The sequence below is a fragment of the Herminiimonas sp. CN genome, assembly GCF_000622895.1.
GTDB lineage: Bacteria > Pseudomonadota > Gammaproteobacteria > Burkholderiales > Burkholderiaceae_D > AVCC01.
The window spans coordinates 1-55,060 of the sequence record NZ_AVCC01000015.1; the positions used below are offsets into that span (position 1 = coordinate 1).

Consider the following 55,060-nt stretch of genomic DNA (forward strand, 5'->3'; position numbering starts at 1 on the left):
TAAAATGTGTCATTTTTAATTTTATTATTTAACAATTGGAATGTGCCGGATTTGCATGTGCCCGCTGGATCCGTGTGAAACACCCTCCATTTCAATATACTGGTGCATGTATAAATTTAATTTCATTATATATGTCCCATAAGTTCAGTATTATTTTGCATACCCTATACTTTGTGCATCCGAGATGCGGCGGTTACAATTGCCCATGTTCCGCGAATGAGTGAATCTGGCGTCCGGCGACGATAAAGTGATCCAGTACCCGCACGTCCACCAGTTCCAGCGTTTGTTTGAGCGTGCGCGTGAGTAGATGATCGGCGGCGCTGGGTTCAGGCGTACCGGATGGATGGTTATGGGCCAGGATGATGGCTGCTGCATTGTGCGCCAGCGCAACTTTCACCACCTCGCGCGGATAGACGCTGGCATGCGTGAGCGTGCCGCGAAACAGTTCCTCGGAAGCAATCAGGCGATTTTTGACATCCAGAAACAACACCGCGAACGACTCGTATTGCTTGTTACCCAGCAGCAGCTGCAGATAGTGACGCACTGCTTGCGGCGAACCGAGCGCGACGCCGGCCTGCAGTTCTTCAGCCAGCGCACGTCTGGCCAGTTCCAGAACTGCCTGCAATTGTGCAAATTTGGCCGGCCCGAGGCCGTTGATGACGGAGAATTCGCTGATCCGGGCCGAAAATAGGCCATTCAGCGAGCCGAAATGTGCAATCATTTCGCGCCCCAGATCGACTGCACTTTTGCCGGCGACGCCGATGCGCAAGAAAACCGCGAGCAATTCGGCATCCGAGAGTTTTTGCGGCCCATGCTTGATCAACCGTTCGCGCGGGCGCTGATCTTCGGGCCAATCCGTAATCGCCATGTGGGGTTTCCTTGAACGGTCGGGTTTGTCTGCAGATGCGTTAGCAGTCATAAAGCTGGCTTACAATACCAGCTTCTTTTCAATTACCACGAGTTTCACATGTCCAGCACACTTACTCCAGTCGTCACCGACGCAGCTTACCTGACGTTGCACTATCGTTTGGCATCGATGGATGATCAGGATATTGTCACTACTTTCCAGGATAATCCTGCAACTTTGCAGTTGGGCAAGGGGCAGCTGGCACCGTTTCTCGAGTCCTGCCTGATCGGATTGCCGGAGGGCACGCATCAAACCTTTGCATTGTCGCCGGAGCAGGCGTTTGGCCCGCGCAACCCGGATTTGATCCAGCGCGTTTCGAAAGCGGCCCTGCAGGAAAACTCCCCCGAAGATGCGCAATATGCGATCGGCGACCTGGTGGAATTTGCGGCACCCGGCGGCGGGCGTTTTGCCGGTGTTTTGCGATCGATCGATGACGACGGCGCCTTGTTCGACTTCAATCACCCGCTGGCCGGGCAGTCACTGAAATTTGAAGTCAGAATTATTGGAATCATGTGATGGACGAGAAGGAAATTCTGCTGGCGCAGCCACGCGGTTTTTGCGCCGGCGTCGATCGCGCCATTGAAATCGTGGAGCGGGCGCTGCTGCAGTTCGGTGCGCCGATTTATGTGCGTCATGAAATCGTGCATAACGCTTATGTGGTGGAAGATTTGCGCGGCAAGGGAGCGATTTTCATCGAGGAGCTGGACGACGTACCGACCGGCAATATCGTGATTTTTTCCGCGCACGGCGTCTCCAGGGCGGTGCGTGAAGCGGCTACCGCACGCGGTCTGACTGTTTTTGATGCGACCTGTCCTTTGGTAACCAAGGTACACATGGAAGTGGCAAAAATGCGGCGCGAAGGGCGTGAAATTATCATGATCGGTCATCATGGACATCCCGAAGTGGAGGGCACGATGGGGCAAACCGAGCAGGGGATGCATCTGGTGGAAACCGTAGCCGATGTTGCCGCCCTTACTGTGCAAAGGCCGGACATGCTGGCCTATGTTTCGCAAACCACGCTTTCCGTGGATGATACGGCCGATATTATTGCCGCATTGCGCAACCGTTTTCCGCTTATCGTAGAGCCGAAGAGGGGCGATATTTGCTATGCCACCACCAACCGCCAGGAGGCGGTCAAATTCATGGCGCCGCAGGTTGATGTGGTGATTGTCGTCGGTAGTCCGAACAGTTCCAACTCGAATCGCCTGCGTGAAGTCGCCGAAAAGAAAGGCACCGTAGCGCACATGGTGGACAACGCTTCGCAAATCGACCCCGGCTGGCTGGCTGGCAAGAGACGGATCGGAGTAACTGCGGGCGCATCCGCTCCCGAAGTATTAGTACAGGCTGTAATCGACCGACTGACAGCGCTGGGAGCAAAGAACGTGAAGCATCTGGATGGCGTTAAAGAGCATGTTACCTTCCCGATGCCAAAAGGCCTGGGCAATCCGTGATCGGCAATGCCGTTGATTAAGTTTTGCGGAACTATGTTCAGGATAAGCTTGAATTTTCCATATATTGTTTATTGAATTTCTTATTATCATATCTACCGCACGAGAGCGGCTGTTTTTATCCGCACATCGTAATTGCAGTGTAATGTGCGGGTAGTGGAGTAGCATCAACGTAGTGCAAAATCTGCGCTGAAGTGGCCTGCTTTATTATCCAGGTTCTGTAAATCGCGCCCTACTAATTTGGATGCTCCCCAAAAGAGGGTGTTCAGATATTAAAAAAGCGTTTAGACCAAACGCAAGACAAGGAGACATATATGTACATTGGACACATCCTCAATGCCCCGGCAGTAGTGAAAAGGTTGATTGGATAAGCGGCAAAAAGCCTATTACGGCACCCAAGAGGTTTACTCCCGGGTGCCGTTTTTATTATTAGGAACGGTTTTTGCTGCAGTCGCACATAATGCTGCGATCGCCAGTAAACCGCAGAACAACTCAATTACGGTTTTCTAGGGGAGCTTGAATTTATGGATATTCTTATCCAACAAATCATTAACGGACTGGTACTCGGCAGCATGTATGCCCTGATCGCTCTTGGCTACACCATGGTGTATGGCGTTCTCAGTCTGATCAATTTCGCCCATGGCGAAGTATTGATGATTGGTGCAATGGTCGGCCTGACTGTTCTCAAGATGATTCAAACTGCAGCACCAGACATGCCGGGCATCTTCAAGCTGGTGATCGCAATTGCGGCCGCAATACCGGTGTGCGTGATTGTCAACGTATTGATTGAGCGCGTTGCTTATCGGCGCCTGCGCAATGCGCCGCGCCTGGCGCCACTGATTACCGCTATCGGTATCGGCATTCTGTTGCAGACTTTTGCCATGATGATATGGGGCCGCAGTCCGCTGCCTTTTCCGCAGGTGATGCCGAGCGAGCCGATTCATATCGGCGGTGCGCTGATCTCCCAAACCCAGGTCATGTTGCTGGCCTTGGCTGCTGTGGCAATGGTGGGTTTGGTCTTCTTGGTTGAAAAAACCAAGATGGGGCGTGCCATGCGCGCCACTTCGGAGAACCCGCGGGTGGCCGGCTTGATGGGTGTTGATGCCAATAAGGTCATTGTGGCCACATTCGCCATCGGTGCTGCGCTGGCGGCAGTAGCGGGTGTGATGTGGGGTGCCAATTACTCTTCGGCACAATTCGCGATGGGCTTCTTGCCGGGCTTGAAGGCATTTTCCGCAGCGGTGCTGGGCGGCATCGGCAATATCTACGGTGCGATGCTGGGCGGGATTCTGCTGGGCGTGATTGAAAGCCTGGGTGCCGGTTATATCGGCGATCTGACGGGCGGCTTCCTGGGCAGCCACTATCAGGATATTTTTGCTTTCATCGTGCTGATTATAGTATTGACATTGCGTCCGTCCGGGATCATGGGCGAACGCGTGGCTGATCGCGCTTAAAGGGGAACTTCATGGCACTTAACTTCGACCTCAAGAAGAATCCGACCAAGGCTTACATCAGCTTTGCCATCCTGGCTGTTGTTGCGATCGCATTTCCTTTTTTTGCCGCCAACTATGGTAATTCCTGGGTGCGCATCATTGATTTTGCGCTGCTCTACATCATGCTCGCGCTGGGCCTGAACATTGTGGTCGGCTTTGCCGGCTTGCTGGATCTGGGTTATATCGCTTTTTACGCGGTTGGCGCTTATACCACCGCCTTGCTGGCTTCGCCCCAGTTTGCGGTAGTGCTGGAATCGTTTGTGAACCAGTACCCGTCGGTCGGCAATTTTCTGATGACGGTATTCGGTCCTGAAATCGCGCAAAACGGCATCCATCTTTCGGTCTGGATGATTGTCCCGATTGCCGCAGCAGTGGCGGCATTTTTCGGCGCCTTGCTGGGTGCTCCCACGCTCAAGCTGCGCGGCGATTATCTGGCGATTGTGACCCTTGGCTTCGGCGAGATTATTCGTATTTTCCTCAATAACCTGAATGGACCGGTGAATATCACCAACGGGCCACAAGGCATCAACATGATTGAGCCGATCCGGATTTTCGGCGTTTCTCTGGCCGGTGAGGCTGGTTCGGTGGCAACGGTAAAAATCGGCAGTTTTTCTATGCCTTCGGTAAATGCCTACTATTTTCTGTTTCTGGCCTTGTGCATCATCATCGTCCTGATTACTTCCCGCCTGCAACACTCACGTCTTGGCCGTGCCTGGGTTGCCATTCGCGAAGATGAGATCGCTGCCAAAGCCATGGGCATTAATACCCGCAACATCAAGCTGCTGGCGTTCTCGATGGGTGCGTCTTTTGGCGGCATCTCGGGTTCGATGTTTGCGGCTTTTCAGGGCTTCGTTTCTCCGGAATCTTTTACCTTGATGGAGTCCATCATCATTTTGGCAATGGTGGTGCTGGGTGGCATGGGGCATATTCCGGGCGTGATACTGGGCAGCATCATTCTTGCAGCCTTGCCGGAAGTGTTGCGCCATGTGGTTGAGCCGGTTCAGAAGCTGCTGTTCGGCCATGTGATCATAGATGCTGAAATTCTGCGCCAATTGCTGTATGGCCTGGCCATGGTTCTGATCATGCTTAACCGTCCTGCCGGATTGTGGCCAGCGCCAAAGCACGAGGACAGGCCTGATGCGGATATCGATAAGCCAGGGCGTGCAACCGGCGTAGTTGCTGCATAAGGAGAACACTGATGAGCGAACAAATAATTTTAAAAATTGCCGGTGTTAACAAGCGTTTTGGCGGCTTGCAAGCCCTGTCGAATGTCAATATCAAGATTGCCAAGGGGCAGATCTATGGTTTGATTGGCCCTAACGGTGCCGGCAAGACCACTTTCTTCAACGTCATCACCGGCTTGTATCAGCCCGATACCGGCTCGTTTGAACTGGCTGGCAAGCCTTACTCCCCTTCTGCGCCGCATGAGGTAGCCAAGGCGGGAATTGCGCGCACGTTCCAGAATATCCGGCTCTTCAGCGAAATGACTGCACTCGAAAATGTCATGGTGGGGCGCCATGTACGTACCCATCAGGGTGTGCTGGGCGCGGTTTTGCGCCATAAGGCAGCGCGCAGGGAAGAGCAGGAAATCCGCGCCCGGGCCATGGAGTTGCTGGAGTTCGTCGGCATTGCGAAGTTTGCAGACCGTACTTCGCGTCATCTTTCTTATGGCGACCAGCGCCGCCTGGAAATTGCGCGTGCACTAGCTACTGATCCGCAATTGCTTGCTCTGGATGAACCGGCTGCCGGCATGAATGCAACCGAGAAGCTGGGTTTGCGTGAATTGCTGGTGAAAATCAAGGCCGAAGGCAAGACTATTCTGCTTATCGAGCACGATGTCAAACTGATGATGGGACTTTGTGATCGACTCACTGTGCTGGATTACGGCAAACCAATCGCAGAAGGACTTCCTGCGGAAATCCAGAAGAATCCAGCCGTTATCGAGGCGTATTTGGGAGGTGGCCATTAATGGTTGCAAATGTACTTAAAATCATCAATCTGAAAGTTGCCTACGGCGGCATTCAAGCTGTCAAGGGCATCGACCTTGAGGTCAATAAAGGCGAATTGATCACTCTGATCGGAGCCAATGGCGCCGGCAAGACCACCACCCTCAAGGCGATTACCGGCACCTTGCCCGCCTGCAAGGTGGAGGGTGACATGCATTACATGGGCGCCTCGATCAAGGGGAAGGAGTCGTTCAAGCTGGTCAGGAATAACTTGGCCATGGTACCGGAGGGCAGGGGCGTTTTTACCCGCATGAGCATCAAGGAAAACTTGATGATGGGAGCCTTTACCCGCAACGACAAGGCCGGTATCGAGGCCGATATCGACAAATGGTTTGGCGTATTTCCCCGCTTGAAAGAACGCGCATCGCAGATGGCAGGAACCCTGTCGGGCGGCGAGCAGCAAATGCTCGCGATGGCGCGCGCCTTGATGTCTCATCCCAATTTGTTGCTGCTCGATGAGCCGTCGATGGGGCTGTCACCGATCATGGTCGAGAAGATCTTTGAGGTGATCCGCAACGTATCGGCCCAGGGCATCACCATCCTGCTGGTGGAGCAAAATGCGAAGCTTGCCCTGCAGGCCGCGCATCGCGGTTATGTGATGGATTCCGGCTACATCACCATGAGCGGGGATGCAAAAGACATGCTGAACGACCCGAAAGTCAAGGAGGCTTATCTGGGCGAGGGATGATAGATGGTCGGTAATTCGCACCGGCCAATCAAAATGCCTTGCAAATAATTCTTGCAAGGCATTTTTTATTGACGACTCAGGGCGACATGAGCTTACTTTGCTTTTCCTGGACGGTATTTACAGCTGTTTTCAGCGGCTTGTCGGATATCCGCCGGCACTTTCCTGAGTAGCAATGGTATTCCGAAGGCAAGTAGCGTTGCATCATCTAACCAGCCCAATACCGGGATCAGATCGGGGATGACATCGAGCGGGCTGATAACGTATAACGCCAGCAAAATTGCGCCAATCTTGATGGTTGCCGGGGTTTCAGGCTGACGTAATGCATACCATAACAGCGCCGCATCGCGACCGCCTGCGTTTAGTAAAAAACGAATGCGGGATAGCATCTGGATCTCCTGAACATCATTTCCGAACAAACTGTCCGAACGCAATGCTTCGGCAGTGGCAGATCGCTAGAGTAGCGACTTTTGTGCTATTGCGTATTCTACGAGAACACAGTCTGGTTTGGCGATGGCGATGGCGATGGTGCTTAGGTATTGCCCATGCATAAAAAATGCCCCGTAACTACGGGGCATTTGGCAAGTGTGACTGGCACCAATCCGACTGGCGGTTGCCTGACTTGTGTAATTATTTCTTTGCGGCCCCGCTTGCCTTGCTGGTTGCCTCGGAAAATTTGCTCGCAGCGGTGTTGATGTTGGATTCCAGTGTTTCAACCGCTTGCTTCGTGGTTTTGGTCAGTTGCTCGTAACCGGCACTGGCGTTACCGATTGCTGTCTTAATCATGGCAACTACATTTTCAGAACCTGCAGGTGCGTTCTTTGTGACTTCCTCAATCAAGGACAGCACCTTGCGATTGGTTTCAGCAATTTGTGTTTCTGCAGTTTTGGTAAATTCAGCTTGCGCGGCTGATGCGATGCTTGCCAAATGGCGACCATATGCCAAAGCCTTTTCTGCAGTCGGCTTGGTTTGCGCGGTTGTCAAGGAGAAAAATTCCTGTGGATCTTTTGCGGATAGCAGTTGTTTTGCAGCAACGGTAGATTCTTCCAGCGATGCCTTGGCTGCATTCATGTTCAAATCAACAACTTTCTCAACACTTTCAAATGCTTTATTTGTCAGGGCCGTGATCATGGCGATTTGCGCTTCAAAGTTTGCTTTGGTGGCGCTGGAAAACTGTTCTGGGATTGTAAACATGGAAACCTCCTTGGGTTATACAGTATTGCTTAGCAGTACGGGATGAATTGTGCGTTGCAACAAATGCTATTGTAGGGGTTTACTAATATTAGTCAAGAATTTATTTGTGCATTGCACAAATAAATTTCAAGCAGGGCATTCGTCATTTGGATTTGTGCTTTTTGCCGAAAAAAAACAGCAATGTTGACGATCTCGCAGAAATTTATCGAACATACATGTTCATTGGAAACTTCAGCCGTCTGAATCATTTTGGCGCACCACTTCATGGTGCGAGGTGGCGCCGTTCGTGAAGACAGTATTTGGACTTTTAAGTGGAAACTCTGCCGGGTAGGGTAACGGTGGGGTACAAAGTGGGGTACAAAGCGGGTACAAGCTTACAAATGAAAATGCCTGTAAGTGACTGTTATCACTACAGGCCTTGTATTTATTGGTCGGGACGGAGTGATTCGAACACTCTACCCCTTGCACCCCATGAAGTTAAGGGATGGACTTACCTGAACATAAGCGGATCTCAGTGGACAATTATAACATTTAAAATCAATCAGTTAAGTAAGTTCAATCGTTCTGTCACGTCCGTTGACGTACGGCAATAGCCGTGTTACGGTGTACCCATCGGTGTACCCATTGGACATTCGCATGACACGTTACCCCCGACAAGGCAAAGGCCGCCGCTGGACCATCAAGGAGCTGGAAGCCATCCCGGCTGAGTGGAAAGGCGATGCATTAGGCGATGGGGACGGGCTGTTTGGTGATGTACGAGTGGCGGGCGACGGGAGCGTGTCTATCCCATTTCGCTATGGCTTCAAATGGGATGGCAAGAAATCGTGGCATTACTGCGGCGCATGGCCCACTGTTAGCCTAGAGGCCATTCGTGCCGAGCGCGACAGAGCGCGGACGCTGGTAAAAGACGGCGTGAAGCCGACCGACGCCAAACGCGCCGCCAAAATCGAAGCGCAAGCCAAGGTGGAGGCCACGATTGCTGAGGCCGCGCGCCAAGAAGCCGACAACCTACCAATTCGCGCGATGTTCGATGCCTGGATACAGGATGGAGTGGCGCGCGCGGACGGCAACGCCGAGTTGCGCCGCTGCTTCGAAAAGGACGTGCTGCCAATCATCGGCAATAAGCCCGTGCGCAATACGGCAGAGGGAGATTTGCGGGCCGTGCTACGCACCGTGGTAAAGCGAGGCGCTTACCGTATGGCCTCACGCCTTCATAGCGACTTGGTACAGATGTTCGCCTGGGCTGAGAAGCGCAAGCCGTGGCGCGCGCTCATGGCCGAGGGCAACCCCGCCGAGTTGGTCGAACTGGATAAGCTGCTGCCGCCTGGTCTGAATCCAGATGCAGAGCGTGAGCGTGTGCTGTCAGCCGATGAATTGCGCGAGCTGCACGATAGGCTGGACTGCATGGAGACGACCTATGCCGATGCCCCCGCTGGCACAAAGTACAGTGTGGATCGGCCACTGAAGAAGGAAACGCAACTCGCCCTTTGGATTTGCTTGGGCACGATGTGCCGCATCGGCGAATTACTCATGACACGCTGGGAGCATGTGAACCTGGTCTCAGGCGAATGGCTTGTGCCTCGTGAGAACACCAAGACCAAAGAGGAATGGAAAGTCTATCTCTCCTCCTTCGCGCTTCGCCAGTTCAAGGCGTTGCATACGCTGACGGGAGAAACGCAGTTCTGCTTCCCCGCGCGCACAGCAACAGGCGAAGCGCCCGCCCAGCATGTATGCGTTAAGAGTGTATCCAAGCAGATCGGCGACCGGCAAATGCAATTCAAGAACCGGAGCGGCCCACTCAAGAACCGCAAGCACGATAACTCATTGGTGCTGTCCGAGGGGAGGGCGGGTGCATGGACGCCGCACGACTTGCGCCGCACTGGAGCAACGATGATGCAGCAGCTTGGCGTGCTGCCCGATGTGATCGACCGCTGCCAAAACCATGTGCTGGCCGGTAGTCGTGTGCGCCGCGCGTATCTCCATTACGACTATGCGACCGAGAAGCGCGAAGCATGGGAGCGCCTTGGCGAGCGGATAGACATTCTGCTTAATAGCGCCAACGTGGTGCCGTTCCGAGGTAAGCAAACATGAAACAACCTCATTGAAGCGCGATTATGAAATTTCCAGCTGACTTGTGTGGTCTGACACTGAGTGACGTTGAAGGTCGCTCGGACGATTTAAGAATACTTGAATACTACGAGGCGATAGCAAATACCCCCACTGGCGTAAGCGAGGATCTGTCAGACGATCTGCAAATTCTTCTTCGACGCGAGCTTCAGGAATTCGTTTCTACTGGCCGCAGTAGTGACGTAGTTCGTGCGATGGTATGCGCAGTTTTAAATGCTTGCACTGTCCAACATGATGATACGACTAAAAGGAAACGAGCTAGTTTCGTGCTGCGTGCGACAGGGCTAACGGCGCAGCCGCGAACAATCGGCAAAAGTGAAGATTTGCAAGAAGTGGAGGAACTGTCGATTTGGTTGGACGACCGCCACGAGGCACTTCGAAGGGTTGCGAAGGCGACGATTAACGACCATGACGATGCGGACGGAGTAGATATAGAGAGGCGCTTACGAGATGCGTCCGTGCGAAGGAGGAAAAGCGACTCTGAGTAAAACGGCTAAGTCCGGACTTAGCGGAATGCACCTTTCTGCAAAATCCTAGAACATTCCTTCATCCCCGCATACGGCGGGGATTTTTCTGAAAGGGATGATTATGGATATTCGAATGTTGCGCCTTGGCGATGTGCTCGCCAAAACAGGTCTGTCCCGCACGGCCATGTATGACGATGCAGCCGTCGGTCTGTTCACTAAGCCAGTAAAGATCGGCGCTCGTGCGGCCGCTTGGCCAGCGCATGAGGTAGATGCCGTACTGCGTGCGCGGTTATCTGGCAAAAGCAATGAGCAGTTGCGGGCGCTTGTGAGAAGCCTTCATGCCGCTCGCATTGATGATGACCTGTAATGGAAGTGCCAATGGCTTCTCATCCCATTACGGTAACGCTTTTCCGCAGCGCTAAAGAAGCGCATGGTCGCAAAAAGATCATGAGCTACGACGAGTTGCACGACATGCTTGCATCCGCCGCACGTCTCCCCAACACGGAGAATGATAAGAAAGCGCAGGGCATGTTTTCCCCCGTGGAGTTTCAAGGCAATCACCGCAAGAACGATAACGTCCGGTCCGTACACGCTATCGTTATTGAACATGATGCTGGAACCATGTCGGTAAACGAGGCAGCTAAAGTGCTGGAGCGCTTGGGCTTGGTCGCAACAATTTATACTTCATTTAAGCACACCGCAGATAGCCCACGCTGGCGTGTCGTGCTGCCGCTGCATGCCCCTATCCAGGCTAAAGAACGTTTGGAATATGTGCAGGCATTGAACGGTGAATACGGCGGTGTTATTGCGCCCGAGTCGGAAACCGTCGGTCAGTGCTGGTTTTATGGCGGTTATGCAGAGGGTAGTCCTTTTGAATGCCGTCGAATCTATGGCGCACAAACTATCGACCAACTCGGATTGTTGGATCTGGCTGATCCCTTGCCATGCAAAGGTAAAGATGAGGGCAAGGACTCTCAGCCGCGTGACACCGATCCGATAGAAGCTCTGGCCCAAACCAATCTGGCATGGCCTGATGATGAGCTGCACAATCGTACACTGGACGATGCTCTTGCAGCAATCGGCATACCGCCGAAGAAGTATCCACCGTGGCGTGATCTCGTGTGGGCTGTTGCCGCAACGGGCCTGGCTTGCGCCAAGAAAAAAGCGCGCGCATGGTCGAAGCTCGATTCGGAAAATTACGACGAAGATAAATTTGACGAAGTTTGGAACAGTGACAATCAGAGCAGGCGCTCAACGATTGGCCCCGGTACGTTGATTAAGGCTGCAAAGGATACTGGCTGCTTTATCGATCCTCGCGTTAAGCCGGATGCCGCACGTCCCGATGGCAGCCACGAGGACAAAACTGACGTAGGCAACGTCAACCTGTTGGTACGCCTTGCTAATGGCAATTTGAAATTCATTAATGAAACGGGCGAGGGTTTGTATTGGAATGGCTCCACACATGAGCGCGGTGCGGCCGCCAATGCCGCGATTCACGGCCTCGCGTTAGCTGTTGGGGAGCATTGGCGAGAGTTGGCTGAGAACGCCGAGCGTCAGGCCGATAATGCCGGTGATAAGGAAGAACGCAAGCATTTGCTTAAAGTGGCTGAGGGGCATCGGGCATGGAGGCGGACATGCCGCAGCGCTAAAGCGATTACGTCAATGCAGGCTCTTGCCAAGAAAGACCCCCGCCTGAGTATCAGCATGTCGGCATTGGACAACAATCAAAATTTGATCGGCGTCGCAAATGGCGTTGTTGATCTAACGACGGCACAACTTCGTCACGTGGCGCGGGAAGATTACGTTACCCGACATTGCCCACTTCCGTATGACCCGAACGCCAAGGCATCGCGCTTCGACAAGCTGATCGAAGAAATCACAGGCGCGCCCGATGGGAAAGGCTATACCTCTCGCCCAGAGCTTGCAGCATACGTGTTGCGCTTTCTCGGCTACTGCCTTACCGGGCATACCCGCAGCCAGGTCATGGGGATATTTACAGGCCCCGGTGCGAATGGGAAGAATATCTTGTTGGACTTGGTGCAAACGGTTATGGGGCGCTATGCAATGTCTCTCACGCCGGAAGTCTTGATGTCAACCTCACTCAACAGCGATGGCGAACGAGCGCAGCCGTTTCTCGCATCATTGGCAGGTGTGCGCTTGGCGATAGCGTCCGAATCGAAGGATGGACAAAAACTAAACGAAGCGATGGTGAAACGCCATACTGGCGGAGGATTCATCACGGCGCGAGGTTTGCACCAAGACCCATTTCAATTCTTGGTTTCTCACAAGCTGGTCCTGATGACAAATGCCTTACCCGCAATCCAACACCTTGACGACGCTATGCGGGGCCGCCTGCATATCGTGCCTTTCGACAGGGCATGGAACCGTCCCGGTCATCCAGACCCGGACCCCGATTTGCCTGAAGGCGATCCGAACTTGGCTGACGAGTTGCGCGCGGAAGCGGTAGGCGTATTCACTAGGCTGGTGCTGGGTGCCAAGGAGTACCACGAGAAGGGACTTGCCCCGCCCGATGTGGTGAAGGAGCGGACGCTAGCATATTTGTCCGAGCAGGGGCATTTGGGAGCATGGCTTCCGAGTATGGACCGCGTACCAGCAAAAGAAGGAAAGTCTCTGTCCGATCTATTTGAATGCTTCATGAAGTGGTGCGCAAGCATGGGCTATAAACGCCCGACACCGGGGACCGAGAGGTCGTTTGCTCATTCGCTTAGTGCGACGGGTATCGACAAGGTACATACCCGGTCCGGTGCGCGCTACGGACTTGCTTCATTCGATAGAACGCAGGACGACTTGTGACGGTGTGACGGTTTGTGATGGCTTTTCTCTTTTTCTCTCTCTTGCCCCCCCAAAAATTAATATATATAGGGTTAAAGCTGGAAATAGCCTCACAGACTGTCACAGCGTCACAGTTCGTATCATCACCTCGGACAAGCCCTCATTCTGGCATGCATGCGGAAATCCGAGTAAGTGCATGGAGAATCAAAAAAGGGAACTGCTAGCGTTGAATTTTAAGTTGCTGTCTTGATGGGTTTCTGAGAGGAAGCTCGGAAACCGAGGCTCAGCATCCCCGCGCAGCCTATGGAATTGGCCTCTTACGTCATCACCGTTATCGTCTTTCGATATTGTTGGTGCTATGAAAGGCTCAGAAATTTTGTGGGAAACGGGGCTCAGCGCGCCCCTGTGAAGCAAACGCCGGCAGGAAGTACCTTTTGACCTTGTGCAGACCGACCACCGCCGAACTACCCACAATGTAGTTAAGTGCGATATGTCCTGACGGCCAAAATCGCGAAATCGTAAATCCGTAAATCCGTAAATCCGTAAATCCGTAAATCCGTAAATCCGTGAACATCGTGAAACCAGCCCTATGTGCCAAACGCGCCCATATGGAGATTTAAGCAAACATGCACCAAGCCCTCAGTCATCCAATAGGAGTAAAAAATGAGTGATAGCAATAAATTACAACACATCGCGGAGCAAATTAGTGCCACCAATAACCGTCTTTCCAAACTGGCCGAGCCAATAGCCATGTTAGACAAAGAAATTGCTGCATTAAGAGAGCACATTGCAGTTCTGAACGAAGGCATCGCTTCGCGGGACTGGACACTAACCGGCAGCCGGCCAAAAAATTGTCAGGAGTCGCATACTGTTGCCCAACAAGTACGGGATCAACTTCACGCCGAACATCGACAGACCAGCAGCAGCTTGCACAAACTTCAAGCAACGCTTGTACCGCTGAGCCGAGAGCATGCCGAATTGAGAAATGAACTTCGGCGCTTGGAAAAAGCCGCTATAACTCCTTATCACCTACAATCTGAAATTATCAGGCATGAGGCTGAACTGCTGGATGCGCAAGGTAAGTGGAAAAAATTTGCCTCCACGCTACAACAGGCCATCAAACTTCGGGATCAGGCCGACACAGCCGAGCGCAACGAATTAGCAGCGGCTAATAAACTGAGCGAGGCGCAAAAGGATTCGTTCCTCGCCTTGCCTGATGAAACTAGCGGCGCGGCTGAAATCATTGCGAAAATCGAGGTTGCGATGACCTTAGCACGCGATAAAGCAACCGCCGCTCGTGCTGCCCGACCAACAATCATTGCACGGATAGAGAGTGCCACAGCCGCTCTCGCATCATGCGATGAAGATATGGCGATGCTTCAGCACACCATAGAAAAGAAACGAAACTACCAACGCAAGCTGATCGCATACGGCGAATGGGACAAACTCATTGAACAAATCCACCTCGCCACCCGAAATTTGCTGGACGCTGACCCGACCGCTGGCCGTGCACTTGCAAACGCCCTAGCCTATGACGGATTACGAGCTTTCGACGGAGATGGTCGTCTGTGCCGCCCCGATTGGCTAAATGGCGGTTCAAAGGGGCTTATGAGCGCATAGATCCGTATACAACCTAACCGCGCATCGGTGGATTTTGGAGTAGCCGATTGCGGACATCCAGCCCGGCCGCGCACCGGGTTTTTTTGTATATGGAGCAGCCCGACAAGCTGAGAGAACGGAACTATTTGATTTTCTCGACGTCTTTTTTAAACCTGTTCAACTGTTCTTGATAGGCGTTATATACAGCGTTGTTTACGTTGAGGAACATGCGATTAACCTGCCCCCCAGGCATTTGAGTAGAGACGGCAATATTAGAAACTATCTTTACGCGCCCAGGAAGCTGATTTATAAAATATTTCAGCTCATACTTTGGCGGAGTGCTATAAGCGTTTCCCAATGCGACCGTCGTTAAGGCCGCATTAAATGAGCCACTAGAATCCACTTGGGAAAAAAACAGCATGCTGTCAGACTCCTGCTCTAAGCTCCAGCCAGTTTCGGAATTTTTCAGAAGGATATAGTCCTTCACCGATTTTTATCTGTAGCTGAAATCTCAATCTCAGGCCAACCGGATACGGTTTGCGTAATTTTCGCAGGCTGGGTGGCACACGCACTCAGAAGCGCAACAAAGATGAAGGCAAAAATTTTATTCATGGTTTGATGACTATTCATTTAGCAGTAAAAGGGCGGCATGCCACCTCAAACCACTAAGCAGTCTGGTGATGCTTAGAGGCAATGTACGTCATACTAAGGATTTTTTAGTGTGAGCGCAATATATTCCTAAGACTATCTTAGCCTTTGGGCGCTAAGAATGTCTGTCTTTGCTAAGAGATTAAAGGAAGCGAGAAAGATCGCCGGGCTATCCCAAGAGAAGCTTGGTGTCGCGGCTGGCATAGATGAAATGTCAGCAAGTGCGCGAATGAACCAATACGAGCGAGGAAAGCATGACCCGGACTATCTAACGGTCACGAGGATTGCTAAGGTTTTGAATGTACCTGAAGGCTATTTTTACACCGTGGACGACGTTGCCGCTTGGTTGGCCGTGATTTTTCATCGCGCATCGCAAAGTGACAAAGAGGTGCTGATCGAAGCAGCGCGATCAATCAGCGAACTCTAGCACTTTAACTGTAGTAGCTCAGACTTGACCTGACACATTGCGTCAGACGTCCGGCAGCCCGGTTGTCAAGATAATATTGTTGAGTCATCGGTTGGATATTCCTCTGCCCACAACTCGCCGTACGGCCGAAATTCCAAGCCATAGCACTTTGTGGAGATCCGTGTAGTAAAAGCATTTATGCTAGGGTTCAGTAAACGAGCCTTGCTGACAATCTCCTCCCCGAACGCTGGGTCTGTTCTACAGCCGACGTAGATCGAAGTAAACGCATCACCGGAAATTTCGACTAATTGGGCGTTGATATCGTATTGCTTGTGGTCTCCAGTCGGATCTCCGTCATGCGAGCGTAATGCGCGCCATTCGCGCTCGTAACTCCAATGTGCGCTCTTCGTGAACATCATCGTCTTAATGATGTCCGGGCCACGTGTCATTGCAACATGTTGGCGACCGAGGAAGCTGTCGGCCATGAGCTTTGCATCCTCGTTGACCGGGTAATCGCTTCGATACTCGACTGGACCAACGAACTTAAACGCCTGCCCTCCCTTCGCGGGGTCAATACCTAGCGCGATCCCTTGGTGGTTGGACGCGTAGTGAGACCACATCAGGATTTGATCGTGCGTCTCTGAAAGACATAGTGCGCCCATAATTTTGGATAGGCGTAAATGAACCACCTTCGTGTGTGGCGAGGGTGTTCGGATGATCTTTTTCTCGGCCATCATGCGCCCCATCCACTTCGCAAACAGTTGCGGGGTCATATCGTCAAAGCGACCTTCCTGGTAAAGACGTACAAGATCGCAAACACGATTCGTTCCCGAAATAGTCTCCTTGTTTTGAATAACCTCCAAGATTGAACAGCAGAGCTGATAGCCGAACTCCATCTCGTCAAAGCGCGCATACGGATATGTACGGAGCTCAAATGGATCGTTGAATTCGATCAGTGGCGAAAAGCGCAATTTTCCATTGGACAGGACGCGCAAGGCGTTTTCCGGGGATAGATATTTGTACAGCAGGGTGCCTGCAGGGGAGAGCAGTTGCATGACGGGTCTCGACAGGTTGACCCCATATTTTACACGTAGAAACTGTGCTCAATATGGTGACCCCAAGGCTTTGATCGCCGCCTGCGGCGCGCGAACCGGCTCATTAATTCGCTCATGGGCCGATGGAGATCGGGGGCTTGACGACAGATGACTTCGGGCTGTCTCCTCGATTCAGCACTAGTACAGGCCGTGAATAACTCTAACCCATCTGACAGTATGTGTCAGGTCAAGTCTGAGCTACTGCACTTCAGAACAGGAAAAGGCGGATAAACAATCCAAGGATTAACTATACATAGCTAGTTTAAGCCTTGAAGTCGCGCACCAGGTCACCTATGTAAACGGCATGCACTTCGTACCGCCCGCGATCGTTCTCGATCGCACCATATCGTTCCCAATTCTCGCTAGTGAACGAATGAAGTTCAACGGCATTCAAACGGAGTGACTCCGCGATGGAATCAGTGGTTGTATATCCGTCTTTCCCCTTCTTCGTCATGACCGTATTCCTCGACGATTAAGCGCCTGGTCGAACGGCAGGTTGCAAGGTCACAAATGCAGTGATGGAGGTGCTCTCCAGCGCGACAGCCATATCATTGACAAGAAGCGCTGCTGGTTCTGCCAAATTGACAGAACGGACGCGCTTGATGGCACCGGCACCATCGTGCCACCACACGTCGCCCATTTTTACTCGCGTAGCCAATGCTTCGATCTCGCTATTTGTCATCGTCACTTTCCTTTTTCATTCCATGCTCGTTCAATTGCCCAGATGAGTTCGTTTAAATCTGGACCAATGGTAGTTACTTGCTCCCGACTGGCTAAACTGATGGTGTACTTACGATTGCTGCCTTCGACAGTAAAAATAATGTCGTTACCCTATTTTGTATATTTGACCTTACTGCCACTAATGTCAGCACTTTTTGCCATTGATTTCTTTTCCGTCCTATCGATTCCTCAATGGTTTGCCAATGGCATGCAGATCCCACATCACGTCGTCCGGGACGCTCAACTCATTCCCATTTTGAACAACCCATCCTTTTTCAACGAGCAGCTTGGCTTCCTCAAGCAACTCTGCATGAGCAGGCGCATTAAAATGCTTGAGTCCGAAAACCTTCTGCAGCGTGTAATGTTCGTCATCGGTGATGCTATTAATGCTCATCTTCTATTCCTCTGCAAATGGCATCGCGTGTTGCCCTTCATGTAAGGCGTTGATGATCTCCGAGTGGACATGATTGTCACGTACAACAGCCTTGGGGTCGTGTTGCGGCGCAGGTGTAGGAACAGTAGTCTCGACCTTCAATAGAATGTGCTGACCCGTTGTGTCAAACACGGTTGTGGTGTTGGTTCTCGATGCCCCGTCATTAAATTTTGGAGTATGTTCGACCTTCCCCACTGAAGCCGGATTTAGATATGTGTTACCAAAAACTCTAACTAATGCCATTTTAATTTCCTTATTCGGCTACCGACCGTTGTGGGGCGTCATACGTCAGTTATGTTTTTCTACAATCCAGAAATCCACCACGATATGTCGCTTTGGTTAATTGTGGCCTCGGCGATTTCCTGCACAATGCCACGCTCCATTGGCTCGGCAGGCAAAACAATCTTCTCCTTCCCGGTAAGCGCTGCCCGCACATCAATCGGGTTCCCGCCATTTCGCGTGCGCTCGACGAAGATGTCGACGTACCGCTCCAGATCATTGTCCAAGCTCGAAACAAACTCGCGCAATCGTGCATGGTCGACGGAGCCAGCGCTGAATCCCCAGTTCAGCGCATGAAGCAAAACGGCTGTGCGGACAAGTGAAGCGTTTCGTGCTAGCTAGGAACACGACTACTGCGATTGATTCGACATCCCCGATATTGTGTGTTTTAAGAGGGATCGGCAATGAGCGCAGAAAGTTGTAGAGGGCAAATCCCTGATCAGTGGAACCCTCGTGAAGTGAAGTGTGATGGCGCTCGCGCCTTGCTTGACAGCGCCCAGGCATGTGTCTCAGATTCGTTCAAACGTTACGAGATTGATCGGTCCGTTGAAGTGAATGATGTGTCGTGACATTATTTTCGTTCGCATTAAAGATAGTCAGTTATCACTAGAACGATTCTCGCCCGTGATCAGCGTTAATACTGGTTGCTCTTTCGGCTTTAAGTTAAGCGCCATTCGTTGCATCAACGTCTTAACGGCCAAAAATATTTGCTCGGCTTCCTCCGTGCTGTAACTACGCTCAATGTGCATTGTTGGGTTTCGCCATGCCTGTTTGATTGTGAACAAGTCCCCGCTCACATCCCGGTAAAATTTCTCAACAGTCTTCCATTCCGGGCTTTTGGTAGTATGTTTGGCTGAGATATTTTTTTCAATTTTTGTTAAGTAAGCTTCCCAGCTTATTGCATAAGGAATCCCCAGTCCTGAAGCTAAAACTTTTAAGGCCGCTTCAATTATGCGCATCAAGTGCATGACACAGGATGTTCCCAAGCCTGTTGCTAATGCAGTACCGGCATCTTGTATGTCGTCGATGGAAGCAGGGAAGCAGTCATTTACCTCCTGACCAAAGAGATCTGGCTGCCGGTAGTACTTGGCAAATTTAGAATCAATGTAGATGAACTTGCGAGTAATTAGCTCGTCGTGCAGTCTCGCACGCAAGTTCTTTACGTCTTCAACAAGGTGGCACTTGAGATAGTCGCCGCGTTCAAGCGCACAACGAATTCGATTGGCGGTCAACGCAGCAGTTTCTAGATTCAAATTCGCCGCAAAATTTTCAACATGCGGAAGGTAAGTATTGATTCGGGTTACATCACCTTGGTCAATCTTGAGTTTTTTTGCTGTCAAAGCAGAGCCGAATAGTCTGGACTGCTCCTCAACTAGACTGCCCCCTAAGTCTAGTTCATGATGGGAAAGTTCAGAAATTAGCCAGCTTGTAACAACCGCATATTCTTTAAGCATATCCCATAAGTTTAGGATTTTAGAGGCTACCATCATACACCTCCAACCCAGATGGGTATGCCAAATATAATATCGCCTTTTTTTTTTGCGCTTACTAGCGTGGAAATGAAGTAGGCCAGCTCAGTGCTGGTGTACCCATTGGTGTACCCATTGAATGACACAGGCAGAAATGAAAAAGGGCTAGCTCTCGCTAACCCTTTGATTCTATTGGTCGGGACGGAGTGATTCGAACACTCGACCCCTTGCACCCCATGCAAGTACGCTACCAGGCTGCGCTACGCCCCGACGAGCTTGCGATTATAACCGAAGCTGCCGGGATTTTGCTATCGGCGGCGGGTGAAATTTGCTGCGGCTGGCTATGCGAAATGGATTTCTGGTCGCACAATGGCAGCTTCTTCATTTGCCGAAAGGCTGGTCCTGACGCTGCGGGCAGTTTGCCTGCAACGGCGTTTCCGGACAGAAAATTCGTTATGTCGATAACAATCAGTCAGCAGTTCGATGGCGGTGCGATCGAGGTGGTGCGCGCCGATGATCCACAGGATATTACGTTGAATTTGCGCAAGGATTCGAGCGCCGATTTCAGCCAGTGGTTTTATTTTCGGCTGCAGGGCGGGCGCGGCGTGCCGTGCACGATGCGCTTTTTGAACGCCGGGCAGGCGACTTTTCCGGACGGCTGGAAGGATTATCGGGCACTGGCGAGCGTGGACCGGGTGCACTGGTTCCGGGTGCCGACCGCGTTTGACGGGCAAGTGCTGACGGTGTCGCACACGCCGGCTGCCGATGTGGTGTATTACGCTTATTTCGAGCCGTATTCGCGCGAGCGCCATTTGGCGTTGCTGGGCAATATTGCATCGAAGCCGCTAGTGCAACTGGAGTCGCTGGGGCAAACGGTGCAGGGGCGCGAGATGGATCTGGTGGTGGTGGGCGACCCTGCCGCTGCCCGGAAAATCTGGGTGATCGCGCGCCAGCATCCGGGCGAGACGATGGCGCAGTGGTTCGTCGAGGGCATGCTTGATGCGCTGCTCGATCCGGCCAACCCGCTGGCGCGCTGCCTGCTGGCCGATGCAGTGCTGTACGTGGTGCCGAACATGAATCCGGACGGTGCGGTGTTGGGCAATTTGCGCACCAATGCGGCGGGTGCGAACCTGAACCGGGAGTGGATGGCGCCATCAATGGCGCGCAGTCCGGAAGTGCTGGCGGTGCGCGAGAAGATCCATGCGACCGGTTGCGACCTGTTCCTCGACGTGCATGGCGACGAGGCGCTGCCGTACGTGTTTGTGGCCGGCAGCGAGATGCTGGAGGGGTTTGACGCCGGGCAGCTGGCGCGGCAGCAGGCGTTCATCGACGTCTACCGGCTGGCCAGCCCGGACTTCCAGAATGAGGTCGGCTATCTGCCCGGTAAATATCAGGCCGACATGCTGACCCTGGCATCGAAATATGTCGGCCACCATTTCCAGTGCCTGTCGCTGACGCTGGAGTTGCCGTTCAAGGATAACGCCAACCTGCCGGACCCTGATCTGGGTTGGAGCGGTGCCCGCAGCGCGCGCTTGGGGGCGGCGGTGCTGCAGCCGATGCTGCAGTCGATCCGCCGCATGGAGTTGCAGTTTTAATAAAAAACTGGAGTATGCCTTTAAGTCGTGGCATTCCCGCTTTATTTTATTGCGGTATTGAAAAATACCGCAGGCTGTATGTGTAATGGCCGAGTGCGCTCTTAATGGAAATGCTCGCTGCCTTGCGGCGTATCCTCCGGCATTTCGGGGTGCACCAGTTCGCCTTCGTCGTCGGCGAATAGCGGAGCGCCGCAGTCGTCGCAGAATTCTATCGGGAAGCGCGTGTTGTGGCGTTTGATGCTGGTGACGCCTTCTTCCTGCAGCAAGGTGGTGATGATCTCGATCGGTCTTTTTTGTTCCGGTGGCAGCGGCAGGTCGCCGTCGTCTTCCTCGCCATACAGCGGCCAGACGATGCCGTAGACGATTTCCGGCTGGGTGCCGACGGCAAAACCGATCCGGTATTCGCTGAGTTGGGCGTCGCCGCTGTCGTCGCCGAAGCCGCCGATGATGGCGCGCAGTTCCGGCGCCGCCACGTTGAGCGTATGGGTCAGGTAGTGCAGGGCGGCGCGAATCGCTGCCGGGCGGATTTGCTTGTCGGCTTCGCGGCAGGCGATGTAATACGCTTCCGGCAGCAGCAGTTCAATGCCGCAACCCGGCAACAGGCGGACGATGCTGGGTCCGGCCTGCGCTTGCCATTGCGCCAGTGCCTGCTGCTGATCGGTGATCACGTTCGGTTGGTTTTGCGGCATTTGCCAGCGGAACATTGGCGTGCCTGCCGGTACCACGACGGTCGCCAGCAGGTAGCGGGTGTCGGCCAGGAAAGGCACCGTTTCCGCCGCCTTGGCGGGGAACTGCGCGACGCTGTTTTTCAGCGCAGCTTGCGCCATGCGGCGGGTCAGCGCGAAAGTGTCGGCGTGGGTGTGCGGCAACTGGTCGATCGAAAACAGCGCCGGTGCGACGGCCAGATGCGCGCCATCGGCCAGCAGGTGTGCGCCGAGTTGCGCCGCCAGCGTCAGGCGCATGTCTTCCGCGATCGGCCCTGACGGAATCGTAAAGCGGGTCCACGCCAGAATCGGCGCAGCAATCAGCAGCGCATCGAACTGGCTGCCGTCCTGTTCTATCAGGCAGGATTCGCTGGTAGCCTCGATCGCTTCGACCAGCGAATCGTAGGCATCGAGGTCGGCCTTGAAGACATGGTCGAGCGCGGCGTCGATGGTGTCTTGATGGTTATTTTTTAATAGTTTTTGGGCCAATGCGTCCAGGCTGCGCTCCCAGGCGCGTTCTTCCAGGCGGCTGGCGGCCTGCGCAATGGCATGGCTGAAGCCAATCAGTCGCTGGCTGTCTGCGGATAGTTTAGGAGGGGAGCTTTTTGACGGACGACGCATGTGAAATTTTGAGGTAGTGAAACGGAAGGCATGTATTGTAGTGGATTAGAGGTGCCTTCATGCAATTACGTTCGCGAAAGCTGCATTTGTTGCTGGCGAATCTCGATTCTTTTCGCTGTTGTCGAAAAAAAAGTTTGGGTAGTGCCGATAAACCATGCAGTTTCCGCATGATTTCAGTGGATTTTGTGAAATACGGCACTCAGTATATTTTTCTCTGACAATCCGGCCGCGCAAGATAAAACGCCGGGCGGACCGGCGTTTTGGGAGGGTTCCAGCGTCAGTCCAGGTTAGCGCATCCGCTCCCGTTCAGGCCGCCAGCAATTGGCGCAACACAAACGGCAAGATGCCGCCATGCTTGTAGTAATCGACCTCAATCGGAGTGTCGATGCGCAGCAGCACCTTCACTTCCTGGCTGTGGCCGTTGCTGCGATGGATCACGATGGTGGCTTCCTGTTGCGGCTTGATGTCGCCTTCGATGCCTTTCAGATCGAAGGTTTCGTCACCGCGGATGCCCAGCGTCAGGGCACTATCTTCACCCAAGAATTGCAGCGGTAGTACGCCCATGCCGACCAGGTTGGAGCGATGGATGCGCTCGAACGAGCGGGCAATCACTGCCTTCACGCCGAGCAACTGGGTGCCTTTGGCAGCCCAGTCGCGCGAGGAGCCGGTGCCGTATTCTTCGCCGCCGAACACCATGGTCGGCACGCCGTCAGCAACGTAACGCATAGCGGCGTCGTAGATCGACATCTGCTCGCCCGACGGTTGATGGATCGTGATGCCGCCCTCGATGCTGGAACCGTCCGCTGCCAGCGGGATCATCTGGTTCTTGATCCGCACGTTGGCGAAGGTGCCGCGCATCATGATTTCGTGATTGCCGCGGCGCGAGCCGTAGGAATTGAAATCGGCCTTCTGGACCCCGTGCGCGATCAACCACTGGCCGGCCGGGCTGGATTCCTTGATCGAGCCGGCCGGCGAAATATGGTCGGTGGTGATCGAGTCGCCGAACACGCCCAAGGCGCGGGCGCCCTGGATGCCGGTGGCGGCGGCCTGCGGCTGCATCGTGAAGTTGTCGAAGAACGGCGGTTCGGCGATATACGTCGATTTGGGCCAGTTGTAGACCTGACCGGACACGCTGGTGACTTTTTTCCACAATTTTCCGGGATCGCCTTTGACGTCGGCGTAGTTTTCCTTGAAGGTTTTGGCGTTCAGCGCAAATTTCATCAGCTTGCCGATTTCCTTGCTGGTGGGCCAGATGTCGCCCAGGAAGATATCCCTGGTTTTGCCACCCTTACCCTTGCCTTGGCCCACCGGTTCCGTCATCAGGTCGCGCGTCATGCTGCCGGCAATCGCATAGGCCACCACCAGCGGCGGCGAAGCCAGGAAATTGGAGCGGATGTTCGGATGGATGCGCGCCTCAAAGTTGCGGTTGCCCGAAAGCACGGCGGAGGCCACGATATCGTGCTTGGCAATCGTTTCGTTGATGGCCGGCGTCAGGTCGCCAGCATTGCCGATGCAGGTGGTGCAGCCGTAGGCAGTGACGCCGAAGCCGAGTTTTTCCAGGTAGGGCAGCAGGCCGGCGGCTTTCAGGTATTCGGTGACGACCCGCGAGCCCGGCGCCAGCGAGGTCTTGATGTGGGGCGCAACCTTGAGGCCGGCTTCGACCGCCTTCTTGGCCAGCAGGCCGGCGGCCAGCATCACGCTCGGGTTGGACGTGTTGGTGCAGGAGGTGATGGCGGCAATCAGCACGTCGCCATTTTTGACCCGGACGCCGTCGGAAGTCTGGTAGACCGCATCGAGATCTTCCGGTTTCTTGTTGAAGCCGTCTTCCGCCGCCGGTTTGGCAAAGAGTTCGGCGAAATTGGCTTTGACATTGCCGATCTCGATCCGGTCCTGGGGGCGTTTCGGGCCCGCCAGCGAAGGCGCAATGGAACCGAGGTCGAGCGCCACCACACTGGTGTAATCGACGTCCCCCGACTTTGGGATGCCGAACAGTTGTTGCGCCTTGAAGTAGGCTTCAAATGCGTTGACCTCCGCCTTGCTGCGGCCGGTGCCCTTGAAGTAGTCGATGGTTGCTTCGTCGACCGGGAAAAAGCCCATGGTGGCGCCGTATTCCGGCGCCATGTTGGCAATCGTGGCGCGGTCGGTCAGCGACAGCGAGGCGGTGCCTTCACCGAAGAATTCGACAAACTTGCCGACCACTTTTTCCCTGCGCAGCATTTCGGTAATGGTCAGCACCAGGTCAGTGGCGGTGAGGCCTTCGCGCAGTTGTCCGGTCAGGTTCACGCCGACCACGTCGGGCGTGAGGAAATACACCGGCTGGCCCAGCATGCCGGCTTCCGCCTCGATGCCGCCGACACCCCAGCCGACCACGCCGATGCCATTGATCATGGTGGTGTGAGAGTCGGTGCCGACCAGGGTGTCGGGGTAGTAGATGTCGCCTTTTTTGGCGTCGGTCAGCTTGTGCACGCCGCGCGCCAGGTATTCCAGATTGACCTGATGCACGATGCCGAAGCCGGGCGGCACCACGCCGAAGGTGTCGAATGCCTGCATGCCCCATTTCATGAACTGGTAGCGCTCGTTATTGCGCGAAAATTCCATTTTCATGTTCAGGTCAAGCGCGTTTTTTTCGCGGAAAAAATCGATCTGAACCGAGTGGTCAACCACCAGATCGACCGGCACCAGGGGTTCGATATGCTTCGGATTCATGCCCATCCTGGTGGCGACGTTGCGCATCGCAGCCAGATCGGCCAGCAGCGGCACACCGGTGAAGTCCTGCAGCACGACGCGGGACACGACGAAGGGAATTTCATCGGTGCGGTCTGCATTCGGCTGCCAGTTGGCGAGCTGGCGCACGTGTTCTTCGGTGACTTTCCTGCCGTCGCAATTGCGCAATACCGATTCCAGCACGATGCGGATCGAAATTGGCAGCCGCCCAATGTTGACGCCGAGTTTCTTCTCCAGCGCGGGGAGCGAATGGAACTTGCCTTTTTTTGCTTCCGAAATCCTGAAATCCTTGAGCGTGTTGAAGGTGTTGTTGACCATGGCATCTCCCTGAAGTGCGATTGAACTGACGGTAAACGTGACTGTTTAATGCGGATACTGCACAGCTAGATGCGGTATGCGATCAATGCGCGGCTAATTCCGCAGTCATTTGTGCAGCATTCTTGCATTCGTTGGCGAGTTGCTGCCCTTTCTTGGTATCCAGCAGGATGCTCTTTGCCGGTATGCCAATCCAGAGCAAGCCATATTTGCGGTTTTCAAAGCGGTTCGCGCCGGTAGTCGTCTCTATGCGCTGGAGGCGATGAATGCGTTTTTTCCACGCCAGGGCGATGTGTTTATCGTCGTCCGCGTTCTGGTATACGGTCAGCTTGTTGCCGAGTTCGCAATTGTATTCAGTCGAAAGCGCGTTCTTGGTATCCGGCTCCAGATCGTCTTCATCCGTCGCTGCAGGAGTGATGGTGGGGGCTTTTGCGGCTTTGGCATGTTTCGCGCTGGCTTTGCCTGATTTCGCAGGCGCAGTTGTGACGGCCAGTACCTGCGGCGCCACGAAAACCAAGCAGGCAAGCGTTAGAAAAATGCGGGGATAGGTCATTTTCATGGGGTGTGTCTCCTTGGTCGGTGGTTATTTATGCAATTGTGTTGTCGGGTGGGGCGTGCATTCGTCCTGCAGCAGGGCGTTAGCCCATTCCGGTATTGTCATGCCGCTTGATTTGGCGCGCTTCAAGATCGTCCAATAGTAACGGTAGCTCGCCCTGTCATGTAAGACGCCATTATGCTGGATCGGCCCCCACTGCGCGTTTCTGGCGGCGGTGATGATGAGTGCGGCCTGATCGATTTCAGTATTGAGCGGTGACATCGCGTGCAAAATGGGTTTGATTTGGTCCGGATGAATGCTCCACATCCTGCTATAACCGAATTCTGTCGCAGCCCGGTGCGCATCGTTGGCGACAATCGCCATATCTCTGATTTCGGTAGTGACATTGTGCGACGGTACCTTGCCGTGCGCATGGCAGGCAGCGGCAATTTCGAGCTTGGCGCGTGCTATCAGTCCATGCGTGAACTGGCCGGGCGAGCGCATCGCATGGCCCGGAATAGCGCCATGATGCTCGGAGACAAAATCCATGATGCCGAACGACAGGCACTCCACCTGCGGCAACGCCGCAATCGCCTGGACATCGGCTAGTGCGCCGTGGGTTTCAATCAGAACATGGACCGGCAGCGCGGCGCGACCGGCTTGCTGTGCATGGCGGTTGATAAGCGCGATCGCGTGGCAGGCATCCGCTGCGTCATGGATCTTGGGCACGACCAGATAGGCCAGTCGCCGGGCTGCGTCTTGGCAGAGCAGGGCGATGTCCTGTTCGAAGAATGGATGGCGGCAGTCGTGAATGCGGGCGCCGATCCTGTCGAAACGGTTATCTGCGCTATTGATGATCGATGCGATCAGTCGTGCGTGGGATGCTTCGTTGCCGGTGGCAGCACCGTCTTCCGCATCGAGCGTGATGTCAAAAACCGGGCCGAGTTGCTGCTGTAGCGCGACCGACTTGCGCATCAGTTTTTCGGAGCCGGCATAGTGATCGCACACCGGAATTGAAACCGGTTGGTGTTTGCCTTGAAACAAGGCTTCGGAGGGATGCATGCCCTGGTATACCTGGGTGTTATAAGGGGAGTGTCGGGCAAGCGATGCTGGCTGCTTTTTGCAACCGGATCACTTGCCCGTCCACTGGGAGGTGTTAACCTACCAGGTGTTTTACGCCATTGCGCTCTTCGAGCAATTCGTTGAGCGTAACGTTGATGCGTTCGCGCGAGAACGCATCGACTTCCAAGCCTTGAACGATCTTGTATTCGCCGTTTTCAGTCGTGACAGGAAAGCCGAAGATCGTGCCTTCCGGAATGTCGTAGGAACCGTCGGATGGAATGCCCATCGTCGTCCATTTGCCATTGGTGCCCAGAACCCAGTCATGCACGTGATCGATCGCAGCATTGGCAGCCGATGCTGCAGACGACAAGCCGCGCGCTTCGATAATGGCGGCGCCGCGCTTGCCGACGGTAGGCAGGAATACATCCTTGTTCCATACCTGGTCGTTGATCATGTCTTTGACCGACTTGCCCTCGATGGTGGCGTAGCGATAATCTGCATACATGGTTGGGGAGTGATTGCCCCAGACGAACAGTTTTTCAATCGCAGTCACGGGCTTGCCGGTTTTGGCTGCGATTTGCGATAAGGCGCGGTTGTGATCGAGGCGCAGCATGGCGGTGAAGTTCTTCGCCGGCAGGCCTGGCGCGGATTTCATCGCGATATAGGCATTGGTGTTGGCAGGATTGCCTACTACCAAAACTTTTACGTTGCGGGAGGCAACTGCATCGAGCGCTTTGCCTTGTACCGTGAAAATCTGTGCATTGGCTTCCAGCAAATCCTTGCGCTCCATGCCAGGGCCGCGAGGACGAGCGCCGACCAGCAAGGCAACATCGATGTCCTTGAATGCGGTCATCGGGTCTGCGTGGGCAGTCATGCCAACCAGCAGCGGGAATGCGCAATCGTCGATTTCCATCATCACGCCCTTGAGCGCTTTTTGTGCTTTTTCGTCAGGAATTTCGAGCAATTGCAAAATAACCGGTTGGTCTTTGCCCAGCATGTCGCCATTGGCAATGCGAAATAGCAGGGAATAACCGATTTGGCCGGCGGCGCCGGTTACGGCAACACGCATGGGGGCTTTAGCCATGTTGAATCTCCAGTAATGGTTGGGGGAAAACGATATGAAAGAAACGGGCATTCATGTTCGAGGTCTGCAATGATAACGCTGAAAAGCATTTGGGTCTGTCGGTAAAGAGATGCAACGAACTGGACTTTTGGGATTCAGACGTATGATAATCGGCATTGTGGCTCCGGCATGCATCGGATACAAGAACGATCCCTCGCGAAGTTTAGGGGGGCAGTTCTTGTGTGTCAATGGATATCTTATGTCTTATATAAGACATATTATTTTGCTGGACGGCACTGGGCAATTTATGGTGAAATCATGGGTTATGAATCCTGCCTTATCCAATTCGAGTAGCAATGCCACCCCTGGCGCAGGGGCAGGAACGCCTCTTTCCAGCGCCCCACCGACGTTTAGCCCCCTCTATCAGCAAATAAAATCGCTTATTACGCAAAGCTTGCAGAGCGGGGAGTGGAAGCCGGGGGAGCTGATTCCGAGCGAAATGGAGCTTGCCAATCGTTTCAAGGTGAGTCAGGGTACCGTGCGTAAGGCAATTGATGAACTGGCAGCCGAGAATCTGGTAATGCGCCGTCAGGGAAAGGGTACCTTCGTTGCGTCGCACCATGAGGCGCGGGCCCAATATCGCTTTTTGCGCTTGATGCCGGACGAAGGGGAGCCGCATTCGGCAGACAATCAAATCATTGAAGTCAAAAGATTGCGGGCTCCGGCCGAAGTGGCGCGTCTGCTGGAAATGAAATCCGGTGATTCAGTCATATTCATCAAGCGTATCCAGTCTTTCGATGGAGTCCCAGCCATTATCGAAGAGCTCTGGCTGCCCGGTTTGATTTTCAAAGGACTGACTGCAGAACGGTTAATTGAATACAAAGGGCCAATGTACGGGCTCTTCGAGACTGAATTTGGCGCCAGGATGATACGTGCCACAGAAAAAATTCGTGCTGTTGCTGCTGCTGAGGATGTGGCTGAATTACTTGGAATTTCTGTCAATACGCCATTGCTCAGTGTGGAGCGGGTCTCTTTTACTTATGGCGATAAGCCGGTTGAAGTGCGGCGCGCATTATATTCGACCAGTCGGCATCATTATCAAAATGATTTGAGTTAGTCTTGGTTTAACGCTAAACCAGGTGCATGTGTGTCGCAGGATAGCCTTGCATTGTGCCTGACGAATGGGTTCGCTGTTTTATTTGCGGTGCACAAATTTATATTTGATCACTGTGGAAAATAAGCGAAAATTGCAACATTATTTTTAGTCAAGCTAGGAGAGGGCACCTTATGTCAGAAGCCATAAATGGGGTTGTAAAGAAGGAGCGACCGGAGTTCCGGAATATTCATGTGACGGACATCGCGCGATACCGCATGCCTTTGGCTGCATTGGTGTCTATTTTGCATCGTATTAGCGGGGCCTTGATTTTTTTACTGCTGCCGTTCATTTTGTACTTGCTTGATAGTAGCCTCACTTCCGAAATTTCTTTTGATTACTTTAAAGGATTCACTTCCGGCTGGTTTGTGAAGTTGATCATTCTCGTTTTGTCATGGGCTTACTTGCATCACTTCTGTGCCGGCATCCGGCATCTGATCATGGATACCCATGTAGGGTTGGACAAGGCTTCGGCGCGCAAATCCGCTGCAAGTGTCCTGGTGGTCAGCCTGTTCCTGGCTGCGCTGGTTGCATTGAAACTGTTTGGGGTGTTTTAAATGGCAAATAATAATATCGGACCAAGGCGCTTGGTCGTCGGGGCGCATTATGGCTGGAAGGACTGGCTGGCGCAGCGCGTCACTGCGATTGTGATGGCGATATACACCATCTTGTTGCTGGTGTGCTTTTTGACCGCCAGTAATTTCAGTTACGAAGGCTGGGCGGGGCTGTTTGCCAAACAGGGATTCAAGCTTGCTACTTTCGTAACCTTCCTTTCGCTTTTTTATCACGCCTGGGTTGGCGTGCGTAACATTTGGATGGATTACGTCAAGCCGGTTTCGGTTCGGATCGCATTACAAGTTGCCACGCTCCTGTGGCTGATTGGTTGTGCCGCCTGGACGGCACAGATTCTCTGGAGAGTGTAATCGTGGCAGCAATTAAATCTGCAATCCCTGTTCGTCGCTTTGATGCGGTTATCATTGGTGCTGGCGGCTCCGGCATGCGTGCTTCGCTGCAAATGGCTGAGGCCGGTCTGAACGTGGCAGTGTTATCCAAAGTGTTTCCTACCCGTTCGCACACGGTTGCTGCACAAGGCGGGATCGGTGCGTCGCTCGGCAATATGGCTGAGGATAGTTGGTACTGGCACATGTTCGACACAGTTAAAGGCGGCGATTACCTGGGCGATCAGGATGCAATCGAATTCATGTGCCGCGAAGCGCCAAAAGTTGTTTATGAACTTGAACATTTCGGCATGCCCTTTGACCGTAACCCTGACGGCACAATTTATCAGCGTCCGTTCGGCGGTCATACAGCCAATTTCGGTGAAAAAGCAGTGCAGCGCGCATGCGCCGCGGCCGATCGTACCGGTCATGCTTTGTTGCATACGCTGTACCAGCGCAATGTGCGCGCCAAAACGCATTTCTTCGTCGAGTGGATGGCGATCGATTTGATCCGCGATGCCGACGGTGATGTGCTGGGCGTGGTGGCGCTGGAGATGGAAACCGGCGATGTAATGCTGTTGGAAGCCAAGACAACGGTTTTTGCAACCGGTGGTGCAGGTCGAATCTGGGCCTCGTCAACCAATGCTTATATCAACACGGGAGATGGCCTCGGAATGGCGGCGCGCGCCGGTTTGCCTTTGGAAGATATGGAATTCTGGCAGTACCATCCAACCGGCGTTGCCGGTGCAGGTGTGCTGATTACCGAAGGTGTGCGCGGCGAGGGCGGTATCCTGATCAACAGTCAGGGCGAACGTTTCATGGAGCGTTATGCTCCTCAGTACAAGGATTTGGCGCCACGTGATTTCGTTTCGCGTTCAATGGACCAGGAAATCAAGGAAGGGCGCGGTTGCGGCCCGAACAAGGATTATGTGCACCTGGATCTGCGCCACATCGGTGCCGATACCATCATGAAACGCCTGCCGTCCATTCTTGAAATCGGCCATAAGTTCGCTAACGTAGATGCGACCAAAGAGCCGATTCCAGTAGTGCCTACCGCGCATTATCAAATGGGCGGAATTCCGGTAAATATCCATGGTCAGGTGGTCGCGCCCAAAGATGGTAATCCGAATGCGGTGGTCAACGGCATGTACGCGATCGGTGAATGCGCATGCGTATCGGTGCATGGCGCCAACCGGCTTGGCACCAATTCCTTGCTCGACCTGGTTGTATTCGGCCGTGCTGCAGGTAACCATCTGGTGCAAAGCAATTTGAAAGAGAACAGCCATAAGCCGTTGCCAGCTGATGCGACCGAGCAGGCACTGTCTCGTTTGTCCCGGCTGGAATCCAGCACTGGTTCCGAGCGTGTGCAGGATGTGGCTAATGATATTCGGTCAGCTATGCAGCATTACTGCGGTGTATTCCGCACTGATGAATTGTTGCAAGGTGGCTACAAGAAAATCATGGAACTCGACGAGCGCCGCAAACATGTATCGTTCAAGGATAAGTCCAAGGTTTTCAACACCGCACGCGTCGAGGCGCTTGAGCTGGATAACCTGATCGAAACCGCCAAGGCCACGATTACTTCCGCCGTTGCGCGTAAGGAATCACGCGGTGCGCACGCGCACCGCGATTTCGAGCAGCGCGACGATGTGAACTGGATGAAACACACTCTGTGGTTCTCGGAAGGCAATCGCCTTGATTACAAACCGGTAATCACCAAGCCGCTGACGGTCGAAACCTTTGCGCCTAAAGCCCGCACTTTCTAACAAGGTAAGAATATGGCACGCACTCTCAAATTTCAGATTTATCGCTACGACCCGGATAAGGATGCTAAACCTTACATGCAGGACTTGACGGTTGAGTTGCAGGACACCGATAAGATGTTGCTGGACGCACTGGTTCGCATTAAAGCCGATGTGGACGATTCGCTTGCGTTGCGCCGTTCCTGTCGCGAAGGTGTATGCGGTTCCGATGCGATGAACATCAATGGTAAAAATGGCTTGGCTTGTACCACCAACTTGAATGAATTGACGCAGCCTATTGTTTTGCGTCCATTGCCGGGTTTGCCCGTCATTCGCGATTTGATCGTCGACATGACACAATTTTTCAAGCAATACGATTCGATCAAGCCGTTTCTGATCAATAATACCATTCCGCCGGAAAAAGAGCGCCTGCAATCACCGGTCGAGCGTGAAGAGTTAGACGGCCTGTACGAGTGCATTTTGTGCGCTTGCTGCTCGACCTCATGTCCTTCATTCTGGTGGAATCCGGATAAATTTGTAGGTCCTGCCGGCTTGCTCCAAGCGTATCGCTTCATTGCCGATTCTCGTGACCATGCTACAGCCGAGCGTCTCGATAATCTGGAAGATCCGTATCGTCTGTTTCGTTGTCATTCGATCATGAACTGCGTGGATGTCTGTCCAAAAGGACTCAATCCAAACAAGGCAATCGGCAAGATCAAGGAAATGCTAGTTCGACGTGGTGTGTAGGTAATATGTAGGAATAGGTAACCACAAGGGTGGAAGTGCTGGTCACTTTCACGCAATTCATGTGTTATTCCATTGAAATCATCTACGATTTCGATGCAACAAGCTAAATGGTATTTTTATGTCCATCACTCATCAGGCCGATCCGGCAAAACGTGCCCGATTACGGTGGCGATCCCGGCGCGGTTTGCTGGAAAATGATTTGATTTTGACCCGTTTTCTTGATGCGCAAGAGGCGACTTTGACGGACGATGAGGTCGATGCGTTTACCCGATTGCTGGATCTTTCGGATAATGCTTTGATGAACATGATAATGGGTCGCAATGAACCATCTGGCGACCTGGATTTGCCTGCAGTCCATGCGCTGCTGAAGAAGATACGCAACGCTTGATTGACGCGTCGTTTCGGTTTCTGACTAACGACTCACCTCTCATATTGAAGGAAGAGCTATGACTACCACTGTAACAAGTAAAGCCACACTATCGTTTTCTGATGGAACTCCATCACTGGAAATGCCAATTTACTCAGGAACCATCGGTCCCGATGTAATTGATATTCGCAAATTATATGCATCGACCGGGAAGTTTACTTACGATCCTGGTTTCATGTCTACGGCAGCATGCAATTCCTCCATTACCTATATCGATGGCGACAAGGGCGAACTGCTGTATCGCGGTTATCCTATCGAGCAGTTGGCTGTGAATTGCGATTTCCTGGAAACATGCTATCTGCTGCTCAATGATGAGCTGCCTAATGCCGCAGAGAAAGAACAATTTGTATCGCTGGTAACCAACCATACGATGGTTCACGAGCAGATGCAATTCTTCTTCCGCGGTTTTCGGCGGGATGCACACCCGATGTCAGTGCTGGTTGGTACGGTTGGCGCGCTGTCGTCGTTTTATCATGATTCGCTGGATATCAATGATCCGCACCATCGTGAAGTCTCTGCAATTCGTTTGATCGCAAAATTGCCAACTTTAGTTGCAATGGCCTACAAATATAGCGTCGGGCAGCCGTTTGTTTATCCGCGCAACGATTTGTCGTATAGTGCGAATTTCATGAACATGATGTTCGCTACGCCTTGTGCTGACTATAAAGTCAATGAGGTGCTGGTACGTGCGCTGGATCGTATTCTGATTCTGCATGCGGATCATGAGCAGAACGCTTCCACTTCAACAGTGCGTCTGGCTGGCTCGTCCGGTGCCAATCCATTCGCGTGTATTGCAGCCGGTATTGCATGCCTGTGGGGCCCGGCACATGGCGGTGCCAATGAAGCGGCACTGAGCATGCTGGAGGAAATCGGCAGCGTTGATAACATCGGCGAGTTTATCAAGCAGGTCAAAGACAAGAATTCCGGCGTGAAATTAATGGGTTTCGGCCACCGCGTATACAAAAATTACGATCCGCGTGCAAAATTGATGCGTGAAACCTGCTATGAAGTTCTGGAAGCATTGGGACTGCAAAACGATCGTTTGTTCAAGCTGGCGATGGCGCTGGAGAAAATTGCGCTGGAAGATGAATATTTTGTCTCCCGTAAACTTTATCCGAACGTCGATTTTTACTCTGGCATCGTGCAGCGCGCATTAGGCATTCCGGTTTCCTTGTTCACGGGGATTTTTGCTCTTGCCCGCACCGTCGGATGGATTGCGCAATGGAAAGAAATGATTTCCGACCCAGAACAGAAGATTGGTCGTCCGCGTCAGTTGTTTGTCGGCGCAACACGGCGAGATGTGCCGCCGATGAGCAGTCGCGGTTAAGCTGAGAAAAGCGAGCCTGATTGGCTCGCTTTTTTGTTGTCGTGTTCGGGTATAATGACACGCGTTAAAGATTTAGTGCAATACCATGTAACGTAGCCCTTCCCCACAACTTGATGTGCAATCCGCTAACCGGTCAGGCCGTGTCGCGGAAGGTTAGATTAACCCGCTAATCTCGCGAAACGCGAAGAAAGGTGAGCAATATATGATGCAGCAGTTCAGTGCCAACTCCTATCTGTCTGGAGGCAATGCCCCGTATATAGAAGAATTATACGAGGCGTATCTCAATAACCCCGGTTCGGTGCCCGACAATTGGCGCGCTTATTTCGACGCTTTGCAGCATGTTCCTGCAGTTGATGGATCGAATAAGCCGGATGTGGCTCACGCTTCAGTCATTGCTTCATTTGCCGAGCGTGCAAAACAGGGACCAATCCGGACGGTAAGTGCCTCAGGCGATGCCGATATGGGGCGCAAGCGCGTGGCAGTAGTGCAATTGACCGCTGCTTATCGCTACTTGGGCTCGCGATGGGCCAACCTCGATCCGTTGCAGCGGCAAGAGCGGCCGGGAATTCCAGAGCTTGACCCGAATTTTTACGGATTTTCGGATGCCGATCTGGATATCGTATTCAATATCAGCAATACCTATTTTGGTGTTGAAACCGCGTCCTTACGCGACCTGATCAATTCCCTGCGCGATACTTATTGCCGTTCCATCGGCGCCGAGTTCATGTACATCAGCGATCCTTCCGAGAAGCGTTGGATACAGCAAAAACTGGAATCGATCCGTTCCACCCCGAATTTCACTGCCGAAAAGAAACAACATATTCTGGATCGCCTGACAGCGGCCGAAGGTCTTGAGCGTTACCTGCACACCAAATATGTCGGCCAAAAACGGTTTTCACTGGAAGGCGGCGAGAGCTTCATCGCATCCATCGATGAAACGATCCAACGCGCCGGCGAACGTGGCGTGCAGGAAATTGTCATTGGCATGGCGCATCGCGGGCGTCTGAACGTCTTGGTGAATACGCTGGGCAAAATGCCGGCAGACCTGTTTGCTGAATTTGAAGGTAAGCACGGCGACGACTTGCCGTCCGGCGACGTCAAGTACCACCAAGGCTTCTCGTCCGATATTACGACCCCGGGCGGCCCGGTCCATCTTTCGCTGTCGTTCAATCCTTCTCACCTGGAGATCGTGAATCCGGTGGTCGAGGGCTCGGTCAAGGCGCGCATGGAACGCCGCGGCGACAAGGATGGAGCGCAGGTTCTGCCTATTCTGGTCCATGGCGACGCAGCGTTTGCAGGGCAAGGTGTTGTAATGGAAACCCTGAATCTGGCGCAAACCCGCGGCTATGGTACTGGCGGCACCGTGCATATCGTGATCAATAATCAGATCGGTTTCACTACTTCGGACCCGCGCGATACGCGTTCCACGTTGTACTGCTCGGATGTCGTCAAGATGATTGAGGCGCCGGTGCTGCATGTCAACGGAGATGATCCGGAAGCGGTGGTACTGGCAACGCAGATCGCTCTTGATTATCGTCTTGAGTTCAAAAAAGACGTGGTCGTCGATATCATCTGCTACCGCAAGCTAGGCCACAACGAGCAAGATACGCCGGCGCTGACGCAACCGCTGATGTATAAGAAAATTGGCCAGCATCCCGGTACGCGCAAACTATATGCCGATAAACTGATTGCGCAGGGCGTATTGCCGGCTGACGGCGGCGATGCCATGGTTGCGGCATTTCGCGACGCCATGGATGCTGGCCGCCTTACGGTCGATCCGGTTATTTCCAATTTCAAGAGCAAGTACGCAGTTGACTGGTTGCCGTTCCTGAATCGAAAATGGACCGATGCCGCTGATACTGCGGTGCCACTGGCCGAATTGAAGCGCATCGCTGGACGGATCACGGTTATTCCGGAAGGATTCAAGGCCCACTCCCTGGTCGAGAAAGTACTGAACGACCGCGCCGCGATGGGTCGCGGCGAAGCCAATCTGGATTGGGGCATGGGCGAGCACCTTGCTTACGCATCCCTGGTGTCATCCGGCTATGCGGTGCGTTTGACCGGTCAGGATGCGGGGCGCGGCACCTTCGTTCATCGCCATGCGGTGCTGCATGACCAGAATCGTGAACGTTGGGATGCCGGCAGCTACATTCCCCTGCAAAACGTGTCGGATACCCAGGCACCGTTTACGGTGATTGATTCGGTTCTTTCCGAGGAAGCGGTGCTGGCATTTGAATACGGCTATTCAAGTTCCGAACCAAATACGCTCACCATCTGGGAAGCGCAGTTCGGTGACTTCGCCAATGGCGCACAAGTCGTAATTGATCAATTCATCAGTTCCGGCGAAGTGAAATGGGGACGTGCCTGCGGTTTGGTCATGATGTTGCCGCATGGTTATGAAGGGCAGGGCCCGGAACATTCGTCCGCCCGCATTGAACGTTACCTGCAATTGTGCGCTGACAACAACATGCAAGTGGTGCAACCCACCACAGCGGCGCAGATTTTCCATTTGTTGCGCCGCCAGATGATCCGCCTGTTCCGCAAGCCTTTGATTATCATGACGCCGAAATCCTTGCTGCGTAACAAGGATGCCGGTTCGCCATTATCCGATCTGGCCAAAGGCCATTTCCAGACTGTGATTGGCGAAACGGATGATGCGATTGATGCGAAAAAGGTCAAGCGCATCATTGCCTGTTCCGGCAAGGTGTATTACGACTTGGTCAATTCCCGCAAAGAACGCGGACAGACTGATGTAGCCATCATCCGTGTGGAGCAACTTTATCCCTTCCCGCACAAGGCATTTGCCACTGAATTGAAGAAATTTCCGAACTTCAATGAATTGGTATGGGCACAGGATGAGCCGCAAAATCAGGGGCCGTGGTTCCAGATTCAGCACAATATCTTTGAAAATCTTGAAGATGGGCAGAAGCTTGCCTACGCTGGCCGCCCTGCCAGCGCATCGCCGGCAGTTGGCTACTACGACAAGCACTATGCACAGCAAAAAGCATTGCTGGATACCGCTTTTTCGAAACTCAAAGGTTTTGTTCTAACTAAATAAAGACAAGGGGACGCGGTGGAAGCCGCCGCGTCGCTTGAACCATCAGACACGGAGAGTCACATGGCAATTTTTGAAGTTAAAGTTCCGCAATTATCGGAATCCGTCGCAGAAGCGACCCTGTTGCAATGGCATAAAAAAATTGGCGAAACAGTCGGTCGCGATGAAAATCTGATTGACGTCGAAACCGACAAAGTAGTCCTCGAATTGCCGGCGCCGGCAGCCGGCGTGATCACGCAAATCATCAAGGGCGATGGCAGTACGGTTGTCGCCGGCGAAATCATCGCGATCATCGATACCGATGCCGTAGCCAGCGCGGGCGCTACCGAAGCGCCTGCTGCGCCGGTAGCCGCAGCAGCCTCAAATGTGGCACAAGCAGCGACGCCGGTGTCCGCATCAGCAGCCGGCATTGCGATGCCGGCTGCAGCGAAGATGCTGGCCGACAATAACCTGACTACCGCGCAAGTCGCCGGCAGCGGCAAAGATGGTCGCGTAACCAAAGGCGATGTAATCAATGCGCTGGAAGCCAAACCTGCGGCAGCTCCGAGCGTTGCGCCGCTGGCGGTGGTCACAGCCAAGCCGGCGTTGCAGCAGGTCACTGCACCGACTGCACAGAACCTGGGCGACCGCGCTGAAGAGCGGGTTCCGATGAGCCGCCTGCGGGCTCGCATCGCCGAGCGCTTGCTGCAATCGCAGTCGACCAATGCGATTCTGACTACGTTCAATGAAGTTAACATGCAGCCGGTGATGGATTTGCGCACCAAGTACAAGGACAAGTTCGAGAAAGAACACGGCGTCAAGCTCGGTTTCATGTCGTTCTTTGTCAAGGCTGCCGTTGCTGCGCTGAAAAAATACCCGATCATCAATGCCTCAGTCGATGGCAACGATATTCTCTATCACGGTTACTTCGATATCGGTATCGCAGTCGGTTCGCCGCGCGGCCTGGTGGTGCCGATTCTGCGCAACGCCGATCAGATGTCGATTGCCGAGATCGAGAAAAAAATCGGCGAATTCGGCCAGAAGGCCAAGGACGGCAAATTGACGCTGGACGATCTGACCGGTGGTACCTTCTCGATTTCGAATGGCGGCACTTTCGGCTCGATGCTGTCGACGCCGATCATCAATCCGCCGCAATCGGCGATTCTGGGCGTGCATGCGACCAAGGATCGCGCGGTGGTCGAAAACGGCCAGATCGTGATCCGTCCGATGAACTACCTTGCGATGTCTTACGATCACCGCATCATCGATGGCCGCGAAGCGGTATTGGGCCTGGTTGCGATGAAGGATGCGCTGGAAGACCCTGCACGCCTGTTGCTGGATCTGTAATTTCAATTGTCGAAAAGACACAACGCCTGCAAGGATATTCTTTGTTTGCTTGTGTCTTTTTGCATTAAATGGATTTGATTATGTCGAAAAATTTTGATGTCGTTGTTATTGGCGGTGGTCCTGGCGGCTATATTGCAGCGATTCGTGCTGCGCAGCTGGGTTTTGCGGTGGCATGCATTGATGATTGGAAAAATGCCAAGGGTGGTCCGGCACCAGGAGGAACCTGTACCAATGTCGGTTGCATTCCTTCGAAAGCGCTGCTGCAGTCGTCCGAGCATTTCGAGCATGCGGGGCACGGTTTTGCCGAGCACGGGATTGAAGTCAAGGGCTTGAGTTTCAATGTCGGCCAGATGCTGGCGCGCAAGGATGGCGTTGTCAAACAGAATAACGATGGCATCCTTTACTTGCTGAAAAAGAACAAGGTTGCGTTTTTTCACGGCCATGGTTCGTTTGTCAAAAATGACGCCAGCGGCACTACGCTCAAGGTTGCCGGCGCCAGTGAGGAAACGCTGATCGCCAAGCACGTCATCATCGCGACCGGATCGAATGCGCGTGCATTGCCGGGTGCGGATTTCGATGAAAAACAAATTCTGTCGAATACTGGCGCATTGGCAATCGATGCCACGCCAAAAAAGCTCGGCGTCATCGGTGCCGGCGTGATCGGGTTGGAAATGGGTAGCGTCTGGCGTCGCCTGGGTGCCGAGGTGACGGTGCTGGAAGCATTGCCAACCTTCCTTGGCGCGGTCGATCAGCAGATCGCCAAGGAAGCGCACAAGCTGTTTGTCAAGCAGGGCTTGAATATCCATCTGGGCGTAAAAATCGGCGCCATCACCGTTGGCAAGAAGGATGTGTCGGTTGCCTACACGGATGATCAGGGCAAGGAGCAGAAGGCCGTGTTCGACAAGCTGATCGTCTCGATCGGGCGGGTGCCGAACACCAATGGTCTGAACGCCGCAGCTGTCGGCTTGCAGCTCGACGGGCGCGGCTTTGTTGCGGTCGATGCCGACTGCAAGACCAATTTACCGAACGTATGGGCGGTCGGCGACGTGGTGCGCGGACCGATGCTGGCGCACAAGGCGGAAGAAGAGGGCGTTGCGGTTGCAGAGCGCATTGCCGGCCAGCATGGCCATGTCAACTTCAATACGATTCCATGGGTGATTTACACCTCGCCCGAGATCGCCTGGGTCGGCAAGACCGAGCAGCAATTGAAGGCCGAAGGCATCGCTTATAAAGCGGGCACTTTCCCGTTCATGGCCAATGGCCGCGCCCGCGCGCTGGGAGATACTTCAGGCATGGTCAAGTTCCTGGCCGACGCCAAGTCCGACGAAATTCTGGGTGTGCACATCATTGGTCCGATGGCTTCTGAATTGATTGCCGAGGCGGTGGTGGCGATGGAATTCCGTGCTTCTGCCGAAGATATCGCCCGCATCTGCCATGCCCATCCTTCCCTGTCGGAAGCGACCAAGGAAGCGGCGCTGGCAGTCGACAAGCGCACGCTCAATTTCTGAACTGCGTCATCCGATATGGCGGTTGCCTGTCGCGCGCTTGGATGACGGTACATTTTTGAACCGGGCGAGCGTGCCGGAGGCCGCCCGGTGATTGAGAGCCTGATAGCCTGTGGTGGCGCTGCTTGTGATATCCGCCGCGTGCCATCCGACCGCTATGTCCTGGTTGGAAGCTATGCTATTGGAGTATAAGTAAAAATACTGGCATTTTCACATGCATATATTACCTTTGTAAAAAATACATATTGCAGTATGTTCTCTGACAAAAAATTGTCGTACGGTTCAAATATTATCGCCAGCTTTTTCGTCATATCGGAACTGCAGTGGCGGGTTCGGGCCGGCTGACCGATGGCCGCTTTGTCAAGCCGCAGAACGCCTGAACCGAAGGCGCTCGTATGGAAGTAGAAACGAATGCGAATGAATGTCCAGCAGTATTATGAGCACGCGCTATCCGAGCGCGGCTTCAAATCGGACGAAGCTCAGTTGCGTGCGGTAAAGCGCTTGCAACAAAGTTTTGACGAATGGATTGCGTTCAAGTCGCGACGATCCAGCAAGTTCAAGCGCCTGATAAACCGGCCTGCGGTGCCGCGCGGACTGTACATGTGGGGCGGCGTCGGGCGCGGCAAATCGTTCCTGATGGATAGCTTCTATTCGGTGGTGCCGGTGGTGCGCAAGACTCGGATGCACTTTCATGAGTTCATGCGCGACGTCCATCGCCAGCTCGATGAATTCAAGAACGTGGCCAATCCGCTGGACGAAGTGGCGCGCCGCATCGCCAAAAAATATCGGCTGATCTGCTTCGACGAGTTTCATGTATCCGATATCGCCGATGCCATGATTTTGTATAACCTGATGCGGGCTCTGTTCGAGCATGGCGTCTCGTTCGTCATGACCTCCAACTATGCGCCCGATACGCTGTATCCGGATGGCTTGCATCGCGACCGGATGCTGCCGACCATCGCCTTGCTCAAGAATAACCTCGACGTGATGAATGTCGACACCGGCCTCGATTACCGCAAGCGCGCGCTGGAGCAGGTGGCGTCTTACCATACGCCGCTGGGCGCTGCGGCCGACCGCGCGCTGCGTGATGCCTATGCCGGCGTCGCCGATATCGCCGACGAAGACCCGCGCATTCATATCGAGGCGCGCGAGATCCGGGCTTTGCGTCGCGCCGGCGGCGTGGTCTGGTTCGATTTTGCGACCCTGTGCGGCGGGCCGCGTTCGCAAAACGACTATCTGGAAATTGCCAGCCGTTTTCATACCGTCATCCTGTCCGGCATTCCGCATCTCTCCGCCTCGATGTCGTCGCAGGCGCGGCGCTTTACCTGGCTGATCGACGTATTTTATGACAACAAGATCAAACTGATCATGTCGGCCGAGGTCGAACCGGAGCAACTGTATACGGAGGGAATGCTGGCCCATGAATTCCATCGTACCGTTTCGCGCATCATCGAGATGCAATCACGCGAGTACATGCAGTCCGAGCGGCGGGAAACCGTGGCAGGATTGACGTAAAACCATGGCCTTGAACCTGAATCGCATGCCGACGTCGCTCGCAGGCCGCCTTCTGTGGCGCTGGCTGGCGGGCGGGCTGCTGACTCTGTTTGTCAGCGGTGTGGTGGCACAGGACGCCAGCTCAACGTTGTCTGAACGTTATCCGGCCGGTTCGATTGCAACCGTCGAAGCGGCTGCGAGTGCACAACAGCAAGCGGCCAGCGAAGATGCGCGCATCGAGCAGGCATATGCACAAGAAGAACAGGCCTGCGGCAAAGCGTTTTTTGTCAATGCCTGTCGGGACAAGGCCAAAGAACGTCGTCGTGCCGCGCTGGAACCGGTGCGCCGGATACGGATCGAAGCCGATACGCTAATGCGCCGCATGCGGGTCGTCGACAGAGATAAGGCGTTGGCAGACAGGCAAATGGAAAGGGCGGCAGAAGCTCCCGGAATCGAGCAGAATGCACAGAAAAAAGCGCAGGAAATCGCGCAAAAACAGGCACGCAATACGGAAAAAGAGCAGCAGCGGGTACAAAATGAGCAACTTCACGCGCAGGATGCCGGACAGCGCACAGCCAGTAGCCGGACCCGGCAGCAGCGACTGCAGGCGGGAGTTGCGGCCGATGCGCAGAAACGCGCGGACAATGTTGCCGCCTATGACCGGAAGATCAGGGAGGCACAAGCGCATCAGCGCGACCTGGCCGCCAGGAAAGCCGAAAAAGACCGCAACCGGAAAGCACCGCCATCGCCGGAACCGGCATTGGCAACGCCAGCATCGAAACCCTGATGGCGTGCCGGAGCGCTTCCGAATTATCTTGACGGACGAACCAGCTTAACGATTGCCATGCTGCAGTTGTCGCCGCTGCCGTTGGCCCGCTCGCGGGCTTTGCGGATCAGCATTTCGGCTGCGCTGCGAGGCGAATTCATGGCGATTGCCGCGCCCATTTCGAGTGCGGAAAAATGCTGCCACAAGCCATCGCTGCACAGCAGGAAAGCAGTATCTGGCTGCAGCTTGTCGCACTGCCCGAAGGTGATGGTGGGTTCGCTTTGGTGTGAGCCCAACGCATTGGTCAGCACGTTGGAAAGCGGATGATTTATTGCTTCCTGCCGGCTCAACTTGCCTTCTGCCACCAGCTTTTCCACATACGAGTGGTCTACCGTGCAGTGGCTGCAGTTCGGCCCTTCAAAAAAATACAGGCGCGAATCGCCGACATGGGCCCAGGTAGCTTGCCCTGGGCTGATGACCAGCGCCACTAGGGTGCTGTGCGGCTCTTTTTCGGACGAAAAACTGCTCAGTTTGATGATGCTGTGGGCTTCGTGCACGATTCGGCTCAGCAGGGTTTCAACCGTTTCCAGTCCGGGCGAGAATTCGTTGAATAGCTGTTGTGCGGAGTTGATGATTTGCTCCGCCGCCAGCGCGCCGCCAGTGCGTCCGCCCATGCCGTCGGCCAGCACTGCCATCATGGTGCCGGGGGCTCTGGGAGCGACAAACAGGGCGACACGGTCCTGCTGTTCCTGGCGGTCGCCGATGTGTTGTCCGCTGCCTGCTTCTAACTTGTATTGGCTCATGCGTCCGGGTAGATTAAACTGTTAGTCTGAAAAGTCCGCCGGGGTGCGGCAGCAAGACAAAAACTGCTTGCATTGCAGTGCAACAGTCCCGCTCAATTCGCACGATGTTGTGACTAAACGGGCGTTAATACTACTGTATTTCAGGCCGGACCTGCAATCAGGAGTGCCAGATGAATTTGACAAATTTTTTGTTGAATGCCACTACATGACTACACCAAATCCGGAACTGATCCAGCATCGCATCATTGAACTGGAAGTCGAGCACCGCGACCTCGATGCGGTAATCGATGCGTTTATTCTCAGCGCTCGTCCGGATGAGCTGCAGCTGCGGCGTCTGAAGAAGCGCAAGCTGCAATTGAAAGATCACATCACCCTGCTGCGAATGCAGCTGGTTCCCGATGTTCCAGCCTGACTGATCAGCGTTATTTCCGGCCTTTCCCCTTACCCTGGACGACTCATCCTCGTTAGCCATTTTGACTGAAGACTCTTCCGCAGCACAACAGCAGGGCATGCATGATGCCGAAATCGATCAGCTTTTCGGCCCTGGTGGGCGCCTGGGGCAGGAGGTCGGCGGTTTTCGTGCGCGGCAGTCGCAGACCGAGATGGCGAAAGCGATTGCCGGTGCGATCGCCGGCCAAGCCACCCTGATCGCCGAAGCCGGCACCGGCACCGGCAAGACCTTTGCTTATCTAGTGCCAGCGCTGTTGTGGGGTGGCAAGGTGATCGTCTCGACCGGCACCAAGAACCTGCAGGATCAGCTTTTCCAGCGTGACATTCCGACCGTGCGCCGCGCTCTCAATGTGCCGGTGTCGGTGGCACTGCTCAAGGGGCGTGCCAATTATGTCTGCCATTACCATCTGGAACGCACGCTGGAAAATGGCCGCCTGACCTCGCGCGACGATATCGGCTACTTGCGCGCCATTTCGCGCTTCATGAAAACCACCCAGTCCGGCGACAAGGCGGAACTGGCGCAAGTGCCGGAGACCGCGCTGATCTGGAATCTGGTCACCTCCACCCGCGACACCTGCATGGGCGCCGAATGCCAGTATTACCAGGATTGCTTCGTCATGAAGGCGCGCAAGGAGGCGCAGCAGGCGGATGTGGTAGTGGTCAATCATCACCTGTTCTTCGCCGATGTCGCGCTGAAAGACACCGGTGTGGCCGAGCTGCTGCCGTCGGCCAATACCATCATCTTCGACGAGGCGCATCAACTGCCGGACACTGCAACGCTGTTTTTCGGCGAGACTATTTCGACTTCGCAAGTGCTCGAATTGTGCCGCGACGTACTGGCTGAAGGCTTGTCGCATGCGCGCGACGGCGCCGAGTGGGCCAAGGTCGTGATGCCGGTGGAGCGTGCGGCGCGCGATCTGCGGTTGGCGTTTCCGCAGGATTTCGTGCGCTTCTCGGTGAGCCAGATTGCCGCATCCTCGGCATTCTTTCCGGCGCTGAAAACCTTGCGCAAGGAGTTTCGCGCGATGATCCAGACTCTGGAAAGCCAGGCCGAGCGCGCCGACACCATCGAGCAATGCCGCACCCGCGCAATCGAACTCGGCACCAGGCTCGATCAATGGAATGCGCCGACCGTGGCAGGGGCCGCCACTGCCGATGACAAATCCGGCGACGGCCAGGAGTGCGTGTTGTGGGTGGAGGCGTTTTCGTCGTCGTTGCAGCTGCATCGCACGCCGCTGTCGATTGCACCGATCTTCAACAAGCAGCGCGAAGGCGTGCCGCGTGCCTGGATCTTCACCTCGGCTACGCTGGCGGTGAAGAACGATTTCAACCATTACGCCTCGCAAATGGGGCTGGGGAATGCGCCGGCACAAACCTGGCCGAGTCCGTTCGATTATGGGCAGCAAGGTTTGCTGTATGTGCCGCACCAGATGCCGCAGCCGAATTCGCCCGACTACACCGACGCGGTGATCGATGCCGCCTTGCCGCTGATCGAGGCCGCGGGCGGTCGCAGCTTCCTGCTGTGCACCACCATCCGGGCCGTCAAGCGCGCGGCGGAACGCTTGCGGGCCGAGTTCGAGCAGCGCCAGCTGCCGTTTCCGCTGCTGGTGCAGGGCGAGGCCGGGCGCACCGAACTGCTGGAGCGCTTTCGTGCCGCCGGCAATGCAGTCCTGATCGGTAGTCAGAGCTTCTGGGAAGGGGTCGATGTGCGCGGCGAGGCGTTGTCGCTGGTGATCATCGATAAATTACCGTTTTCGCCGCCGGACGATCCGGTTTTGGCGGCCCGGATCGAAGTGATGGAGAAGAAAGGAATGAACGGCTTCATGCATCACCAGTTGCCGGAAGCCATCATCACGCTGAAACAGGGCGCCGGCCGCCTGATCCGCGACGAGGCTGATCGCGGGGTGCTGATGATCTGCGATCCGCGCCTGATTTCAAAACCGTATGGCAAGCGCATCTGGCAAAGCTTGCCATCGTTCAAGCGTACCCGCGAGCTGAACGTGGCACAGGCATTTTTTGCGACTCCCGAGTAATGTCGGCAGCAGTAAAAACTGGCCAAGTCCAGCATCGCTGCGTAATTTTTTAAGTAGGCAGTATGCTGAAAAATCATGCAATTAACGCATGTATACAGGCGATATTAAAAAATACCCGTCGATATTCGTGATTTCTATCCAGTCCGGCGCGACGTCATTTTTGTGACGCGATGTGCGACGTATACAGATCAATTTGGGTGTTCGACAGCACGGCCTGCTGCAAATGCTCGATGCGCGCAAGCAGCATGATCGCGCCTTGTTCCTGCGCCAGCGCCAGCGCCGCTTCCAGATGCATGATGGCCGCCGTCGCGTTGCCCTGCCGGTAACGGACGTAGCCAAGCAGGCGTTCGCATTCGGCCATCAGATAACGTTCGCCGTGTCGCGCCATGGATGCTTGGGCGGCAGCCAGTTGTTCGGCGCTTGCTTCGAATTGCGCGCCGAACAGCAATGCTTCGGCGGCAATCATGTGAAAAATGGAAGCCAGGCTAGGCATGGCCTGGCCGACTTGGTGCGCCGCATTGATCGAGATCTTCGCGCCACCGTTGTCGCTATCGCGTGCGAGCAGCCATCCATCGTATGCAGCTGCGACAATGCACCAAAAGGTGAAATCATTTTTATGCGAAATTTCCGTCAGCTCCCGGCATGTTTTTTCCACGGTGGCGAAATCCATGGCCAGCCGTGCCAGCTCCAATTTAAACACCAGTGAAAACGCAATCGGTGCGGGATCGCCCAGCATATCGGCCAATGCGCTGGATTGGCCGATCAGTCGCCGGGCTTGCATGGGCTGGCCGCGTAGCCACGCAATCCAGGACTCGAAGGCAAGTGCGTTGACCCAGACGTTATCCCACAGATCCTTGTGCAGCGCGCGCTGTATCTCGGCTGCCGGTGGCTGGTGGATATTTGCCAGGGTGCGGCTGGCTTGCGCCAGGCGGCCTTGCCAGAATTCCACCGAACCGCGCGCGTAAGTAGCGTAATCGGCCAGCGCATCATCGTCCGCTTCATGTGCCAGTTGCATCAATTCGTCGGCAATCGGGAGTGCAGCCTGGTAATTTTCCGCGCTGCTGGCGCCGCACCAGGCGCCCCATTTCAGTTTGAAACGCGCTGCTACGCTGAGCAGTTGCGGTGCCAGTCGATGCAAATCAGCAACCGCCTCATGCGGCTCCGGTGCGCCATAGCCATGCAGCGCCACCAGCGGGACGATGCGGGCCAGTTTCAGTTGCGCTGACAGATTGTGGCGTTGATCGTCGTCGGGCGGCAAGCGCCCGGCGGCCTCGATGCCGGCCGCCAAATGGGTCAGCGCTTCGCGGTTGGCGCCGAGTTGCGCATAACGGTTGCCGGCCAGAAGTAACCAGTGCGCCGCCGGACCCCATGTAGCTGCCTGCTGATAGTGATAAGCGATCTGCTCCGGCCGGTACCGTTCCGGGGTTGCCGTCAGCAGGAGCGCCGCCGCCAGATGGGATTGCTGCCGGTCAGCTGTTACCAGCGAGCGATAAGCGGCCTCTTGCATCAGCGCATGGCGGAAAACCTGCATATCGGTTCCGGCCATATTCATCAATACGGAAGCGTCCACCAGCTTTTGCAACCGCAGCGCGCAATGCTCTGGTGCCAACTGGCATAGCGTGGCGACTTCGTCCAGCCTGACCTTGCGCCCTAATACCGCAGCCATTTGCGCTACCCGCTTGGCAGTGCCAAGCTGATCCAGCCGTGCTTGCAGTGCGGCATGCACGTTGGCTGGAATTCCTCCTTCACTGTGCGCCAACTCCCGCAAAAAGAAGGGTGACCCTTCTGCCTTTGCCACCCATTCCGCAATGCGCTGGGCATGGGTACCGGGCCTGGCGGTGAGTTGCGCCAGTTCGGACGCGGCAACCTGGGTCAGCGGGCCGAGGGTCATGCACTGGTCCGGTTTTGCCGCCGTCTCGAACGCAATGCGCGAGGTCAGCAACAGCAGCGTGCGCTGGTGCCGGGCCTGGTGCGCGCGGTTAATCAGTTCCAGCGTAGAGGGGTCGATCCAGTGCATGTCATCGACGATGATCATTACCGGTGCCATGGTTGCCAGTTTGGCCAGCAAACGCAGCAGGCTGGAGAGCAGATCTTCGCGCCCGGCAGCGTGCGCTGAATCGGATGCATCGCCGTTGATTGGCAGGGCAAACAATAAGCCAAGCTGGGCTGCATTCATGCTGCAGCCAACTTTTGCCAGCGCGGCAATCAGCGGTTCAATCAATTCAGGCCCTGTGTGCGGCAAGCCAAAATGCTCGCGCAGCCAGGCTCGGACCGGGTACAGCGGCGTGCTGTCCAGATTCGATGCACAGTGCAGCTTGATTACGAAGGCGCCTGCCTGCAATGCCTGATTTCCCAGCGCAGCAGCCAGGGTGGTTTTTCCCATGCCGGCCTCGCCCTGCAAGCCGAAACAGACGCTGTCGCCTGACAGAGCGCTGGTCAGGGCTGAATTCAGCATGCCCTGTTCATATTCGCGGCCTATGATGACGGCAATCGGTTGTGCCGGGGCACCCCTCTCGACACGGTATAGATGGAAGGTGCGCGACAATCCGCGGAAAACATGGCTGCCAAGCGAGACCATGTGAAAGCGGCTTTGCGCTTCCGGCAGCGTGGCATTGACGACAAGCTGGCCGGGTTCGGCCACCAGGCAGATGCGCTGTACCACGCGCGCCATTTCGCCTGAAATATCGGGGCGCTCCTGATCGCACAAGGTACGGCCCAAGTGGGCGCCGAAGCGAAACTGCAAGCCGCTGCCGGCGAACGCGGCTGACAGCGCCAGCCCGGCAGTAATCGCGGCCGCCGGTGCGCGCTCCAACGCAACCGGATAACCGAAATAAGCCAGCAAGCCGCCGGATGGCGCCGGAATCACCAATCCTCCGTGCTCCGTCACCACCAATTGGAATGCGGCAGTGACGGATTCGGGATAGCCGTCTTCCATCGCATCATACTCAGCCGGGTGGGTGGCGCTGCCGTCGCAGGTCTCGGCGCGTTCGCAGTACAGGGCGGTTGCGATGCGCCACTCTTTTTCCTGCGGCATTTTTTTCTCGTTCGCGGGCATTGTTGCCTGGCCTGCCGTGGCTGCAGTGCGCGCGGTTTGCGACAAACGCCGGGTTTCTTCCTCCGGTTGCGCGCCGATTTCCCGGGCTAGAAGCGCCGCGAAATGTTCAAATTCAGCCAGTGCCGCGGTGGTGCATCGCGTATCTATCAGGTAGCGCATCAGGCGCCGGCGCGCGCCATCGTCATACGGCATCAAATGCGTCAAGCGCCGGGCATGGTGAATCCCCAACTCCGGATGGCCGTCGAGTACCCTTTGTTCGGCCAGCGTTTCCAGCAAGCTTACCTGTTGCCGCAACAGGGACTGGCGGGTATGGTCCAGCCATGTCTCAAAGTCGTCACAATCAGGCAGCCAGAAACCGGGCAGAAAACTCTCCTGGCAGGCTTCAATCAGTGCTTCACAGGCAGCCAGATCGATGGCGTTATTCATATCAGTGCGCGTCATGCCTAACAGCAGCAGCGCATCGACCCTTAAACGGCCGCGGGCGATACCAATTTGATGTCGGTTCTGATGGAATAAGGCATCCCCGCACAGGCGGCGCAAATGGAAAAAAGTATGGCGCAGGTTGAACCGCCCGGCGTCCGCCGGCAATTCTGGCCAGAGAAAATCAGCCAGCCATTCGCGTGTGGCCGGTTCCTGGTGCAACGCCAGATAAGTCAGTAGTGCTTGCGCCTTGCCGGCCGGTATCGGCAGGCGCGTGCCGGTTGCAGCTTCTGTCAGTGCGAAATTGCCAAATGTTTTTAAATGAAATAAGACGGACATGAAGTTCGTTCAGTGGTGTTGAAGCGTCAAGCAGCCTGGTGTCGGCATCAAAGCGCCGGATATGCGTCAATCGCGGCGGAAGAAAATCCCACTCTGTCAGCAAAACGTTGCATGCAGTATCACAAAATGCGCCAAGGATGTCACCAACGTTACCCCAACGCAAGCAGAATAACATTCCCTTCAGGCATTTGATTTGTTCATGATTGCCAGTTTTTGGGCGCTGGCTGTTTAACATGCTTCCCCTTTTTTGGCACATTTTACGACGCACTTTCGACGCCATAAGTTATCAATTATCAACAGCTTGGAGAACAAATGCGAAACAATATTCCTGTTACAAATAGGGAACATGTCTTGCTTGATTCGGAAATAATCGTTTCCAAAACGGACATGAAGGGCAAGATTACCTACGTTAATCAGGACTTTGTCCGTGTCTGCGGATTTTCCGAGGAGGAGCTGTTGGGTGCGCCGCATAATATCGTGCGCCATCCGGATATGCCGGTGGAAGCTTTTGAGGATTTGTGGCGCACGCTCAAAAGCGGCAAGGCGTGGACCGGTGTGGTGAAAAACCGGTGCAAGAACGGCGACTTTTACTGGGTCGAAGCCAATACGGCACCGCTGATTGAAAACGGCAAGGTGGTCGGCTACACCTCCACCCGCGTCAAGCCGTCGAGAGATCAGGTCAATGCCGCAGGCGAGGTTTACCGCCTGATCCAGTCTGGTGACGCGTCGTTTCAGATTCGTGAAGGCAATGCGGTGCCGCGTTCCACCTTCGGTTTTTTGCATGCGTTCCGGAATTTTTCCATCAGCACCAAGATATCGGTGGCATTCGGCGTACTGGCATTCTTGTTTGCAGCCACTGCCATGCTGGCCTGGCTGATGCAGGGCAGCGGCTTGCAGCAAGGGGGATGGTTGATCGCAAGCGCGATGTCAGGCGCCATCCTGGCAGTGGTTTTCGGCTTGGCCCTGCAGCAGAGTATTCTCTCGCCGCTGAAAATTGCATTACAGGACATTGAATGCATGAGTTCGGGCGACCTGTCTGGCAAGATCGTGGCGCAGGGCGATGATGAGCTGGCCAGAGTCATACAGTCACTGCGCATTTTGCAAATCAATATGAAGCTGATGATCGGTCAGATCAAGCAATCGACCGGCATGGTCAATGTCGGTGCCAATGAAATTGCCACCGGCAATGCCGATTTGTCGGTACGCACCGAATCGCAGGCTTCCAGGCTGGAAGAAACGGCTTCCGCCATGGAGGAACTGACCTCCACCGTCAAGCAGAATGCCGACAATGCGCAGGAGGCCAGCAAGCTGGTCATCTCCACCTCGGCGATCGCCGTGAAAGGCGGACTGGCGGTGGACCAGGTCGTCAATACCATGGGTTCGATTACGGAAAGCTCGCGGAAGATTGTCGACATCATTACTGTGATCGACGGCATTGCATTCCAGACCAATATTCTTGCGCTCAACGCAGCGGTGGAAGCAGCCCGCGCCGGTGAGCAGGGCCGCGGCTTCGCCGTGGTTGCGGCAGAAGTGCGCGGCCTGGCGCAACGCAGCGCTGGTGCCGCCAGGGAAATCAAGGTCCTGATCGGCGATTCGGTAGAAAAGGTCGAGGCCGGCAGCAAGCTGGTGGACGACGCCGGCAAGACGATGACCGAGATTGTCGATTCGGTCAAGCGGGCGGCCGCGATCATGAGCGAAATTTCCTCCTCCAGCCTGGAGCAAAGCGCCGGCATCGAGCAAGTCAATCAGGCAATTACCCAGCTCGATGAAATCACCCAGCAAAATGCCGCGCTGGTCGAGCAGGCGGCAGCGGCGGCCGGCACCATGCAAGAGCAGGCAGTCAATTTATCGCAACTGGTGAGCGCTTTCAAACTGACCGCCGGCGAGGCGATCGTGCCTGCCCAGCGGAATGCCAGCGCGAAAAAGAACGACAGGAACACGCAAGCAAAGAGATTGGCGCTGGCGAATTAATGGCGGTAATGGTGGCGGATTGAAGCCGATGGCTTGAGCGCCTGCAAGCGGGTGCTCGGTTTTGATCCTGTAAAATATACGCCTGGTATGTATATTTTTTTACCGCAGCAAATATGTGCGTAAACTACGCGTTTTTATATTTTTGTTTGGAGTATATTTATCGAGACAAACAAGATGTGTTCGGCGATATGAATTTCGACAAACCGCATCCAGGCAAGCGATTGCAGTGGCGTGCGGTTTTTTTATGCTGCGTTCAGGATGGCGGGTTCTTCCGCGCCGGCGCAAGGTTGGTCGTCACCGCCGACTTCGGCAAAATCCGCCTGAATTTCCCTGATTTTTTCAGGATTCCCGATCAGGGCCTCGACGCATTCGCTATCGAGCTTGGTGCGAGCCATTTCCCGTAATGCCGAGAATGCCTTTTCATTGCTCCAGGCCGGCTTGTAGCAGCGCTGGCTGGTCAGGGCGTCGAAAATATCGGCCACTGCGCAGATGCGCGCTTCAATCGGAATCTGCTCTCCGCGTACGCCATTCGGGTAGCCGCTGCCATCCATCGTCTCGTGATGCATTTCAACGATGTTGCGCAACATCTGGATATGCGGAAAATCTTCGAAGGAAAACTCTTTGGCCATGTTGTTGATGATTTCCAGGCCAATCGCGGTGTGCCGCTTGACCACTTCAAACTCTGCGGCGGTGAGCTTGCCCGGTTTGGAAAGGATGCTATCGGGAATGGCAATCTTCCCGATATCGTGCATCGGTGAAAACAGCAATATGTATTCGATGTACTCATCGCTGAATCCATGTCGTTTTGCCAGCATGGTGGCGATCAGGCGCGCGTAGTGCGACATCCGCCCCAGATGCGCGCCGGTTTCTTCATCCTTATGGCTGGTGATGTTCTGCGTCGTGCGGATCGCAGCGGCAATGGTGCGGGCCAGGCTGGTTTCCTTGATGACCATGGCCGCGATCACTTGACTAAACAGGTCGATCAAGTGCGGCAATCTGCCGGTAAAGATGTCTTTTTGATATGAGTTGAAAAAGAGAAAGCCCAAAAGGCTGCCGTTGTGATACAGCGGTTGGGTCAGGCTGGACTGGTAGCCCTGGGCCAGCACCATCTGCGTGTGCCGGCTTTTTCGCTGTGCCAGCGCGGTCAGATTGTTGATGATGCGCGGTGCGCCGTGCTGTGCGATGTCCCAGAGCGAGCGCACTTCCGATAGCTTGACCGAATAATTGAAGAGCGGCGTGTCCTCCTTGCTGCTGTAAAGAAAGGTGGAAACATGGTCGGTGTTCGGATCGTACAGGGCGACCGCAACCCGGTGAATCAGATCGCAGTGGTGCTTGAGCGCCTCATGGACGAGGGAAAGTTTGTGCCGCAATGGGAGGTTTTTGTCCAGTTCGCGCTGGAGATTGTTTGTTTCGGCAAGCTGTGCGCTCGGAGTCATCATAGGTGTGCCTGGTTCCGTGTTGGCGATTGGATGTGCGATTCTGGATTTGCATGTGAAGCATCTTTATGCAGCACTACATTTTCCAGCGGGCAACTGCACGAAGCAGCTTTTTCACGAGCGATTCGAGAATTCCGGTCTGATTGTATTTGAGTTGCGTTGGGACAACGTTGGACTGTTCCTGCGGCAATCGTGCATCGGCCATCTCGGCGCGAGATGCAATTCCGAGATGCCATGCCGCAGCCTCGGCCTTGTGACGCTGTTATCGGGCGTTGTCGCTTGCGATTCTGCAGGTGAAATATTTCTGAAATTCATCGTATTGTCATATTGTCCCGCTACAGTCGTGCCTTGTTGACCTTCACCGGCCGACTTCGCATCCGGTCGTATTGGACGCTTCGAATCAATTTTCAGATATGCAAATGCGGATTTATTCGTTCTCGTCTCAAGGCACCGATGTTAACCTGCCTGCTCTGCTGTAACGCGCAACATCCGGGCCGGACGATAGTCGTGCCTTCGGCTCGACGGATTAAAAAACAACTCACTATCAGGGAAAAGTAATGAAAAAATCGCTAGTCGCAATCGCAGTTCTGGGTGCCTTTTCGGGCATCGCTTCGGCGCAATCGGCCGTCACCGTCTATGGGACTATGGATGCCGGTATCGTCAGCGAACGCGGCGGTAAGGACGGTTCCGTCACCAAATTGACCAGTGGCGTGGCGTCTGCCTCGCGCCTCGGCTTCAAGGGTAGCGAAGATCTCGGCGGCGGTCTGTCGGCTAATTTTGTGATTGAATCTGCGGTCAAAGTTGATACCGGCGAAACCGATTCCTCCGGCATCTTCAGCCGCCAGGCTTTCGTCGGCCTGAAGAGCGTCAGTGCCGGCGCAGTGACGCTGGGCCGTCAGTACACGCCGCTGTACAACACCATCAGCCAGGTCGCCGACCCGTTCGGTGCAGGCTATGCCGGCAGCGCCAAGAATCTGTTGCCGACCGCCGGCGCCGAGACGCGCACCAGCAATACCATCGCCTATGCGTCGCCGAACTTCAGCGGGTTCAGCGGCGAAGTTGCGTATAGCCTGGGCGAAGTAGCCAATTCCAATTCTGCCAGCCGTCAGTTCGGCGCAGCGGTTGCTTATGCGAACGGCCCGTTGAATGTCCGCCTCGCCTATAACAACCGCAACAACGATACGCTAACCGTCAAAACCAACGACATCGGCAGAAATACCCTGCTGGCAGCCAACTATGACTTCGGCGTGGCAAAAGCATTCCTGGCATACGGTGTCGACAAGGGCACAAACAGTGCGCCACTGCCAAACACTGCCAATCCGTACGGTGCAATCATTGCGCCGAAGGCATCGACCGACAGCAGTGATCTGCTGCTGGGTGTCGCCGTGCCGTTCGGCGCCAGCACCATCCTGGCTTCGTACATCCGCAAGGACGACAAAACCGGCTTGAATCAGGATGCTGACCAATGGGCTCTCGGCTACACCTATGCGCTGTCGAAGCGCACCAGCCTGTACTCCAGCTACGCCCGGATCAGCAACAAGAACGGCGCTGGCTACACGGTCGGCAACAACACTGAAGCCGGCACTGGCGACAAGGCGTTCAACCTGGGCGTGAAACATACGTTCTAAGTAGCCGAACCGATGGCGACTCATCATCGTCGCTGACGACGCCAAAAAAAGCGCACGA

48 protein-coding genes and 1 tRNA gene are annotated in these 55,060 nt (G+C 54.6%); 29 read left to right on the forward strand and 20 right to left on the reverse strand.

Features of this window, described 5'->3' with window-relative positions; genetic code table 11:
• Positions 1-193: 193 nt before the first annotated feature.
• A complete protein-coding gene (radC, locus tag HMCN_RS0105245) occupies positions 194-868 on the reverse strand; it encodes a DNA repair protein RadC (protein WP_025916388.1) in 675 nt (224 codons plus the stop codon).
• Positions 869-967: 99 nt separating this feature from the next.
• On the opposite strand from radC, the gene HMCN_RS0105250 reads away from it, so the two are divergent.
• The 6 genes from HMCN_RS0105250 to HMCN_RS0105275 all read left to right on the forward strand — a co-directional run bounded on the left by HMCN_RS0105250 (position 968) and on the right by HMCN_RS0105275 (position 6,542).
• Positions 968-1,423 (forward strand): peptidylprolyl isomerase, encoded by a 456-nt coding sequence (locus HMCN_RS0105250; RefSeq protein WP_025916389.1) that lies wholly within the window; start codon positions 968-970, stop codon positions 1,421-1,423.
• Positions 1,423-2,358 carry a 4-hydroxy-3-methylbut-2-enyl diphosphate reductase gene (gene ispH / locus HMCN_RS0105255; protein ID WP_025916390.1) on the forward strand — a complete coding sequence of 312 codons (936 nt, stop codon included), beginning with the start codon at positions 1,423-1,425 and terminating at the stop codon, positions 2,356-2,358. The genes HMCN_RS0105250 and ispH overlap by 1 nt, the downstream gene beginning before the upstream one ends.
• 521 nt (positions 2,359-2,879) lie before the next feature.
• A complete protein-coding gene (locus tag HMCN_RS0105260) occupies positions 2,880-3,809 on the forward strand; it encodes a branched-chain amino acid ABC transporter permease (RefSeq protein WP_025916391.1) in 930 nt (309 codons plus the stop codon).
• A gap of 11 nt (positions 3,810-3,820) precedes the next feature.
• Complete coding sequence (locus tag HMCN_RS0105265) at positions 3,821-5,035, forward strand: ABC transporter ATP-binding protein (protein WP_025916392.1); 1,215 nt, start codon at positions 3,821-3,823, stop codon at positions 5,033-5,035.
• Between the two features lie 11 nt (positions 5,036-5,046).
• Complete coding sequence (locus HMCN_RS0105270; RefSeq protein ID WP_025916393.1) at positions 5,047-5,817, forward strand: ABC transporter ATP-binding protein; 771 nt, start codon at positions 5,047-5,049, stop codon at positions 5,815-5,817.
• Entirely contained in the window at positions 5,817-6,542 is a 726-nt protein-coding gene (locus HMCN_RS0105275; RefSeq protein ID WP_025916394.1) for an ABC transporter ATP-binding protein, read from the forward strand. Before HMCN_RS0105270 ends, HMCN_RS0105275 begins: the two co-directional genes overlap by 1 nt.
• A 92-nt stretch (positions 6,543-6,634) precedes the next feature.
• Here HMCN_RS0105275 and HMCN_RS0105280 read toward each other — a convergent pair whose 3' ends face one another.
• The gene (locus HMCN_RS0105280; RefSeq protein WP_025916395.1) at positions 6,635-6,928 is read right to left on the reverse strand and encodes a YkvA family protein; all 294 of its coding nucleotides are present in this window, start codon (positions 6,926-6,928) and stop codon (positions 6,635-6,637) included.
• A 241-nt stretch (positions 6,929-7,169) separates the two neighbouring features.
• Positions 7,170-7,733 (reverse strand): TIGR01841 family phasin, encoded by a 564-nt coding sequence (phaP, locus tag HMCN_RS0105285; protein WP_025916396.1) that lies wholly within the window; start codon positions 7,731-7,733, stop codon positions 7,170-7,172.
• 636 nt (positions 7,734-8,369) lie between these two features.
• Here phaP and HMCN_RS0105295 point away from each other — a divergent pair.
• From HMCN_RS0105295 to HMCN_RS0105315, 5 genes are all read left to right on the forward strand, one after another.
• Complete coding sequence (locus HMCN_RS0105295) at positions 8,370-9,824, forward strand: site-specific integrase (RefSeq protein WP_035625948.1); 1,455 nt, start codon at positions 8,370-8,372, stop codon at positions 9,822-9,824.
• 23 nt (positions 9,825-9,847) lie between these two features.
• Positions 9,848-10,348: a hypothetical protein gene (locus tag HMCN_RS0105300; RefSeq protein WP_025916398.1), complete on the forward strand. Its 501-nt coding sequence runs from the start codon at positions 9,848-9,850 to the stop codon at positions 10,346-10,348.
• A gap of 100 nt (positions 10,349-10,448) precedes the next feature.
• Positions 10,449-10,694 carry an AlpA family transcriptional regulator gene (locus HMCN_RS0105305; RefSeq protein WP_025916399.1) on the forward strand — a complete coding sequence of 82 codons (246 nt, stop codon included), beginning with the start codon at positions 10,449-10,451 and terminating at the stop codon, positions 10,692-10,694.
• Between the two features lie 11 nt (positions 10,695-10,705).
• The gene (locus tag HMCN_RS0105310) at positions 10,706-13,141 is read left to right on the forward strand and encodes a phage/plasmid primase, P4 family (protein ID WP_035625944.1); all 2,436 of its coding nucleotides are present in this window, start codon (positions 10,706-10,708) and stop codon (positions 13,139-13,141) included.
• A gap of 642 nt (positions 13,142-13,783) precedes the next feature.
• On the forward strand, positions 13,784-14,740 hold the full coding sequence (locus HMCN_RS0105315; protein ID WP_025916401.1) for a hypothetical protein: 957 nt from the start codon (positions 13,784-13,786) through the stop codon (positions 14,738-14,740).
• A 121-nt stretch (positions 14,741-14,861) separates the two neighbouring features.
• Here HMCN_RS0105315 and HMCN_RS0105320 read toward each other — a convergent pair whose 3' ends face one another.
• Complete coding sequence (locus HMCN_RS0105320) at positions 14,862-15,206, reverse strand: hypothetical protein (protein WP_025916402.1); 345 nt, start codon at positions 15,204-15,206, stop codon at positions 14,862-14,864.
• Positions 15,207-15,488: 282 nt separating this feature from the next.
• On the opposite strand from HMCN_RS0105320, the gene HMCN_RS0105325 reads away from it, so the two are divergent.
• Positions 15,489-15,794: a helix-turn-helix domain-containing protein gene (locus HMCN_RS0105325; protein ID WP_025916403.1), complete on the forward strand. Its 306-nt coding sequence runs from the start codon at positions 15,489-15,491 to the stop codon at positions 15,792-15,794.
• 65 nt (positions 15,795-15,859) lie between these two features.
• Here the strand turns inward: HMCN_RS0105325 and HMCN_RS0105330 are convergent, their stop codons facing one another.
• From HMCN_RS0105330 to HMCN_RS0105360, 8 genes are all read right to left on the reverse strand, one after another.
• Positions 15,860-16,828 (reverse strand): DUF2971 domain-containing protein, encoded by a 969-nt coding sequence (locus HMCN_RS0105330; protein WP_025916404.1) that lies wholly within the window; start codon positions 16,826-16,828, stop codon positions 15,860-15,862.
• Positions 16,829-17,339: 511 nt separating this feature from the next.
• A complete protein-coding gene (locus HMCN_RS0105340) occupies positions 17,340-17,549 on the reverse strand; it encodes a hypothetical protein (RefSeq protein WP_025916406.1) in 210 nt (69 codons plus the stop codon).
• Between the two features lie 216 nt (positions 17,550-17,765).
• Complete coding sequence (locus tag HMCN_RS19135) at positions 17,766-17,981, reverse strand: hypothetical protein (RefSeq protein ID WP_155837410.1); 216 nt, start codon at positions 17,979-17,981, stop codon at positions 17,766-17,768.
• A 3-nt stretch (positions 17,982-17,984) separates the two neighbouring features.
• Positions 17,985-18,263 (reverse strand): hypothetical protein, encoded by a 279-nt coding sequence (locus HMCN_RS19140; RefSeq protein ID WP_155837412.1) that lies wholly within the window; start codon positions 18,261-18,263, stop codon positions 17,985-17,987.
• A 59-nt stretch (positions 18,264-18,322) separates the two neighbouring features.
• On the reverse strand, positions 18,323-18,601 hold the full coding sequence (locus tag HMCN_RS18215; protein WP_162174116.1) for a hypothetical protein: 279 nt from the start codon (positions 18,599-18,601) through the stop codon (positions 18,323-18,325).
• The gene (locus tag HMCN_RS20085) at positions 18,516-18,803 is read right to left on the reverse strand and encodes an ATP-dependent Clp protease proteolytic subunit (protein ID WP_155837415.1); all 288 of its coding nucleotides are present in this window, start codon (positions 18,801-18,803) and stop codon (positions 18,516-18,518) included. The genes HMCN_RS18215 and HMCN_RS20085 overlap by 86 nt, the downstream gene beginning before the upstream one ends.
• Before the next feature lie 92 nt (positions 18,804-18,895).
• On the reverse strand, positions 18,896-19,789 hold the full coding sequence (locus tag HMCN_RS18220; RefSeq protein ID WP_025916408.1) for a hypothetical protein: 894 nt from the start codon (positions 19,787-19,789) through the stop codon (positions 18,896-18,898).
• 172 nt (positions 19,790-19,961) lie between these two features.
• A tRNA-Pro gene (locus HMCN_RS0105360) sits at positions 19,962-20,038 on the reverse strand.
• Between the two features lie 185 nt (positions 20,039-20,223).
• Between HMCN_RS0105360 and HMCN_RS0105365 the strand changes: the two genes are divergently transcribed.
• Positions 20,224-21,363 carry a M14-type cytosolic carboxypeptidase gene (locus HMCN_RS0105365; protein WP_025916409.1) on the forward strand — a complete coding sequence of 380 codons (1,140 nt, stop codon included), beginning with the start codon at positions 20,224-20,226 and terminating at the stop codon, positions 21,361-21,363.
• 101 nt (positions 21,364-21,464) lie between these two features.
• On the opposite strand, the gene HMCN_RS0105370 is transcribed toward HMCN_RS0105365, so the two are convergent.
• The 5 genes from HMCN_RS0105370 to HMCN_RS0105390 all read right to left on the reverse strand — a co-directional run bounded on the left by HMCN_RS0105370 (position 21,465) and on the right by HMCN_RS0105390 (position 28,408).
• On the reverse strand, positions 21,465-22,688 hold the full coding sequence (locus tag HMCN_RS0105370) for a DUF2863 family protein (RefSeq protein ID WP_025916410.1): 1,224 nt from the start codon (positions 22,686-22,688) through the stop codon (positions 21,465-21,467).
• Positions 22,689-22,994: 306 nt separating this feature from the next.
• Entirely contained in the window at positions 22,995-25,730 is a 2,736-nt protein-coding gene (gene acnA / locus HMCN_RS0105375; RefSeq protein ID WP_025916411.1) for an aconitate hydratase AcnA, read from the reverse strand.
• Between the two features lie 82 nt (positions 25,731-25,812).
• Positions 25,813-26,286: a hypothetical protein gene (locus HMCN_RS17345; protein ID WP_193366394.1), complete on the reverse strand. Its 474-nt coding sequence runs from the start codon at positions 26,284-26,286 to the stop codon at positions 25,813-25,815.
• Between the two features lie 24 nt (positions 26,287-26,310).
• Complete coding sequence (locus tag HMCN_RS0105385; RefSeq protein WP_025916412.1) at positions 26,311-27,324, reverse strand: CoA ester lyase; 1,014 nt, start codon at positions 27,322-27,324, stop codon at positions 26,311-26,313.
• A 94-nt stretch (positions 27,325-27,418) separates the two neighbouring features.
• Positions 27,419-28,408, reverse strand: a complete 990-nt coding sequence (locus HMCN_RS0105390) for a malate dehydrogenase (protein ID WP_025916413.1) — start codon at positions 28,406-28,408, stop codon at positions 27,419-27,421.
• A gap of 304 nt (positions 28,409-28,712) precedes the next feature.
• On the opposite strand from HMCN_RS0105390, the gene HMCN_RS0105395 reads away from it, so the two are divergent.
• The 12 genes from HMCN_RS0105395 to HMCN_RS0105450 all read left to right on the forward strand — a co-directional run bounded on the left by HMCN_RS0105395 (position 28,713) and on the right by HMCN_RS0105450 (position 42,888).
• Complete coding sequence (locus HMCN_RS0105395; protein ID WP_025916414.1) at positions 28,713-29,504, forward strand: GntR family transcriptional regulator; 792 nt, start codon at positions 28,713-28,715, stop codon at positions 29,502-29,504.
• Positions 29,505-29,674: 170 nt separating this feature from the next.
• Complete coding sequence (sdhC, locus tag HMCN_RS0105400; RefSeq protein ID WP_025916415.1) at positions 29,675-30,097, forward strand: succinate dehydrogenase, cytochrome b556 subunit; 423 nt, start codon at positions 29,675-29,677, stop codon at positions 30,095-30,097.
• Positions 30,098-30,463: a succinate dehydrogenase, hydrophobic membrane anchor protein gene (gene sdhD, locus HMCN_RS0105405; RefSeq protein WP_025916416.1), complete on the forward strand. Its 366-nt coding sequence runs from the start codon at positions 30,098-30,100 to the stop codon at positions 30,461-30,463.
• A gap of 2 nt (positions 30,464-30,465) precedes the next feature.
• Positions 30,466-32,244: a succinate dehydrogenase flavoprotein subunit gene (sdhA, locus tag HMCN_RS0105410; RefSeq protein ID WP_025916417.1), complete on the forward strand. Its 1,779-nt coding sequence runs from the start codon at positions 30,466-30,468 to the stop codon at positions 32,242-32,244.
• Positions 32,245-32,256: 12 nt separating this feature from the next.
• Positions 32,257-32,967 (forward strand): succinate dehydrogenase iron-sulfur subunit, encoded by a 711-nt coding sequence (locus tag HMCN_RS0105415; RefSeq protein ID WP_025916418.1) that lies wholly within the window; start codon positions 32,257-32,259, stop codon positions 32,965-32,967.
• Between the two features lie 118 nt (positions 32,968-33,085).
• Positions 33,086-33,355 (forward strand): succinate dehydrogenase assembly factor 2, encoded by a 270-nt coding sequence (locus HMCN_RS0105420; RefSeq protein ID WP_025916419.1) that lies wholly within the window; start codon positions 33,086-33,088, stop codon positions 33,353-33,355.
• 58 nt (positions 33,356-33,413) lie between these two features.
• The gene (gltA, locus tag HMCN_RS0105425) at positions 33,414-34,721 is read left to right on the forward strand and encodes a citrate synthase (protein ID WP_025916420.1); all 1,308 of its coding nucleotides are present in this window, start codon (positions 33,414-33,416) and stop codon (positions 34,719-34,721) included.
• 202 nt (positions 34,722-34,923) lie between these two features.
• Complete coding sequence (locus tag HMCN_RS0105430; RefSeq protein WP_025916421.1) at positions 34,924-37,779, forward strand: 2-oxoglutarate dehydrogenase E1 component; 2,856 nt, start codon at positions 34,924-34,926, stop codon at positions 37,777-37,779.
• Positions 37,780-37,839: 60 nt separating this feature from the next.
• Positions 37,840-39,102: a 2-oxoglutarate dehydrogenase complex dihydrolipoyllysine-residue succinyltransferase gene (gene odhB, locus HMCN_RS0105435; protein ID WP_025916422.1), complete on the forward strand. Its 1,263-nt coding sequence runs from the start codon at positions 37,840-37,842 to the stop codon at positions 39,100-39,102.
• 80 nt (positions 39,103-39,182) lie between these two features.
• Positions 39,183-40,610: a dihydrolipoyl dehydrogenase gene (gene lpdA, locus HMCN_RS0105440; protein WP_025916423.1), complete on the forward strand. Its 1,428-nt coding sequence runs from the start codon at positions 39,183-39,185 to the stop codon at positions 40,608-40,610.
• A gap of 414 nt (positions 40,611-41,024) precedes the next feature.
• Positions 41,025-42,122: a cell division protein ZapE gene (gene zapE / locus HMCN_RS0105445; RefSeq protein WP_025916424.1), complete on the forward strand. Its 1,098-nt coding sequence runs from the start codon at positions 41,025-41,027 to the stop codon at positions 42,120-42,122.
• 25 nt (positions 42,123-42,147) lie between these two features.
• On the forward strand, positions 42,148-42,888 hold the full coding sequence (locus HMCN_RS0105450) for a hypothetical protein (RefSeq protein ID WP_155837417.1): 741 nt from the start codon (positions 42,148-42,150) through the stop codon (positions 42,886-42,888).
• Positions 42,889-42,911: 23 nt separating this feature from the next.
• Here HMCN_RS0105450 and HMCN_RS0105455 read toward each other — a convergent pair whose 3' ends face one another.
• Entirely contained in the window at positions 42,912-43,670 is a 759-nt protein-coding gene (locus tag HMCN_RS0105455; RefSeq protein WP_025916426.1) for a PP2C family serine/threonine-protein phosphatase, read from the reverse strand.
• Between the two features lie 205 nt (positions 43,671-43,875).
• Between HMCN_RS0105455 and HMCN_RS0105460 the strand changes: the two genes are divergently transcribed.
• Positions 43,876-44,082, forward strand: coding sequence for a YdcH family protein (locus tag HMCN_RS0105460; protein ID WP_025916427.1), 207 nt, complete (start codon positions 43,876-43,878; stop codon positions 44,080-44,082).
• A gap of 97 nt (positions 44,083-44,179) precedes the next feature.
• A complete protein-coding gene (locus tag HMCN_RS0105465; RefSeq protein WP_051566799.1) occupies positions 44,180-46,153 on the forward strand; it encodes an ATP-dependent DNA helicase in 1,974 nt (657 codons plus the stop codon).
• A gap of 154 nt (positions 46,154-46,307) precedes the next feature.
• Here HMCN_RS0105465 and HMCN_RS0105470 read toward each other — a convergent pair whose 3' ends face one another.
• A complete protein-coding gene (locus HMCN_RS0105470) occupies positions 46,308-49,967 on the reverse strand; it encodes an AAA family ATPase (RefSeq protein WP_025916429.1) in 3,660 nt (1,219 codons plus the stop codon).
• Between the two features lie 312 nt (positions 49,968-50,279).
• On the opposite strand from HMCN_RS0105470, the gene HMCN_RS0105475 reads away from it, so the two are divergent.
• Positions 50,280-51,938 (forward strand): PAS domain-containing methyl-accepting chemotaxis protein, encoded by a 1,659-nt coding sequence (locus HMCN_RS0105475; RefSeq protein ID WP_025916430.1) that lies wholly within the window; start codon positions 50,280-50,282, stop codon positions 51,936-51,938.
• A 242-nt stretch (positions 51,939-52,180) separates the two neighbouring features.
• Here HMCN_RS0105475 and HMCN_RS0105480 read toward each other — a convergent pair whose 3' ends face one another.
• Positions 52,181-53,377 (reverse strand): HD domain-containing phosphohydrolase, encoded by a 1,197-nt coding sequence (locus HMCN_RS0105480; RefSeq protein ID WP_202962648.1) that lies wholly within the window; start codon positions 53,375-53,377, stop codon positions 52,181-52,183.
• Between the two features lie 554 nt (positions 53,378-53,931).
• On the opposite strand from HMCN_RS0105480, the gene HMCN_RS0105490 reads away from it, so the two are divergent.
• The gene (locus HMCN_RS0105490; protein WP_025916432.1) at positions 53,932-55,002 is read left to right on the forward strand and encodes a porin; all 1,071 of its coding nucleotides are present in this window, start codon (positions 53,932-53,934) and stop codon (positions 55,000-55,002) included.
• The last annotated feature ends 58 nt before the right edge of the window (positions 55,003-55,060 follow it).

Coding starts and splice junctions, on each gene's coding strand:
- radC (WP_025916388.1), bottom strand. CDS start 868: ATGGCGATTACGGATTGGCCCGAAGATCAGCGCCCGCGCGAACGGTTG.
- HMCN_RS0105250 (WP_025916389.1), top strand. CDS start 968: ATGTCCAGCACACTTACTCCAGTCGTCACCGACGCAGCTTACCTGACG.
- ispH (WP_025916390.1), top strand. CDS start 1,423: ATGGACGAGAAGGAAATTCTGCTGGCGCAGCCACGCGGTTTTTGCGCC.
- HMCN_RS0105260 (WP_025916391.1), top strand. CDS start 2,880: ATGGATATTCTTATCCAACAAATCATTAACGGACTGGTACTCGGCAGC.
- HMCN_RS0105265 (WP_025916392.1), top strand. CDS start 3,821: ATGGCACTTAACTTCGACCTCAAGAAGAATCCGACCAAGGCTTACATC.
- HMCN_RS0105270 (WP_025916393.1), top strand. CDS start 5,047: ATGAGCGAACAAATAATTTTAAAAATTGCCGGTGTTAACAAGCGTTTT.
- HMCN_RS0105275 (WP_025916394.1), top strand. CDS start 5,817: ATGGTTGCAAATGTACTTAAAATCATCAATCTGAAAGTTGCCTACGGC.
- HMCN_RS0105280 (WP_025916395.1), bottom strand. CDS start 6,928: ATGCTATCCCGCATTCGTTTTTTACTAAACGCAGGCGGTCGCGATGCG.
- phaP (WP_025916396.1), bottom strand. CDS start 7,733: ATGTTTACAATCCCAGAACAGTTTTCCAGCGCCACCAAAGCAAACTTT.
- HMCN_RS0105295 (WP_035625948.1), top strand. CDS start 8,370: ATGACACGTTACCCCCGACAAGGCAAAGGCCGCCGCTGGACCATCAAG.
- HMCN_RS0105300 (WP_025916398.1), top strand. CDS start 9,848: ATGAAATTTCCAGCTGACTTGTGTGGTCTGACACTGAGTGACGTTGAA.
- HMCN_RS0105305 (WP_025916399.1), top strand. CDS start 10,449: ATGGATATTCGAATGTTGCGCCTTGGCGATGTGCTCGCCAAAACAGGT.
- HMCN_RS0105310 (WP_035625944.1), top strand. CDS start 10,706: ATGGCTTCTCATCCCATTACGGTAACGCTTTTCCGCAGCGCTAAAGAA.
- HMCN_RS0105315 (WP_025916401.1), top strand. CDS start 13,784: ATGAGTGATAGCAATAAATTACAACACATCGCGGAGCAAATTAGTGCC.
- HMCN_RS0105325 (WP_025916403.1), top strand. CDS start 15,489: ATGTCTGTCTTTGCTAAGAGATTAAAGGAAGCGAGAAAGATCGCCGGG.
- HMCN_RS0105330 (WP_025916404.1), bottom strand. CDS start 16,828: ATGCAACTGCTCTCCCCTGCAGGCACCCTGCTGTACAAATATCTATCC.
- HMCN_RS0105340 (WP_025916406.1), bottom strand. CDS start 17,549: ATGACAAATAGCGAGATCGAAGCATTGGCTACGCGAGTAAAAATGGGC.
- HMCN_RS19135 (WP_155837410.1), bottom strand. CDS start 17,981: ATGAGCATTAATAGCATCACCGATGACGAACATTACACGCTGCAGAAG.
- HMCN_RS19140 (WP_155837412.1), bottom strand. CDS start 18,263: ATGGCATTAGTTAGAGTTTTTGGTAACACATATCTAAATCCGGCTTCA.
- HMCN_RS20085 (WP_155837415.1), bottom strand. CDS start 18,803: ATGCCTGGGCGCTGTCAAGCAAGGCGCGAGCGCCATCACACTTCACTT.
- HMCN_RS18220 (WP_025916408.1), bottom strand. CDS start 19,789: ATGATGGTAGCCTCTAAAATCCTAAACTTATGGGATATGCTTAAAGAA.
- HMCN_RS0105365 (WP_025916409.1), top strand. CDS start 20,224: ATGTCGATAACAATCAGTCAGCAGTTCGATGGCGGTGCGATCGAGGTG.
- HMCN_RS0105370 (WP_025916410.1), bottom strand. CDS start 22,688: ATGCGTCGTCCGTCAAAAAGCTCCCCTCCTAAACTATCCGCAGACAGC.
- acnA (WP_025916411.1), bottom strand. CDS start 25,730: ATGGTCAACAACACCTTCAACACGCTCAAGGATTTCAGGATTTCGGAA.
- HMCN_RS17345 (WP_193366394.1), bottom strand. CDS start 26,286: ATGAAAATGACCTATCCCCGCATTTTTCTAACGCTTGCCTGCTTGGTT.
- HMCN_RS0105385 (WP_025916412.1), bottom strand. CDS start 27,324: ATGCATCCCTCCGAAGCCTTGTTTCAAGGCAAACACCAACCGGTTTCA.
- HMCN_RS0105390 (WP_025916413.1), bottom strand. CDS start 28,408: ATGGCTAAAGCCCCCATGCGTGTTGCCGTAACCGGCGCCGCCGGCCAA.
- HMCN_RS0105395 (WP_025916414.1), top strand. CDS start 28,713: ATGAATCCTGCCTTATCCAATTCGAGTAGCAATGCCACCCCTGGCGCA.
- sdhC (WP_025916415.1), top strand. CDS start 29,675: ATGTCAGAAGCCATAAATGGGGTTGTAAAGAAGGAGCGACCGGAGTTC.
- sdhD (WP_025916416.1), top strand. CDS start 30,098: ATGGCAAATAATAATATCGGACCAAGGCGCTTGGTCGTCGGGGCGCAT.
- HMCN_RS0105415 (WP_025916418.1), top strand. CDS start 32,257: ATGGCACGCACTCTCAAATTTCAGATTTATCGCTACGACCCGGATAAG.
- HMCN_RS0105420 (WP_025916419.1), top strand. CDS start 33,086: ATGTCCATCACTCATCAGGCCGATCCGGCAAAACGTGCCCGATTACGG.
- gltA (WP_025916420.1), top strand. CDS start 33,414: ATGACTACCACTGTAACAAGTAAAGCCACACTATCGTTTTCTGATGGA.
- HMCN_RS0105430 (WP_025916421.1), top strand. CDS start 34,924: ATGATGCAGCAGTTCAGTGCCAACTCCTATCTGTCTGGAGGCAATGCC.
- odhB (WP_025916422.1), top strand. CDS start 37,840: ATGGCAATTTTTGAAGTTAAAGTTCCGCAATTATCGGAATCCGTCGCA.
- lpdA (WP_025916423.1), top strand. CDS start 39,183: ATGTCGAAAAATTTTGATGTCGTTGTTATTGGCGGTGGTCCTGGCGGC.
- zapE (WP_025916424.1), top strand. CDS start 41,025: ATGAATGTCCAGCAGTATTATGAGCACGCGCTATCCGAGCGCGGCTTC.
- HMCN_RS0105450 (WP_155837417.1), top strand. CDS start 42,148: ATGCCGACGTCGCTCGCAGGCCGCCTTCTGTGGCGCTGGCTGGCGGGC.
- HMCN_RS0105455 (WP_025916426.1), bottom strand. CDS start 43,670: ATGAGCCAATACAAGTTAGAAGCAGGCAGCGGACAACACATCGGCGAC.
- HMCN_RS0105460 (WP_025916427.1), top strand. CDS start 43,876: ATGACTACACCAAATCCGGAACTGATCCAGCATCGCATCATTGAACTG.
- HMCN_RS0105465 (WP_051566799.1), top strand. CDS start 44,180: ATGCATGATGCCGAAATCGATCAGCTTTTCGGCCCTGGTGGGCGCCTG.
- HMCN_RS0105470 (WP_025916429.1), bottom strand. CDS start 49,967: ATGTCCGTCTTATTTCATTTAAAAACATTTGGCAATTTCGCACTGACA.
- HMCN_RS0105475 (WP_025916430.1), top strand. CDS start 50,280: ATGCGAAACAATATTCCTGTTACAAATAGGGAACATGTCTTGCTTGAT.
- HMCN_RS0105480 (WP_202962648.1), bottom strand. CDS start 53,377: ATGATGACTCCGAGCGCACAGCTTGCCGAAACAAACAATCTCCAGCGC.
- HMCN_RS0105490 (WP_025916432.1), top strand. CDS start 53,932: ATGAAAAAATCGCTAGTCGCAATCGCAGTTCTGGGTGCCTTTTCGGGC.